This is a genomic window from Thioalkalivibrio sp. ALMg9, assembly GCF_000380625.1.
Taxonomy (GTDB): domain Bacteria; phylum Pseudomonadota; class Gammaproteobacteria; order Ectothiorhodospirales; family Ectothiorhodospiraceae; genus Thioalkalivibrio; species Thioalkalivibrio versutus.
Genome location: NZ_AQYC01000007.1, coordinates 1 through 57,450 on the forward strand (window position 1 = coordinate 1; position 57,450 = coordinate 57,450).

General features: G+C 64.9%; 55 protein-coding genes. 44 read left to right on the plus strand and 11 right to left on the minus strand.

Features of this window, described 5'->3' with window-relative positions; translation table 11 throughout:
• The coding region (locus tag F792_RS14100) for a GDP-mannose 4,6-dehydratase (protein ID WP_038084328.1) at positions 1-335 on the minus strand (335 nt) is incomplete at its 3' end.
• 385 nt (positions 336-720) lie between these two features.
• Here F792_RS14100 and F792_RS0103580 point away from each other — a divergent pair.
• Genes F792_RS0103580 through F792_RS0103590 form a run of 3 tightly spaced genes read left to right on the plus strand, consistent with a single transcriptional unit; the run spans position 721 to position 4,500 of the window.
• Positions 721-1,851, plus strand: a complete 1,131-nt coding sequence (locus tag F792_RS0103580; protein WP_018168403.1) for a polysaccharide export protein — start codon at positions 721-723, stop codon at positions 1,849-1,851.
• Between the two features lie 2 nt (positions 1,852-1,853).
• The gene (locus tag F792_RS14455; RefSeq protein ID WP_077276996.1) at positions 1,854-2,297 is read left to right on the plus strand and encodes a low molecular weight protein-tyrosine-phosphatase; all 444 of its coding nucleotides are present in this window, start codon (positions 1,854-1,856) and stop codon (positions 2,295-2,297) included.
• Positions 2,298-2,319: 22 nt separating this feature from the next.
• Positions 2,320-4,500, plus strand: a complete 2,181-nt coding sequence (locus tag F792_RS0103590) for a polysaccharide biosynthesis tyrosine autokinase (RefSeq protein ID WP_018168405.1) — start codon at positions 2,320-2,322, stop codon at positions 4,498-4,500.
• Positions 4,501-4,866: 366 nt separating this feature from the next.
• On the opposite strand, the gene F792_RS0103595 is transcribed toward F792_RS0103590, so the two are convergent.
• The 4 genes from F792_RS0103595 to F792_RS0103610 form a co-directional block, all read right to left on the minus strand.
• Entirely contained in the window at positions 4,867-6,957 is a 2,091-nt protein-coding gene (locus tag F792_RS0103595; RefSeq protein WP_026304765.1) for a YjbH domain-containing protein, read from the minus strand.
• Positions 6,958-6,974: 17 nt separating this feature from the next.
• Positions 6,975-7,739 (minus strand): capsule biosynthesis GfcC family protein, encoded by a 765-nt coding sequence (locus F792_RS0103600; protein WP_018168407.1) that lies wholly within the window; start codon positions 7,737-7,739, stop codon positions 6,975-6,977.
• Between the two features lie 17 nt (positions 7,740-7,756).
• Positions 7,757-8,296, minus strand: a complete 540-nt coding sequence (locus F792_RS0103605; RefSeq protein ID WP_026181998.1) for a YjbF family lipoprotein — start codon at positions 8,294-8,296, stop codon at positions 7,757-7,759.
• Positions 8,297-8,443: 147 nt separating this feature from the next.
• Positions 8,444-8,776, minus strand: a complete 333-nt coding sequence (locus F792_RS0103610; RefSeq protein ID WP_018168408.1) for a hypothetical protein — start codon at positions 8,774-8,776, stop codon at positions 8,444-8,446.
• 273 nt (positions 8,777-9,049) lie between these two features.
• Between F792_RS0103610 and F792_RS0103615 the strand changes: the two genes are divergently transcribed.
• Entirely contained in the window at positions 9,050-9,502 is a 453-nt protein-coding gene (locus tag F792_RS0103615) for an RT0821/Lpp0805 family surface protein (protein ID WP_018144014.1), read from the plus strand.
• Positions 9,503-9,628: 126 nt separating this feature from the next.
• On the opposite strand, the gene soxB is transcribed toward F792_RS0103615, so the two are convergent.
• The 3 genes from soxB to F792_RS0103630 all read right to left on the minus strand — a co-directional run bounded on the left by soxB (position 9,629) and on the right by F792_RS0103630 (position 13,399).
• Positions 9,629-11,437: a thiosulfohydrolase SoxB gene (gene soxB / locus F792_RS0103620; protein WP_018176091.1), complete on the minus strand. Its 1,809-nt coding sequence runs from the start codon at positions 11,435-11,437 to the stop codon at positions 9,629-9,631.
• Positions 11,438-11,547: 110 nt separating this feature from the next.
• Positions 11,548-12,990, minus strand: a complete 1,443-nt coding sequence (locus F792_RS0103625; RefSeq protein ID WP_018168411.1) for a M48 family metalloprotease — start codon at positions 12,988-12,990, stop codon at positions 11,548-11,550.
• 55 nt (positions 12,991-13,045) lie between these two features.
• Entirely contained in the window at positions 13,046-13,399 is a 354-nt protein-coding gene (locus tag F792_RS0103630) for a hypothetical protein (RefSeq protein ID WP_018168412.1), read from the minus strand.
• 198 nt (positions 13,400-13,597) lie between these two features.
• On the opposite strand from F792_RS0103630, the gene F792_RS0103635 reads away from it, so the two are divergent.
• From F792_RS0103635 to F792_RS0103745, 23 genes are all read left to right on the plus strand, one after another.
• Positions 13,598-13,927 (plus strand): rhodanese-like domain-containing protein, encoded by a 330-nt coding sequence (locus tag F792_RS0103635; RefSeq protein ID WP_018144010.1) that lies wholly within the window; start codon positions 13,598-13,600, stop codon positions 13,925-13,927.
• Between the two features lie 136 nt (positions 13,928-14,063).
• Positions 14,064-14,294 carry a sulfurtransferase TusA family protein gene (locus F792_RS0103640; protein WP_018144009.1) on the plus strand — a complete coding sequence of 77 codons (231 nt, stop codon included), beginning with the start codon at positions 14,064-14,066 and terminating at the stop codon, positions 14,292-14,294.
• Positions 14,295-14,481: 187 nt separating this feature from the next.
• Entirely contained in the window at positions 14,482-15,156 is a 675-nt protein-coding gene (locus tag F792_RS0103645) for a 4Fe-4S dicluster domain-containing protein (RefSeq protein WP_017941141.1), read from the plus strand.
• Positions 15,157-15,199: 43 nt separating this feature from the next.
• Positions 15,200-16,606, plus strand: coding sequence for a heterodisulfide reductase-related iron-sulfur binding cluster (locus tag F792_RS0103650; RefSeq protein WP_018168413.1), 1,407 nt, complete (start codon positions 15,200-15,202; stop codon positions 16,604-16,606).
• Between the two features lie 23 nt (positions 16,607-16,629).
• The gene (locus F792_RS0103655) at positions 16,630-17,658 is read left to right on the plus strand and encodes an FAD-dependent oxidoreductase (protein WP_018168414.1); all 1,029 of its coding nucleotides are present in this window, start codon (positions 16,630-16,632) and stop codon (positions 17,656-17,658) included.
• Positions 17,597-18,469 (plus strand): hypothetical protein, encoded by an 873-nt coding sequence (locus F792_RS0103660; RefSeq protein WP_018168415.1) that lies wholly within the window; start codon positions 17,597-17,599, stop codon positions 18,467-18,469. The genes F792_RS0103655 and F792_RS0103660 overlap by 62 nt, the downstream gene beginning before the upstream one ends.
• A 49-nt stretch (positions 18,470-18,518) precedes the next feature.
• Positions 18,519-19,235: a 4Fe-4S dicluster domain-containing protein gene (locus F792_RS0103665; RefSeq protein WP_018144005.1), complete on the plus strand. Its 717-nt coding sequence runs from the start codon at positions 18,519-18,521 to the stop codon at positions 19,233-19,235.
• A complete protein-coding gene (locus tag F792_RS0103670) occupies positions 19,228-20,139 on the plus strand; it encodes a CoB--CoM heterodisulfide reductase iron-sulfur subunit B family protein (protein ID WP_018144004.1) in 912 nt (303 codons plus the stop codon). Before F792_RS0103665 ends, F792_RS0103670 begins: the two co-directional genes overlap by 8 nt.
• Before the next feature lie 111 nt (positions 20,140-20,250).
• Positions 20,251-20,697 (plus strand): glycine cleavage system protein H, encoded by a 447-nt coding sequence (locus tag F792_RS0103675; protein ID WP_018168416.1) that lies wholly within the window; start codon positions 20,251-20,253, stop codon positions 20,695-20,697.
• 8 nt (positions 20,698-20,705) lie between these two features.
• Positions 20,706-21,113 carry a DsrE family protein gene (locus F792_RS0103680; protein WP_026181993.1) on the plus strand — a complete coding sequence of 136 codons (408 nt, stop codon included), beginning with the start codon at positions 20,706-20,708 and terminating at the stop codon, positions 21,111-21,113.
• A 36-nt stretch (positions 21,114-21,149) separates the two neighbouring features.
• The gene (locus tag F792_RS0103685) at positions 21,150-21,587 is read left to right on the plus strand and encodes a glycine cleavage system protein H (RefSeq protein WP_077276997.1); all 438 of its coding nucleotides are present in this window, start codon (positions 21,150-21,152) and stop codon (positions 21,585-21,587) included.
• A 105-nt stretch (positions 21,588-21,692) separates the two neighbouring features.
• Positions 21,693-22,874, plus strand: coding sequence for a radical SAM protein (locus F792_RS0103690; protein WP_018144000.1), 1,182 nt, complete (start codon positions 21,693-21,695; stop codon positions 22,872-22,874).
• Positions 22,867-23,958 carry a lipoate--protein ligase family protein gene (locus tag F792_RS0103695; RefSeq protein WP_018168417.1) on the plus strand — a complete coding sequence of 364 codons (1,092 nt, stop codon included), beginning with the start codon at positions 22,867-22,869 and terminating at the stop codon, positions 23,956-23,958. Before F792_RS0103690 ends, F792_RS0103695 begins: the two co-directional genes overlap by 8 nt.
• Positions 23,959-23,983: 25 nt before the next feature.
• Positions 23,984-25,066 (plus strand): NAD(P)/FAD-dependent oxidoreductase, encoded by a 1,083-nt coding sequence (locus tag F792_RS0103700; RefSeq protein ID WP_018168418.1) that lies wholly within the window; start codon positions 23,984-23,986, stop codon positions 25,064-25,066.
• A gap of 54 nt (positions 25,067-25,120) precedes the next feature.
• Entirely contained in the window at positions 25,121-26,293 is a 1,173-nt protein-coding gene (locus F792_RS0103705) for a radical SAM protein (RefSeq protein ID WP_018143997.1), read from the plus strand.
• A 284-nt stretch (positions 26,294-26,577) separates the two neighbouring features.
• Positions 26,578-27,879 (plus strand): OmpP1/FadL family transporter, encoded by a 1,302-nt coding sequence (locus F792_RS0103710; RefSeq protein WP_018168419.1) that lies wholly within the window; start codon positions 26,578-26,580, stop codon positions 27,877-27,879.
• A gap of 206 nt (positions 27,880-28,085) precedes the next feature.
• The gene (locus F792_RS0103715) at positions 28,086-29,042 is read left to right on the plus strand and encodes a hypothetical protein (protein WP_018168420.1); all 957 of its coding nucleotides are present in this window, start codon (positions 28,086-28,088) and stop codon (positions 29,040-29,042) included.
• 154 nt (positions 29,043-29,196) lie between these two features.
• The gene (locus F792_RS0103720) at positions 29,197-29,625 is read left to right on the plus strand and encodes a hypothetical protein (protein ID WP_018143994.1); all 429 of its coding nucleotides are present in this window, start codon (positions 29,197-29,199) and stop codon (positions 29,623-29,625) included.
• Between the two features lie 3 nt (positions 29,626-29,628).
• On the plus strand, positions 29,629-30,672 hold the full coding sequence (locus F792_RS0103725) for a lipoate--protein ligase family protein (RefSeq protein WP_018168421.1): 1,044 nt from the start codon (positions 29,629-29,631) through the stop codon (positions 30,670-30,672).
• 39 nt (positions 30,673-30,711) lie between these two features.
• Positions 30,712-31,095 carry a hypothetical protein gene (locus F792_RS0103730; protein WP_018143992.1) on the plus strand — a complete coding sequence of 128 codons (384 nt, stop codon included), beginning with the start codon at positions 30,712-30,714 and terminating at the stop codon, positions 31,093-31,095.
• Between the two features lie 53 nt (positions 31,096-31,148).
• Complete coding sequence (proV, locus tag F792_RS0103735) at positions 31,149-32,354, plus strand: glycine betaine/L-proline ABC transporter ATP-binding protein ProV (protein ID WP_018168422.1); 1,206 nt, start codon at positions 31,149-31,151, stop codon at positions 32,352-32,354.
• A gap of 1 nt (position 32,355) precedes the next feature.
• Positions 32,356-33,198, plus strand: a complete 843-nt coding sequence (locus F792_RS0103740) for a proline/glycine betaine ABC transporter permease (RefSeq protein WP_018168423.1) — start codon at positions 32,356-32,358, stop codon at positions 33,196-33,198.
• 50 nt (positions 33,199-33,248) lie between these two features.
• Positions 33,249-34,118 carry a glycine betaine ABC transporter substrate-binding protein gene (locus F792_RS0103745; RefSeq protein ID WP_018168424.1) on the plus strand — a complete coding sequence of 290 codons (870 nt, stop codon included), beginning with the start codon at positions 33,249-33,251 and terminating at the stop codon, positions 34,116-34,118.
• A 558-nt stretch (positions 34,119-34,676) separates the two neighbouring features.
• Here F792_RS0103745 and F792_RS0103750 read toward each other — a convergent pair.
• Complete coding sequence (locus F792_RS0103750) at positions 34,677-34,994, minus strand: hypothetical protein (RefSeq protein WP_018143988.1); 318 nt, start codon at positions 34,992-34,994, stop codon at positions 34,677-34,679.
• 251 nt (positions 34,995-35,245) lie between these two features.
• Between F792_RS0103750 and F792_RS0103755 the strand changes: the two genes are divergently transcribed.
• The 17 genes from F792_RS0103755 (at position 35,246) to arfB (ending at position 54,374) form a co-directional block, all read left to right on the plus strand.
• Positions 35,246-36,106, plus strand: a complete 861-nt coding sequence (locus F792_RS0103755; RefSeq protein WP_018168425.1) for a CbbQ/NirQ/NorQ/GpvN family protein — start codon at positions 35,246-35,248, stop codon at positions 36,104-36,106.
• Positions 36,103-38,658 carry a nitric oxide reductase activation protein NorD gene (locus tag F792_RS0103760; protein WP_018168426.1) on the plus strand — a complete coding sequence of 852 codons (2,556 nt, stop codon included), beginning with the start codon at positions 36,103-36,105 and terminating at the stop codon, positions 38,656-38,658. Before F792_RS0103755 ends, F792_RS0103760 begins: the two co-directional genes overlap by 4 nt.
• Positions 38,655-39,872 (plus strand): acetoin utilization protein AcuC, encoded by a 1,218-nt coding sequence (locus F792_RS0103765; RefSeq protein ID WP_018168427.1) that lies wholly within the window; start codon positions 38,655-38,657, stop codon positions 39,870-39,872. Before F792_RS0103760 ends, F792_RS0103765 begins: the two co-directional genes overlap by 4 nt.
• 303 nt (positions 39,873-40,175) lie before the next feature.
• Positions 40,176-41,066: a PEP-CTERM domain protein gene (locus F792_RS0103770; protein WP_018168428.1), complete on the plus strand. Its 891-nt coding sequence runs from the start codon at positions 40,176-40,178 to the stop codon at positions 41,064-41,066.
• A 246-nt stretch (positions 41,067-41,312) separates the two neighbouring features.
• On the plus strand, positions 41,313-42,479 hold the full coding sequence (locus F792_RS0103775) for an aldo/keto reductase (protein WP_018168429.1): 1,167 nt from the start codon (positions 41,313-41,315) through the stop codon (positions 42,477-42,479).
• Positions 42,480-42,614: 135 nt separating this feature from the next.
• Entirely contained in the window at positions 42,615-44,198 is a 1,584-nt protein-coding gene (locus F792_RS0103780; RefSeq protein ID WP_018168430.1) for a DNA mismatch repair protein MutS, read from the plus strand.
• A 330-nt stretch (positions 44,199-44,528) separates the two neighbouring features.
• Complete coding sequence (ilvB, locus tag F792_RS0103785) at positions 44,529-46,247, plus strand: biosynthetic-type acetolactate synthase large subunit (protein WP_018168431.1); 1,719 nt, start codon at positions 44,529-44,531, stop codon at positions 46,245-46,247.
• Between the two features lie 22 nt (positions 46,248-46,269).
• Positions 46,270-46,764, plus strand: coding sequence for an acetolactate synthase small subunit (gene ilvN, locus F792_RS0103790; protein WP_018143980.1), 495 nt, complete (start codon positions 46,270-46,272; stop codon positions 46,762-46,764).
• Positions 46,765-46,850: 86 nt separating this feature from the next.
• Positions 46,851-47,867: a ketol-acid reductoisomerase gene (gene ilvC, locus F792_RS0103795; RefSeq protein ID WP_018168432.1), complete on the plus strand. Its 1,017-nt coding sequence runs from the start codon at positions 46,851-46,853 to the stop codon at positions 47,865-47,867.
• Positions 47,868-47,928: 61 nt separating this feature from the next.
• Positions 47,929-48,603 (plus strand): phosphatidylserine decarboxylase, encoded by a 675-nt coding sequence (locus F792_RS0103800; RefSeq protein WP_018168433.1) that lies wholly within the window; start codon positions 47,929-47,931, stop codon positions 48,601-48,603.
• On the plus strand, positions 48,600-49,430 hold the full coding sequence (gene pssA / locus F792_RS0103805) for a CDP-diacylglycerol--serine O-phosphatidyltransferase (protein ID WP_018168434.1): 831 nt from the start codon (positions 48,600-48,602) through the stop codon (positions 49,428-49,430). Before F792_RS0103800 ends, pssA begins: the two co-directional genes overlap by 4 nt.
• Before the next feature lie 4 nt (positions 49,431-49,434).
• A complete protein-coding gene (locus F792_RS0103810; RefSeq protein WP_018168435.1) occupies positions 49,435-50,178 on the plus strand; it encodes a uracil-DNA glycosylase family protein in 744 nt (247 codons plus the stop codon).
• A gap of 91 nt (positions 50,179-50,269) precedes the next feature.
• Complete coding sequence (rimI, locus tag F792_RS0103815) at positions 50,270-50,749, plus strand: ribosomal protein S18-alanine N-acetyltransferase (protein WP_018168436.1); 480 nt, start codon at positions 50,270-50,272, stop codon at positions 50,747-50,749.
• Between the two features lie 174 nt (positions 50,750-50,923).
• Positions 50,924-51,730, plus strand: a complete 807-nt coding sequence (locus F792_RS0103820) for a tetratricopeptide repeat protein (protein WP_038084332.1) — start codon at positions 50,924-50,926, stop codon at positions 51,728-51,730.
• Between the two features lie 130 nt (positions 51,731-51,860).
• Positions 51,861-53,453: a peptide chain release factor 3 gene (locus F792_RS0103825; protein ID WP_018143973.1), complete on the plus strand. Its 1,593-nt coding sequence runs from the start codon at positions 51,861-51,863 to the stop codon at positions 53,451-53,453.
• Positions 53,454-53,635: 182 nt separating this feature from the next.
• Complete coding sequence (locus F792_RS0103830) at positions 53,636-53,950, plus strand: hypothetical protein (RefSeq protein WP_018168438.1); 315 nt, start codon at positions 53,636-53,638, stop codon at positions 53,948-53,950.
• A gap of 7 nt (positions 53,951-53,957) precedes the next feature.
• Positions 53,958-54,374 (plus strand): alternative ribosome rescue aminoacyl-tRNA hydrolase ArfB, encoded by a 417-nt coding sequence (gene arfB, locus F792_RS0103835; protein WP_018168439.1) that lies wholly within the window; start codon positions 53,958-53,960, stop codon positions 54,372-54,374.
• Between the two features lie 453 nt (positions 54,375-54,827).
• On the opposite strand, the gene F792_RS0103840 is transcribed toward arfB, so the two are convergent.
• Both F792_RS0103840 and F792_RS0103845 read right to left on the minus strand, forming a co-directional pair.
• The gene (locus tag F792_RS0103840) at positions 54,828-56,648 is read right to left on the minus strand and encodes an ABC transporter ATP-binding protein/permease (protein WP_018168440.1); all 1,821 of its coding nucleotides are present in this window, start codon (positions 56,646-56,648) and stop codon (positions 54,828-54,830) included.
• Positions 56,649-56,894: 246 nt separating this feature from the next.
• On the minus strand, positions 56,895-57,356 hold the full coding sequence (locus tag F792_RS0103845) for a cytochrome c (RefSeq protein WP_018168441.1): 462 nt from the start codon (positions 57,354-57,356) through the stop codon (positions 56,895-56,897).
• Between the last annotated feature and the right edge of the window lie 94 nt (positions 57,357-57,450).

A 57,450-nucleotide genomic window follows, 5' to 3' on the forward strand; every position in this document is an offset into this window, starting at 1 on the left:
CCGAAACCGACCAGGTTGGTGTCGACATAGGCCGCCGGGTTCTCCAGCGAATAGCGCACGCCGGCCTGGGCCGCCAGGTTCACCACCCGCTGCGGCCGGTGCTCGCGGAACACCCGTTCCACCGCCGCTCGATCGGAGATGTCCTGCTGTTCGAACACGAAGTGCTGACGGGCGGCGGGGAAGGCGCGTATGTGATCCAGCCGGGCCCGCTTCAGGCTCGGGTCGTAGTAGTCGTTCAGATTGTCGACACCGATCACGGTGTCGCCACGTTCCAGCAGGCGCAGAGCCAAATGGGAGCCGATAAAACCTGCCGCGCCGGTGATCAGGACTTTCATGTCGCCTTTCCCTCGTCGGATGAATGGCGGCTGTTTCCGGACCACAAGCCCGCTGTACGGGCGGTGTGATGGAGGTCCGGGACAGTCGCAGATGGACGGAACGCGATGGATTCAAGCACCCCCATTCAGGGCCCTGCAACGCCGTTTCCGGGAAACGTGAGGTCGATCCGCCGAAGCTGTGAACAGGCCCGTAAGTTTCGTGTTTGGGCGTTGTCCCCCGGGGGGGGTGCGCCGATATTCTGCGCCAGTTCGGCGACGATCCTGCTCATTCGTGACAGGGTCACCCCGCTTGAGGCCCAAGCCGCCCGGGGTCGCCACGATCACTGGAAGCCCCGCAGCTGCTGGCACGGCAGGCGTTGCGGTAATGCGCGAAAGAGGATGATCCATGAACGAGACAACCCCCATTCGCTGGGCCCTGTCGCTGGTCACGCTACTGGCGCTGAGCGGTTGTGCCTGGGCACCTGGCGGGCATATCTCCGAGCGCAGCTCGAGTGCCCCGGTCGAAGATCTGGTCGACATTGAACCGATTACGTTCGGTCTGATCCGGGCGCAGGAGCAGCGCTCGGTACCGCCGGACCTGCGTCGGGCGAGCGATGATTTGGTGCGGGACGTCGACGAGTACGACTACCGCGTGGGTCGTGGCGATGTGCTGGCGGTCATTGTGTATGAGCACCCGGAGCTGACGATCCCGGCCGGGAGCGAGCGGTCGGCGGTGGAATCGGGCAACACCGTGCATTCGGACGGCACGATCTTCTATCCGTATATCGGACGGGTGCATGTGGAGGGGCGCACGGTCGCGGAGGTGCGCGATCTGATTGCGCGCGACCTGGCGGCCTTTGTGAACGAACCCCAGGTCGAGGTGCGGCTCGCCGCGTTCAACTCGCAGAGGGTCCGGGTGACGGGCGAGGTGCGCGAGCCGGGTGTGCAGCCCATTACGAACGTCCCGCAGACGGTGCTCGATGCCATCCACCAGGCTGGTGGTCTGGCGGACACGGCCAACTGGCATGAGGTGATCCTCACTCGGGACGGGGAGGAAATCGTCGTCTCGCTCTACGAGATGCTGCGCCATGGGGACATGTCGCAGAACCGGCTGTTGCGCGATGGGGATGTCCTGCACATCCCGGACACCGCCGGCCAGCAGGTCTATGTGATGGGCGAGGTGGGTGATCCTCAGCGCCTGCCCCTGGGCCGTGGTCAGGTCACCCTGATGGATGCGCTGAGCCAGGCTGGAGGCTTCAACGAAACCCGGGCGGATGCCAGCGGGATCTTCGTGATCCGCCGTGCACCACCCGAGAGCGACAAGCTCGCGACCGTCTATCAGCTGGACGCGCGCAATGCCTCGGCACTGATGCTCGGGGCCGAGTTCGAGCTCGAACCGCTGGACATCGTCTATGTCACCACCACGCCCCTCGGGCGCTGGAATCGCGTGATCAGTCAGATCCTGCCCACCGTGAGCGCGGTCTATCAGGCATCGCGGACCACGCGAGATGTTCGAAACCTCAGCGACGACTTCTAGCCATGTTCAATCGGATTCTTGTGGTTTGTACTGGCAACATCTGCCGCAGCCCCATTGGGGAAGCCCTGTTGCGTAATCGTTTGCCCGATCGCGCGGTGGAATCCGCCGGCCTTGGGGCCCTGGTCGGGGAGGGCGTTCACCCTGAAGCCCGGCGTCTCGCCGAGGCCGACGGCCTGGATGTCTCGGCACACGTAGCGCGTCAGGTGGAGCCGGAGCTCCTGCATCACGCCGACTTGGTGCTGGTCATGAGCGAGCGGCAGCGGCAGGCAGTGGGGGCGCGCCACCCCGAGGTGCTGGGCAAGACGATGCGCTTCGGTCACTGGCTGGAAGATGGCCGGGGCCGTGATGTTCCTGATCCCTATGGCAAGAGCCCCGAGGTATTCGGGCAGGCACATGCCCTGCTCGTGGAGGCTGCCGACGCCTGGGCGCGGCGGCTCAATCGATGATCTTCGACACAGGTAAATCCCGATGACCCAGAATCATTCTCCCGGGGGACCGGAAGGCGAACTGGATATTGGCCGACTGCTCGGTCAGTTGCTGGACCACAAGTGGTGGATCGTGGCGATCACGGTCCTGTTCGCAGTGGCGGGCGCGATCCATGCGACGCTGTCGACTCCGATCTACCGGGCCGATGCGCTGGTGCAGGTCGAAGACATGGGGCGTTTCAGCAGCCCCCTGGCCAACGTGCGTGAAATGCTGGGGCAGGAACCCCGGGTCGAGGCCGAGCTACAGATCCTCCGCTCGCGCATGGTCCTCGGACGCGCGGTCGACCAGGAGTCGCTGGACCTGGTGGTGCGCCCGCACCGCATGCCCGTGGTGGGGGACTACCTGGTGCGGCGCGGCATGGAGCGCCCTGCCTTTGCAGGTTCGAGCGTCTGGGCGGGCGAGTCCCTCAATGTTGGCGACTTCCGGGTGGCCCGTGCATACGAGGGACACACCTTCACGCTGGAGGTCCTGGATGACAACCACTATCGCCTGTTGGGCGGCGATCGCGACCTGGGCGAGGGCCGGGTCGGCGCGGACGTGGAGTTTCTTGATGGCGACGTGCGGCTCCGGGTGGCCGAACTGGAGGCGGCCCCTGGGGCCCGCTTCGATATCCAGAGGCGTTCCCGCCTGGCCGCGATCAATGGCCTGCGCGCCCAGTTCGATGTCGGACAGCAGGGTCGGGAGAGTGGCGTGTTCAGCCTGGCCCTGACCGACCCGGACCCGGACCATGCGCGCCGCATCCTGAATACAATCAATCAGATCTACCTCACGCAGAACGTTCAGCGCAAGGCGGCCGAGGCGGAGAAGAGCCTCGAGTTTCTGGAGGAGAAGGTTCCGGATGTTCGCGAACAACTGCAAACGGCCGAAGACGCCCTGAACGACTACCGGATGGAGCGCGAGAGCGTGGACCTTTCGCAGGAGACCCGTACCGTGCTGGACCGGCTGGTCAACCTTGAGCGTCAGCTCAATGAGCTGGAGTTCGAAGAGGCGGAGATATCCCGGCGGTATACGCCCAGCCATCCGACCTATGCGGCACTGATCGAGAAGCGTCAGAAGTTGCGAAGCGAGCGCGACCGGTTGAATGAAGAGATCGGTGCGCTGCCGGAGACCCAGCAGCAGATCCTGCGCCTGAACCGCGATGTCGAGGTCAATCAGGACATCTATGTGCAGTTGCTGAATCGCATGCAGGAAATGGATATTGCCCGGGCCAGTACGGTCGGGAATGTCCGCATCCTGGACGATGCGCAGGCCGGCCTCTCGGCGGTGGAGCCGCAGCGCAGGATGATCGTGATGTTGTCCACGGTCTTTGGCGGTGGCCTGGCCATTGCGCTGGTGCTGGTCCGCGGGATGTTGACGCGCGGTGTGGAATCCCAGGAAGAGATCGAGGGTATCGATCTGCCTGTGTACGCCAGTGTTCCCCGGTCGCGGCAGCAGGAGAACCTGCTGCGCAGGGTCAAGCGGCGTCGTCAGCCGCGCGGCTACGACGTGCCGGGTGGCGTGCTCGCCTCCCTTGACCCGGCCGACGACGCCATCGAGGCGCTGCGCGGACTGCGCAGCAGCCTGCACTTTGCGATGCTCGAAGCCGGAGACAATCGCCTGGTGATCACCGGGCCGAGTCCGGATGTCGGCAAGAGTTTTGTATCGGTGAATCTTGCCGCGGTCTGTGCTCAGGCGGGACAGCGGGTCCTGGTCATTGATGCCGATCTGCGCAAGGGGCATGTGCATCATGCGTTCGGGCAGCGCAGTGACGGGGGCCTGTCGGAGTATTTGGCCGACCGCGAATCGCTGGACGGGATACTGCGAGGCACCGAGATCGATGGGCTGCACTACATCGCCCGTGGGAGTGCTCCGCCGAATCCGTCGGAGCTGCTGATGGGGGATCGTTTCAGCCGTCTGCTGGAGCAAGTCAGCCGCGACTACGACTTGGTGCTGATCGACACGCCCCCGATCCTGGCGGTGACCGATGCGGCCGTGGTGGCACGTCAGTGCTCGACCACCCTGATGGTCGTGCGTTTCCAGCTGAATCCGCTGCGCGAGATCGAGTCGGCCCGGAGGCGTCTCGAAGCGGCCGGGGTCGACGTGCGCGGTTGTATCCTGAACTCGATCGAGTACAAGGCCTCGACCAGTTACGGGTACGGTTACTATCACTACTCCTACAAATAGCGCTTCCTGACAAGGATTGGCGATCGCGAACGCGCTAACCCGAGGCCCCGGCTCTTGCCGGGGCCTTTTTGTGGCAGGGCGGGTCGCCGGAATCGATTTCGGTCGTGTAGGTGCAGAGGGTCGGTATCACCGGCCTCGCGAGACTCCGTGAAGGCCGAACTCAAGCGCAAACGGGGGAGGGTGGGCATTCAGAAGGCCCGACATGGGAATCGACGGCCTGCCCGGCTGGCATCCTGGCACGGGCCCCGCGCCGCCAGGGGTTGTGCATGCGGCCGGGCTGAGGCTGGACTGGTCGCTGCCAGCGCAAAGGGCGGCGGGTCTGGTGGAAGCGGTATCCGGGCCCCGAGGGACCCGGATACCTAAGAGTTATCGCCAGGTGGCGTCGGGCTCGTCCCAGTAGCGACCGAGTTGGCGCTCCTCGGTGATGTCGAAGAGCTGATGGCGCCGGTTCAGGCGCGCCCCACCGTCGCGGGTCAGCGGCTGCCAGGCGATGTTGGCCCGGTTGCGGCTGGAGGTGGAGAAGAATGAATCGTAGGGGATCGACAGGTACAGACCCTTGTCGAAGCTGCCTTCGCCGAAGTCGTCGCCGGCGTCGGTGAAGGTCGACCAGGCACCAACCACCACGCCATTGTCGAACTGGCGCGAGAAGTCGAGTGTGGTCCCGAGATCCCCTGCGAGATAGCGGCCTACGCTGACTCGGGCATGGATGTCCTGGATACCGGTATCGAGGTAGGAGGTGACGTGCCCGGTCACCTGTTCATAGTCGCGCAGGCCGAACTGCTGGTCGAACTCGCGCTGGCGGACCCAGTTGGCATCGACCCCCAGGGCCCAGCGGCTGTTGAACGGCCGGTACAGGATCTCGCCCCCGATGCCGGCGTACATGGTCTCCAGCAGGCCGCCGTAGGCCATTGCGTACCAGTCCTGGCCGAGACGCTGGGTATGGGTGGCTTGCAGGTTGGAAATTCCCACATCGGTCTCAGCCAGGTAGTCCCCGATGTGCGTGCGCACGCGGGGCAGTTCGGAATCGGCGATGTAGTCATAGTTCTCCAGGTTGTCCAGCAAGGTGGTGGAGAGCATCGACGAGATCCAGGTGCCCTGGCTCAGGAAATAGCTGGCGTCCAGGTAGGCCGAGAGGCGATAGAGATAGCCATCCGGTCCGCCAAAGTTCTGCTCCAGCGAGGGCCCCATGCCCCATTCGAACCGGCGCGGTTCCGCTGCGTAGAGCACCTCGCCGCGATCGTTGTCGGTGGGCTTGGCATCGCGTACCCGCACACTGTGGCGGTAGTCGGTTTCGTGATCGGCCGAAGCCAGGGCACGGCCGAAAGCCTCGCGATCGTGCAGGCTCTCGCGCAGATCGAGACCGAGGGTCTGCCAGCGATACTGGAAGGTATGAATGCCAGCTTCGGCCTGGGCTTCCAGCAGGCGGTTGGCGCGCCCTTCGGACTGCTTCAGGTCGCGGAAGCGGCTGGGCTGGCCGGTCACCTGAATGGTGTCGCCGACCTGGCGAATCTCGGTCACATGAATCCCGGCGTTGGCATTGAGGTCCGCGGCGACCGCGTCCCAGTCGCGGCGGTCGAGATGCGCGGGTTCGACCGGGGGTGGATCATCGGCCTTGGGCTGCGAGAGTCGAGCCAGATTGGTCGTGAAGTGCAGGCCGACCATCGCGGTGTTCCCGCGCTGCCAGCCGGCATGCAGTTCCACGTTGCTGGTCAGGCGCAGGCGGGCGCCAAAATTGAAGCGCGAGTCCTGTTCCTGGGCATTGCTCTGGGGCTCTTGTTGATAGGTGTTGCCCTCGTACTCGACCTGCAGCAGCAGGCGATCCCAGGGGGTCTGGTATTCCACCCCGCCGAACAGCGCGGCGGGACCGCGGAACATCTGGTGCGTGGCGACTTCGCCCCCCTGGCCGCCGCCGGCGGACCGCGGGCGGCGGTCGAAGCTGTCGTGGATCCAGCCCAGCGGCGATTCGATGTCTCCGTGGTTACCGAGGTAGCCCCAACCAAGCCCGAGGGAGAAGTCGAGGTTGTTCCAGCGTTTGTTCGCGACCAGATATTCGCCGCCGAACAGGGTCGTGCCGCCGAGATCCTGAAAGCCCACGGCCACCTCCGGGATGTACCGGGTCTCCTGCTTCAGGCGCAGCTTCATGTCGACGCCCTTGTCGATGTTGTAGCGGTCAGCATCACCGGCCGCGAGGTAGGCCCGGTTTTCCACCTGGACGTAGCGGAAGCCCAGTTCCATCCAGTCCATGGGCTGGACGAAGACACTCCAGCGGCGATAAGGGAAGGTGCGATTCCAGCCTCCCGCGAAATGGCCGGCATCGCCGGTGCGGGCTGTCGGGGTTTGCATCAGGCCGATGCCACCGGTGTCCCGCTGGCCCAGGCCGAGTCCGAAGTCCTCGGCCTGGGCGGAGGGAATGCCCAGGCCGACGAGTACGGCGGCCACCAGGCTGCGGCGGCGCAGGCGCGAAGCGGTAATGTTCATGGGAGGGTCCGTAATGTGCAGTTGTCACCCGGCAGGCGAGTGGCGAGAAAGCGCGGCAGACGATGGTTGAGCAGGTCCCCCTCCAGGGTGCCTCCAAGGTCGCGGATGTTGAGATGGGCCATCACCCGGGTGCCGGGGGCGATCGTACTGTCTTCCCTGTTCCAGGCCGCGACCCCGAACACATGGACTTCGCCAAGCGGTGTCACTACGGCGGCCGTATCAGAGCCGCGCACCGCGGCGCGTGGCGGACGTGACAGGAGGTCCTGCAAGGTCATGCCCGGGTCCCATTCGTGGCGCTGAGCGCCGTCCATGGACCACAGCTCCACCCAGTCGGGCGGGTCGCAGTAACCGATATGTTCCAGGTCCGTCGCCGTCGGGGCATGCCGCAGGTTGGCCAGGAGCCAGGGCAGATCGAGACGTTCCGCGCTGCGCGCATGGGGGGTGGGCTCCATCGACTCGACCGTACGGCTCCAGTTGTCCAGCGCGTGCGCGACGTGCGGACGCCCGGCGATGTCCATGGTCTGTGCGATCAGTTCAATCTCGGCCAGTAGCCGCCTGCGCTCGTGGTCGACCGCGCGCATATCGCGGCTGCGCAGGCCAAAGCTGTAGCCCCAGTCGATTGGCGCGGACAGCTCGCCTTGCCAGGCCACCCAGTGATCGGTGAGCGGGGTCTCGGCGGGCGAACGGTCGGCCAGGCCCGCGGACGGAGCCGCGGCCAGCAGACACAGGGCCAGCCAAGGGAAACGGATAGGGTGTTGCATCAGGCCTCCTGCCGGGGCTACCACCAGGGGCGAGCCACCTGCCAGGCGATCATGGGGCCACCCGGCCAGGCCTGGCCGTCGTATGCCCATAGATCGCGGGTTTCGGGGTCGCGCCAGAGTTCGGCACGGGTAGTGCCGTCCCCTTGCCAGTCGATTCGCTCGCGGCAACGCTCGAGCTCCAGGGTCGCCAGGGGGAGGTCCCGCGCCGAGGGTGCGGCGCACTCGAGGGTGCCCTGGCCGACGTGGCGCACCACGGTTCCCGAGTCATCCCGGACATGGCGTTCGATCCGGTAGCCTGCGGAGGCCTCGCCGCGCCATGGGGGCGTTTCCAGGTCGGGGTGGTGGGTGCCAAGCAGGTCGGCGCCGAGGCCGGCGGTGGCAAACAGGCCCCCGTCGTGCAGTTGGAGCGACAAGCCCTCGGCACTCGGCCAGTACGTGTGTCCATTGGACATCGCTCCGAGGATCAGCAGTCCCCGGTGATGTTCGGTGTGGACCGCGAGCGAGGCGTAGGGGATTTCCTCCGCGCGGGAAGACGCATCCGGGCCACCGGATACCATGCTTTGCAGGGATGCCCCCAGCGGTGTGGGACCGCCACTACCGCAGGCCGTGATCAGGCTCACGAAAATTCCCAGGCCCAGACATGCGAAAGCCGCCCGGAGGCGGCCTTCGCGAAGGAAGAGCGGATTGGTCCGCATGGGCGTGCGTTACCGGGTGCCCGTGGCCGGGGTGGTACCGCTACCCGGAGTGGTGCCCGTGCCCGGGGTGGTCCCGGTGGACGCGATCAGGCCGACCAGGCGGCCGGAACGGGTGGCGATGCGCGAGATCGCGCCGGGTTCGGAGCGGGCCGCAGCGGAGATGCCGCCCGACGGGGAGCCGCCGGCGACCGGAGAGTTGGGGTTGCCCTGCGGGGCACTGGCGCTGGCGCCCGCATTGGTCCCAGCGGAGGGGCCTCCCGCGCCCCCGGCCGACTGGGCCATCAGGGGGCTGGATGCGAAAACGCTGGCAACAATTGCAGTGGCGAATATCTTCTTGATCATGGTCACGTTCCTCACTTCACCGGGGGTGTCGTTTACCGAGGGACAGTGTAGGAATGGATGTCCGCCGGGAACAGCGGACGGGGTTGATTCTGAGAGGTGAATGGGAGGTTTCGCGCACGTGTCTTGAACCAGTTGGAAATTTTGCCTCCTGGAGGTCACATTCGTGGGTGGTTCCTGTCCCGCGGACCCTTTCACGAAGCGTTCAGCTCGGCCGGTCTAGGCTTAATGGCGAGACCGAATCGCGCAGCCCCTGGCCGCGCAATGGAGGCAGAGATGACAAAACTAGTGCTGTTCCTGGTGGCAGCGGGCCTGATTTTGCTGTTGTCGGGGTGTCAAACGGTGAGCAAGCAGCAGACGGGGGCCCTGATCGGGGGCGCGGCAGGCGGTGTTATCGGCAGTCAGATCGGGGGCGGGCGCGGGCGTACTGCGGCGATTATTGCCGGGACCCTGGCGGGTGCGGCGGTTGGCGGTTCGGTGGGGCGGAGCATGGATGACGTGGACCGGATGCGCGTGTCGCGTACGCTGGAGACGGTCCCGGATCGCCAGAGCTCGACCTGGCGCAACCCGAATACCGGGCATCAGTACCACGCCACACCGACCCGGACCTACCGCTCCTCGGGGCAGGACTGCCGCGAGTACCAGGTGCAGGCCACCATGGACGGCTACCCCGAAACGATTAACGGCACGGCCTGCCGTGATGCCAGCGGGCGCTGGGTGGATGTTTAGATAGAACCCCTGGGGCCCCGGGCGACTTGTCCGGAGGCGGGTCGCCCGGAAGACGGCCACAAAAAAGCCCCGCATGAGCGGGGCTTTCTCGTTCCGGGGTTGCCCCCGGAAGGGGGTGCGAACCGATCAGGACCTGCGGTACATGTCCTCGGTGGTCGGGACGTAGCCGAGGTTGTCCTCGCCGATGCCCTTGACCTTCGGTTCGTTGAGGTCGCTGATGCGCACATTGCCGTCCTGGCTGCGCAGGTAATCGGCGACGCCGTCCCAGATGTCGACCCCGACACCGCCGGGCACGCTCTGCTGCACGCTGGCCCAGCCGGCGACGACGTATTCCTTGTCGGCGTCCAGCTTCCTGCCGTCCAGTTCCATTTCGGAGATCCGGTTGCCGGCACTGGCGCTCGGGTCGATGGCGTACTTCAGGCCGCCGACACGGACCATGTCGCCGCCCTGCTGGTAGAACGGATCGGCGTTGTACAGGTTGTCCGCCACGTCTTCCAGGATCTCCTTGATCTGGGCACCGGTAAAGGCGTTGCGGGTCATCTCCGGGTAGGTGAGACCGGTCTGGTCCATCACGTGCTCGAAGGTGATCGGCATGCCCGGCAGCACGGTGGTGCCCCAGCGGAAGCCCGGGGAGAACGAGATCTGCGCATCGTTGTATTCAATCAGGCCATCGCAGATCAGCTGGTCGAAGGTACCGTTGAAGTTGCCGCGGCGGAACAGCAGGTCCTCGGTGACCGCCAGTTCCTCGGACAGCTTCTCCTCCATGTTGAAGGTCTCGCCCTTCCAGGTGACCTCGCTGTTGCGCATGTTGTGGATGTAGGTCGCCATTGCCGGGTCTTCCGGCAGCATCTCGGCGAACACCGGCACCAGGCGGTATTCCCAGTCCTTGATTGCGCCGTCCCGGAAATCGAAGTCCAGCACGCCGACGAACTTGGCGTTGGAGCCGGCATTGGTGACCAGGCAGGTCCCGCCGTCGGGGCGCTCGACTGGCAGGGGCTGCGGCACGGCGTCATGGGTATGGCCGCCCATGATGGCGTCCAGGCCCTCGACCATGCCGGCCATCTTGATGTCCACGTCCATGCCGTTGTGCGACAGGGCAACGACGATCTCGGCGCCTTCGGCACGCGCGTCGTTGACCGTCTCCTGCATGTCGTCCGGACGGATGCCGAAGGACCACTGCTCGACCATCCAGCGTGGGTTGGCGATCGGGGTGTAGGGGAAGGCCTGGCCCACCACCGCCACGTTCACGCCGTTCATCTCGCGGATCACGTAGGGCTTGAAGATGCGGTCACCCCAGTCCACGTCGCGCACGTTCTGGGCGACGAAGTCGATGCCGGCATCGGCGAAGTCGCCGTTCACGATCTCTTCCACGCGGTCGGCACCGTAGGTGAATTCCCAGTGACCGGTCATGACGTCGATGCCCAGCAGTTTCTGTGCATCCACCATGTCCTGCGCGTTGGTCCACAGCGCGGAGCCGGAGCCGCCGCCCCAGGTGTCGCCGCCGTCCAGCAGGAGGGCGTTGGGTCGCGAGTCACGCAGCTTGTTGATCAGCGTCTTCAGATGCGCAAAGCCGCCTACGCGACCGTACTGTTCGGCCGCCTCCATGAAGTTCAGGTTGGTATAGGCGTGGGCGTAGATGCTGTCGCGTTCGATGTCGTAATGCTTGAGGAAGTGCTCGCTCACGATGTGCGGCGGACGGTTGCGCATGTCCGCCACGCCGAGGTTGACGTTCGGCTCGCGGAAGTACACCGGCTTCAGCTGGGCGTGGCAGTCGGTGTAGTGCAGCAGGTGCACATTGCCGAAGCGATCCAGGGTGTCGTAGGGATCACCCGCAGTACCGCCCTTGTTGTTGCTGCAGGCGGCGGCGCCCAGGGGGAAACCGGCGGCGCTGGCGGCGGCCAGTAACTGCATGAATTCTCGGCGTGAGATGTGCATGAGGAGTTCTACCTCTCTTGTCCGGGTGTATTGGTGGTGGGTTTTCGGGCAGTTCTATGACTGTCGGTAGACGAATGGTCCTGCGGGAACATTCCCCGCGTGCGCGGTTTCTATCGCCGGTCCTCGCGCGCCTCGCGTGCGGTCTGTCGGGCCGTGTCGCGCTTGTCCTCGATGCGTTGACGGTCGCGCTCGCTGGCATCCGAGGCGTCCATCCCCGCCTCGAACTGGCGCACGGCCTCCTCGTACTGGGCGCGATGAAAGAAGTATTCGGCCATGGCCTCGCGGCTGATTGCAATATACCCGGCCGCGTCCGCGATGTCCGCCTGCAGGCGCAGGAGCTCCGGATTGGGGGCCGCCTCGCGGCGGATCATGTCGGACAGGATGCGAATGGCGCGGTCGGGCTGCCCGAGGTCCCGGTGGACCCGGGCCAGGCGTTCGCGGATCACCGGGTGGCCGGGGTACACCGCGTCCAGATCCTCCAGCCGTTCCAGCGCCGCGCTGTGTTCGCCTTCCTCGCGCAGCAGTGCTGCGAACGCGAGTTCGAGGGTGAGTCCGGGGGCGTCCGCTGCATCGAGGCGTTCGAGCTGTTCGCGGGCGCGGCCGGGTTCTCCGCGTTCGAGATAGGCGACCGCCGCCCCGTAGCGCTGCTGGGGCGAAGGGGTGTCCGTTGCGCGGAAGCGTTCCAGGGTTCGCCGTGGATCCTGCAACGCCTGCATGCGCGCCTGCATCCACTGGAATTCGGGGCCGCGGTTGCGGGTGTCGCTGGCAGCCATCTGGTTTGCGCGGTTGCGGGCGTCGGTGATCCGGTCGAGGGTGACCGGGTGCGTGCGCAGGTACTCCGGCACCTGGTCGCCGACCCCGCGCGAGAGTTCTTGCAGGCGCTCGAAGAAATCGGCCATCGCATTGGGGTCGAAGCCGGTGCCTTGCAGGATCTGCATTCCGGCACGATCCGCCTCGGCCTCGTTTGCGCGGGTGAAATTGATCTGTTGCTGGATGCCGCCGGCCACACCCCCGGTAATAATGGCCGAGCCCAGGGTCGGATCCACCGCCGAGGCAAGGATGCCCGCCAGGATGGCGAGGCCGGTGGTGAAATTGATGTCGCGCCCGCGCGCGAACATGCGCGCGAGGTGCCGTTGGGTAACGTGGGCGATTTCGTGTGCGACCACGGCGGCCAGCTCGGCCTCGTCGCGGACCTCCAGCATCAGACCCGCATGGATGCCGATAATGCCCCCGGGCATCGCGAAGGCGTTCACCTGGCTGTTGTCGATGGTCAGGAAGTAGAACGGCCCATCGGCGCTGGGTGCGTTGGCCAGCAACTGGCGTCCCAGGGAGTCGACATAAAAGACGATCTCAGGATCGGTCACCAGGGGGGCGCTGCGGCGGACTTCGCGCAGCAGGGAGCGGCCGAGCTCGCGTTCTTCCGCCGGGGTCAGTACGCCGCCGGAGGCCTCGCCCAGGTCGGGCAGGGAAACGCCACTGGAGTGGGCGGGTGGTACCGCCAGGCTCGCCACCACCAGAAGGGCGGCGAGCAGGAAATGGACAATAGAAGGCATGCCGCGAGGGCCGGCGGGCGCCGGCCCTCTGGTGTGGGCATGCCGGGGGCGGTCGTTACTTGCCAAGCCCCGGGGCCGACGAATAGGTGCGCATGCTGTCGCGGGTTTCCCACAGCTTCGGCTTGAGCATCGCCGCAGGCACCATGAACTTCTTGCGATCCAGCACCTTGTGGGTGCGGACAAGTTTGATCACGTCGTCATAGTCCATCTTGAACAGCAGGCCCACGTCGCCGCCGGAGGTGCGCCGCGCGATCATGTAGTTGTCCTGCATGTCGTGCACGTAGATGTTGGCAGGGCGCAGCTTGCCGTTCTCGTCTTTCAGCGTGACGGCATAGTGGCCGTCGACCTGGAATTCGCTCTTGTCCACCGGGATATCCTCCGCGAAGCAATGAAGCTGATGACTCTGCATCAGCGTTTTCTTAAGCGTGGGCGACGATAGCAGAACTTTTCGTCCCGGGCGACCATCCACCTCTCCTCGCTTGGTCTTGTTTGCATTTCCGATCGGTTTCGCTATGCTCCGCGCCCACTCCTTGCGTAGAGCGGCCGCTGGTCAGTGCTCGCGCGACGAGTTCGGCACCCCCCGCAAGTGAGAGACCCGGAGCGCAGCGTGTACGGATTTACCGAGATCACCCCGGACGAACTGGAACAGTGGCGCAACGAGGGCAAGAGCTTTCGTTTGCTGGATGTGCGCTCGCCGGGCGAGACCGGTCGCGGCGTTATCCCGGGGGCAGAGCTTGTCCCGCTGGCCACTTTGCCGCTGCGCAAGGACGAGTTCACCGGTAGCGATGCGCCGGTGGTCATTTACTGTCAGAGTGGGGCGCGTTCCGCCCAGGCCTGCGCCTTTCTCGCCCAACAGGGCGTGGACTGTGCAAGCAGCCTGCGCGGCGGCATTGTCGGGTGGGCCCAGACCGGAAAACCGGTGGTAAGCCCGGATTAGAATTCGGTTGTATTCCGATGCCGATTCGCCTATAAGGGGGAATTCGGTTGATTACCGTTCGGTAATGGCTGCAGCGCACGGGGCCCAACCGGACCGCAGTACACGACTGATAAAACGCACTCAAAGGAGAGAAACGATGGCCAACTTTGACCAAGAACTCGATGCTTCCGGCCTGAACTGCCCGCTGCCGATCCTGCGCGCCAAGAAGGCGCTGGCCGCGATGGACGCCGGCCAGGTTCTGCACATCATCGCGACCGACCCGGGCGCCGTGAAGGACTTCCAGGCGTTTTCCAAGCAGACCGGCAACGAGCTGATGGAGCACAAGGAAGAAGGCGGCAAGTTCTACTTCCTGATCAAGAAGGGCTAAGGCGCTTCAAGTGCTTGATTCGGGGCGGCAATTCGCAAGGGTTGCCGCCCCGAATCCTGAATAACGATGGTTGCCATGCGGTAACTGGATTGGTGCCTGGACGAGGTCTAGGCTGGCTGCGCAAGGTTCACAAGAAACCTGCATCGCCTAAAGCGAAGAGGTGTGAGATATGGCGACATACGCTGAGATGCAGCAAATCTTCGACGATATTCGTGGAGATTTTCGCTACGACCACGAGCTTAACGGCTGCCTGAACTGCGGCATCTGCACGGCCACGTGTCCGTCCGCCCAGTTCTACGATTACTCGCCGCGCGAGATCGTGCAGCTGCTCTGGACCGAGAACGTCGAGCAGATCTACGACGCGATGCAGGAAAAGATCTGGGCCTGCGCCCAGTGCATGACCTGTGCGGCGCGCTGCCCGTTCAAGAACTCCCCCGGTGGCCTGGTCGCGATCATGCGCGAAGTGGCCATCAAGCACGAGATGCAGTCCGCCAAGGACGTGCTTCGTCCGTTCGGCCGCGTCATGCTCAAGCTGATCACCACGGGGAACCAGCTGTCTCCCGATATGATCCAGCCCGATCACTTCCCTGACTGGGGTCCCAACATCCAGAAGGTGGAAGGTGATCTGCGCATCCTGCGCAAGGCGATTCCGGTGAAGACGCTGCAGACGGTCGAGACCGCCTGGGAAGTGTCCCTGAAGACCTCGGTGGAGATGTACACCATCTGGGAAATGACCGGAGTCCTGAAGTCCCTCGAGCTGATGGACGAGAACCTCTTCGACGTGATCGAAGACTTCATCGACGAGAAGCGCGAGGACTACGAAGACTGGCTCGAGGAGCAGGAAGAGGAAGACGACGAGTAAGTCGTCCACCGATTCCCGCATCCAAGACATCAGGAGAAGCGTTATGAGTGAACAGACCCCAGGCAACCACAACCAGAATGGTGAAGGCGCTGGCGCCGGCACCATGAAGCCCGGTTCCCACAATACCGACGGGCAGGGCATCGCCGGTCACGGTTCGTTCTTCCAGTCGACCGATCTGTCGAAGGAAGACGCAGTCAAGGCCACCGACTGGGTGCGCAAGCACGTCGACCGCCGCACCGTCGACCTTGGCGACCGCATGGACGACGTCCGCGAGCACATGTACGAGCTCGAGAAGGACGGCCAGATCATCATTCATCGCATTAACGATGAACACGAGCCGATGTCGGTGAAGACCCTGTTCGGCTGGGATAAGAAGATCCCGACCAAGCAGCTTTGGCACCACAAGTCCTGTGGCCAGTGCGGGAACATCCCTGGCTACCCGACCTCGCTGCTGTGGTTCATGAACAAGTTCGACTTCGAGCCGGGCAAGGACTACCTCGACGAAACCGACCAGACCTCCTGCACCGCGTGGAACTACCACGGCTCCGGTATCGGGAACGTCGAATCGCTCGCTGCCGTTTTCCTGCGCAACTTCCACCAGGCCTACGTCTCCGGCAAGCAGCACGGCCACGAGCTGGGTCATTTCTTCCCGCTGGTGCATTGCGGCACCTCCTTCGGCAACTACAAGGAGATCCGCAAGTACCTGATCGAGTCCGCCGAGCTGCGCGAGAAGGTCACCAAGATCCTCGGCAAGCTGGGTCGCCTGGTCGACGGCAAGCTGGTCATCCCGGAAGAGATCATCCACTACTCCGAGTGGGTGCACGTGATGCGTAACCGTATCGCTTCCGAGCTGCAGACCATCGACGTCTCCCACATCCGCACCACCGCCCACGTGGCCTGCCATTACTACAAGATGGTCCACGAGGACGCGGTGTACGATCCGACCGTGCTGGGCGGCAACCGTACCGCGATCATCACCTCCACCGCCCAGGCTCTGGGTGCGCAGGTGATCGACTACTCCACGTGGTACGACTGCTGCGGCTTCGGCTTCCGTCACATCATCTCCGAGCGCGAATTCACTCGCTCGTTCACGATGGATCGCAAGATCCGCGTGGCCCGCGAGGAAGCCAACGCCGACGTGATGCTGGCCAACGATACCGGCTGTGTCACGACCATGGACAAGAACCAGTGGATCGGCAAGGCACACAACCAGAACTTCCAGATCCCGATCATGGCGGAAGTCCAGTTCGCGGCCCTGGCCTGCGGTGCGGACCCGTTCAAGATCGTCCAGCTGCAGTGGCACGCGTCGCCCTGCGAGGACCTGGTCGAGAAGATGGGCATGTCCTGGTCCGAGGCCAAGAAGACCTTCCAGGAGTACCTGAAGGAAGTCGAAGCCGGCAATATCGAATACCTCTACAATCCTGAACTCGCTTACGGGGGCAAGGTCTGATGCAGCAAGATACCGTTCTAGTAGTGGGTGGTGGGCCGGCCGGTCTGGCCGCTGCCGCCAATGTCAACTCGGCCGGCTACAAGGCCGTGGTGGTCGAGAAGGAAGACGTCCTGGGCGGCGCCCCGATCCTGTCGGGTTACGCCAAGCTGGTGCCTTCCGGCGAGTGGGCCAAGGACGCCATTGGTCGCATGGTCAAGCGCGTGGAAGACGACGCCAACTCGACCGTGCACAAGAGCGCCAAGGTCGAGAAGCTGGAAGGCGAGGCGGGTAACTTCACCGCCACGCTGACCAACGGCGAATCCGTCCAGGCGGGCGCCGTGGTCCTGGCAACCGGCTTCACCCATTTTGACTCCATCAACAAGCCGGAGTGGGGCTTTGGCACGTATGAAGACGTGCTGACCACCACCCAGATGGAACAGATGGTGGGCAGTGGCAAGATCGCCTGCCCGTCCGACGGGCGTGTGCCGGAGCGTGTCTGCATCCTGCTGTGCGTGGGCTCCCGTGACCGTCAGATCGGTCGCGAATGGTGCTCCAAGATCTGCTGCACCGTCTCCGCCAATCTGGCGATGGAGATCAAGGAGATCTCGCCGGAAACCGACGTGTTCATCTACTACATGGACATCCGGACCTTCGGGCTGTACGAAGACAAGTTCTACTGGAAGTCCCAGGAAGAGTTCAAAACCAAGTTCGTCAAGGCCCGTATCGCGGAAGTGACGGCCTCGGGCGATGGTCGCCTGCTGGTCAAGGGTGAAGATACCCTGGTCAAGCGCCCGATCATCATCCCGTTCGATATCGTCGTGCATGCCATTGGCATGGATCCGAACGCCGATAACCCCGAGCTTTCCCAGGTGTTCGGTATCGGCCTCGAGAAGCACGGCTTCATCGAGAAGGCCGAGCAGTACACCAACACCTGTGGCACCACCCGCAAGGGGATCTACTCCTGCGGTGCGGCCTACGGTCCCGAGACGATCGACGACTCGATCGCCCAGGGTGCCGCCGCGGGTGGCCGCGCGGTTGCGGATCTGCATGCGCTGGTTCAGAAAGCCGGCTGAGGTCGTCAGCGACGAGGCGGCTTCGGGGCTGGTCCCGGAGCCGCTTGAGGTTACCTTTGACAAGGAGATCCTCGCGTCCAAGCTCTCCACCCTGAAAGGGGCCATCGCCGAAGCGGGCGGGGTCGATGGGTTGGAGACGTTCATCGAGGCCTTGCGTTCGAAGCATGAAGTCTTTGCGGCGATCGTGGCCAAGGGCGACGAGATCGATGCAGAGGATGTTCGGGCCCTTGGGGGGCTGGTCTTTTCGGTTCGCCGGAAACTGGTCACCCTGATGGCGGAACGGCAAGGGGCCCTGGTGGACGGGGTACGTGCCCTGGTCCGCCCGGATGTGGATGTCAACGACCGCCTGGCCGCATTCGCGGACCTGGCGGCGGATGACAAGAAGCTGCGCCGGGCGATCTGGGACTTCGGTGCCGAGATCCTGCATTTTGCAGATCCCGACGCCGTGCCACTGGCTTGTCGCTGGGTCTGGGATACGTCGACCACGACCGGGTCGTTGCGCGAGTTCATTCGCGCCAACGACACGCTGCGGTCTATCCCGATCGGGGAGTCGGTCGGTGCGATCGAGGGAGCGCGGCGCTGGTTTTACGAGGCGCTGGCGGAAGAGGGCTTTTACCGTGACCTGCCGTTTGTGACGGATCTGGTCTGGGTCCAGGCCTATTCGGACTACGCCCGTTCGCTATCGATGAGTTTAGGGATGATCGACAACCAGTTTGGTGGCAAGCAGGATCCGCTGGAGCTGGCGGTGAAGATGCTGGGGATCGATTCCCCGGAAGGTCGCCTGAAAGGAACCGATGCGTCGCTGCATTGAATAACGGAACGAACTTGAGCCTGGCAAGACAGGTTTTCGGAGAGACGTCATGGCAATACATGAAAAAGCACTGATCGAGGACGAACGACTCCAGCAGCACGACGAGCTGGTGGTCGACGGGGTGGATGTTTCCGGTCACTGGAACACCATGATTGCCCCGCGCACGGTTCGCGATTACGACGACGATTTCGAGACGAAGATTCAGACCTACACGGGTGCGGAGAATGTGCACCGCTGCTGGCAGTGCGGGTCCTGCACCAACTCCTGCACGATGTACGCGCAGAATGTGCAGTTCAATCCGCGCTACTGGATCTACCTGACCCGCCTTGGCATGAAGGAAGAGCTGGTCAAGGACAAGGACATCATCTGGCAGTGCGTTTCTTGCAACAAATGCACGAACATCTGCCCGAAGGACGTGAAGCCGGAAGGCGTGATGAAGGCGCTGGCGCACTGGATGGAAGAGGAAGGGATCACCGAAAAGACCCCGTCCAGCATCTTCGATGAAGAGTTCGCCGACCAGATCTACAAGACCGGCCGCATCGAAGACGGCAAGGTGATGCAGAACTTCTTCAAGAAGACCGGCCAGCCGCTTCTGCAGGAATGGCTGAAGGTGTTCGTCTTCCGAATGATGAAGCACCTCCCGGTGAAGCACCTGATGGCGATGGGCTTCAACACGATTCATACGCCGCGCACCAAGTCCTGGGGCAAGACCGGGGACGTGCTGAAGAGTTACGTGCGCGAACAGAAGGAGGCCGCTCATGGCTAAGGTTGCTTACTATCCGGGTTGCGCACTTGAGGGCTCCGGTGGGCCGTACGATCGCTCCACCCGCGTGCTGGTGAAGGCGCTGGGGCTCGAGATGGAGAACCTGCGGGACTGGAACTGCTGTGGCGCGATGGAGGTGAAGAACGTTCACCCCATGCTGCAGACCTACCTGTCCGCACGGAACATGGCGATCGCCTCCGAACAGATGGGCATGGACACCGTGATGGCCCCCTGTAACGGCTGCTATCACAACCTGAAGAAAGCCGAGTTCGAAACTGCCACGTCGGAAGACGCGATGAACACCGTGCAGGATCTTGCGCGTCAGTCGGATGACCCGGTCTACAGCGGCGACGTTCGCACCCTGCATCTGCTCGAGTGGCTGATGGAAGAACTCGGTCCGGAAGGCATCAAGCAGAAGATGACCAAGAGCCTGAACGGTATCAAGGTCGCGAACTACTACGGCTGCATGTACACCCGTCCGCGCCAGATCTTCCCGGAGAAGGACAATGGCCCGGGCTCCGACTCCAGCTATCAGCCGCACTTCATGGATGACCTTCTGGGCGCCGCGGGTGCCGTGAACGTCGAATATCCGTTGAAGACGTCCTGCTGCGGTGGTGCGCACACGTTGTCCGATTCCGATACCTCGACCCAGCTGGTGCTGAACCTGCTGCAGTCGGCGGAAGACTCCGGTGCGGAAGTGATCGCCACCGAGTGCCCGACCTGCCACTCCGGTCTGGAGATGCACCAGGTGCGTGCCGAGACCGAGTTCGGCATCAAGACCGATGTGAAGGTGTTGTACTTCACGCAGTTGCTGGGTCTGGCCATGGGTCTGTCTGCGCGGAAACTGGGCATTCACGAGAACGTGAGTGATTCGATTGGCCTGTTGAAGGAGAAGGGGGTCATTTGATCCCTGGACCCATGCCCGGCATGGCCCATCGATGAGTTTGGAAGACGGGCGCCTGGCGCCCGTTTTTTTGTGTAGGCACGGGTCCCCGCGGCCCCGGGAATGAGGCGAAACATGGATTGCAACGGCTGCGAGTTTCACCCTGAACTGTTCTACGACGACGAATTCCAGATCTGGCTTCGTCGCGAGGACGACGACACCCTGACCGTGGGGATGACCGACCTGTCGCAGACGATTGCGGGCAAGATCATCCACGTGCGGGTGCGGCGGCCGGGTACGCGGCGACCGCCGGGCAAGCCGGTTGCCACGATCGAAAGTGGAAAATGGGCGGGTCCGATCCCCAACTTCATCGACTGCAAGATCGTCGAGGGGAACGAGGAAGTGCTGGAAAACCCGGTGCTGCTGAATTCCGATCCCTACAATGCCTGGATCGCCCGAGTCGAGCCCACCAACGGGATCGAGGCCGCGCTGGAGGTGTTCCTGACCGGGGACAAGGCCGAGGAAGGCTACTGCAAGCGGGCCAAGGACGATGACATCCAGTGCCAGCGCAAGCTGCGGTGAGCGGGACCATGGCGGATATCGACAACGATTATTACCTGGACAACGACGAGCAGACGGTCGTGATCATCATGACCTCGGGCCCGTCGACGCCCGGCCGTTGCGCCACGCCGTTCTATCTCGGCGCGGTGATGGCCTCGATGGATGTGGACGTGCACATCTTCTTCACCATGGAGGGCGTGCGCCTGATGGAGCAGGGTGTAGCGGACGATCTGCGGGCCATGGAAGACGGCAAGCTGATCAAGGACTTTATCCAGGACGCAAAACGTGCAGGCGTGCGCTTGCACGTTTGCCAGCCCGCTCTGCCGGGGTATAGAATCGACGCGTCTTCGGATCTCATCGACGATGTCGATGAAGTGAATCGGGCGAGCGAGTTAGCCGACCTGATACTACGCAGTGATAAAACGATAACGTTTTAATTTTCCCGCTTTATTTGAATATTCCTGGAGGAAGACATGGGTGCAGTTCGGGGTTGTGATATTCCGGAAGATCTGATGTACAACGTTGAAAACAACGTTTGGGTGCGCAAGGAAAGCGACGGTACCGCCACCGTCGGTCTGACGTCCTACGCCTGTTCGCTGGCGGGCACGATTGTGTCCTACACCCCGAAGAAGGTCGGCAAGACGGTCAAGAAGGACAAGTCCTGCACCACCGTCGAATCCGGCAAGTGGGTGGGTCCGGCGAAGACCCCGGTCACCGGTGAAGTCACCGAGACCAACGACAAGGTTGCGGGTAACCCGGGCCTGATCAACGAAGATCCCTACGGCGAAGGCTGGCTGATCAAGCTGAAGCCGGAAGACTGGGATGGCGAAATCGGCGATCTGAAGACCGGTTCCGACGCCCATGCGGCCTTCGAAGCCAAGATGGAAGCGGACGGTTTCGGCGGCTGCTAAGCCCCGATCCGGTCCGGGCCGCTGACCCGTTGCGGTTGGCGGCCTCTTTTTTTCGGTAATACCCGAGTAAAACCTTCAAGAAATGCGCCGACCCGGAGACCGCTGATGACAAGCTGGAACGATGTAATCCAGCGGGTAGAGCCCCTCGAGGACGTCCCCGTCGATCCGTTGCTGGTTGATGACCTCCAGCATAGCCTGCAACACGCCGGGGATCCGGGTTCGGTGCACTTTTATACCCCGACCTTCAAGTCCTACCAGTCCAGCGAGCTGGCCGATTGTGGGAAGAGTGCGTGGCCTGCGATGTCCATCACCGGTGGCGATTGCAAGCTGGCCTGTGATCACTGCAAGGCCAAGATCCTGGATCCGATGATCCCCGTCCGCACCCCGGAGGATCTCTGGCGCCAGGTGAACGGCGTGATCGAGTCCGGTGCCCAGGGCATGCTCCTGACCGGCGGCTCGAATCATCGCAACGAGGTGGAATACGACCCGTATTACTCCACCATCCGGCGCATCAAGGACGAGTTCCCCGAATTCCGCATTGCCATGCATACCGCACTGGTGGACGACGACATTGCGCTGTCCATGGAACAGGCGGGAATCGATGCGGCGATGATGGACGTCATCGGCGCCCAGGACACCATCACGCAGGTCTATCACCTGCGGCGCAGCGTGGACGACTTCGAGCGCACGCTCGAGAGCCTGGTGAACACCAACATGAAGGTGGTCCCGCATATCGTGATCGGCCTGCACTACGGCAAGCTGCTGGGCGAGTGGAATGCGCTCGAGATGCTGGCGCGCCACCTGCCGGATGCCGTGGTGCTGGTGGTGGTCATGCCGTTCTACGCGCCGGCCAGTCGTCCGTTCGAGACCCCGGATGTGCATGCGGTGGGACGCTTCTTCCACGACGCCCGCGCGCGCCTGGGTGATACCTCGCTGCTGTTGGGCTGCGCCCGTCCACCGGGCGAGGCCAAGAGCCAGATCGACAGCTACGCCGTGATGGCGGGCCTGTCCGGGATCGCTCACCCGGCGGAAGGGGTGGTGGAACTCGCCGCGCGCCTGGGCAAGAAGGTGCGCGTGACTCCGGCCTGTTGCTCGATCGCTGTCGGGGACGAGGTGATGGCCGAAGACGCCGGCGCCGCCAGTGGCGTCGAACTGGACCTGGACACCATCGTGGCCGAGGAAGCCCGCCGTCGCGAGCAGGAGCGCAAGGCGCGCCAGGGCCTGGGCGGTATTCGCATCGTCACCGAGGGGGGCGAGGTTGCAGCCGGAGGTGGATGTCATGCCTGAGCGCGACCAGACGACCCTGCGCATCCTCGACACCGGGCTGCGCCCGGCCGCCGAGAACATGGCGTTCAACCGCGCCCTGCTGGAATGTCATCAGGAAGGCGCATCGCCGCATACCCTGCGCTTTTTGCAGTTCCAGCCCTGTGCCCTGGTGGGGTTCCACCAGAACGTGGACCAGGAGATCAACACCGAGTACTGCCAGGAGAACGGCATCGCCATCCAGCGCCGGATCACCGGCGGTGGTGCGATCTATTTCGATGCCACCCAGCTCGGTTGGGAACTGTATCTGGACAAACGCTTTCTCGGTTCGGCCGACATGGGTCAGATTGCCGCGCGCATCTGTAACGCCGCGGCGGCCGGCATGCGTTCGTTGGGCGTGGACGCGCAGTTCCGCCCGCGCAACGATATCGAAGTGGATGGTCGCAAGATCTCCGGTACCGGCGGCGCCTTTGACGGCGATTCGATCATGTACCAGGGCACGTTGCTGATCGAGTTCGATGTCGAGGACATGCTGCGCATCCTGCGCATACCGGCGGAGAAGCTTTCCAACAAGGCCATCGAGTCCGCGCGCGACCGGGTTGTGAACCTCGCCACGCTGCTCGACGAGATGCCCGCACTGGACGTGGTCAAGGAGGCCATTGCGCGCGCCTTCGCCGAGGAGTTCGGGGTGCGCACCGAAGCCGCCGACGTACTCCCGGAAGAGCGCCGCGCCTTCGACGAGGCGCTGGCGGACATCGATACCGAAGAGTGGGTGTATCAGCGCAACCGTCCGGCGACCGATGCCCCGATGTTCGAGAGTATCTCCAAGTCCGATGGCGGGCTGATGCGGGTGGGCGTGGCGCTGGACCCGGAGCGCAAGCGTCTGAAGCAGCTGTGGATTACCGGGGACATCTTCGTGAAACCGGCCCGCACGATCGCCGATCTCGAGGCGGCCCTGCGGGATACGCCGCAGGCGGAGATGGAAGAGCGCGTGCGCGCCTTCTTCGCCGAGCGCGACGTCGAGATGCTCCAGCTGAGCGCGGATGACTTCATCGCCGCTATCCAGTCGGCGCTGGCGCAGGCCGAGGTCGAAGCGGTCGCGGAATGATGAACGGAACGCGAGGTTTTCGCTAATGCTGCCCGCCGCGGTGGATGTGCTGGTCGTTGGTCTGGGCCCGGGCGGGGCCTCGGCCGCGCGTGTGTGTGCCGAGGCCGGGCTGTCGGTGCTCGCGGTCGAGCGTAACAAGGCCTTCGGCGAGCCGGTGCAGTGCGCCGAGTTCATTCCAAACCCGATGGGCGCGTACGCGCAGCCCGACGGCGTGTTGCTGCAGCGGATCGACGCGATGCAGAGCTTCCTGCCCTCCGGCGCGGTGGAACATTCCGACTTCCCGGGCCTGATGGTGGATCGCGGCGAGTTTGATCGCGCCATCATCCGTGCCGCCGAGGCGAACGGGGCGCAGCTGGTGACCTCGACTCCGCTGGTGGCGGTGGACGCGGAACGTCATACCGCCCGGGTGAAACACGCCGGTGACGAACACGAGATCGGCTACCGCGTGCTGATCGCGGCCGATGGGCCGCATTCGCCGGTCGCCGAATCGCTGGGCCTGCCGGCCCTGCCGACGGTGCAGACCCGCCAGTACACCGTGCCGCTGAACAAGCCCTACACCGCCACCGATGTCTGGTTGTCCGATGACTACCCGGGCGGTTACGCCTGGCTGTTCCCCAAGGGCCAATGGGCCAATCTTGGCCTGGGCGCGGACAAGCGCATTGCCGGTGATCTCAAGGCGCCGCTGGAGTCCCTGCATGCCCAGCTGGTCGATCAGGGCCTGCTGGGCGAGGAGATCCGCTACCGCACCGGTGGGGCGATCCCGGTCGGCGGCCTGCGGGAGTCGCTGGTGGCCGGCGACGTGCTGTTCGTCGGCGACGCGGGTGGCCTGACGCACCCGATTACCGGGGCCGGTATTGCCGCAGCGGTGGTTTCGGGCGAGGCCGCCGGCGAGGCCGCGATCGGCCACCTGGAAGGCGACGCCGAGGCCCTGGCCGACTACGACGAGGACATGCGCGACCAGTACGGGCCGGCGCTGGATCGCGCCTGCGAGCGGCGCGCCTTCCTCAACGAACACTGGCGAACCCCGCGGGCGCAGGAAGATGCCACTCAGCGCCGCGGATGGATTGCATTTTCCGAGTATTTCAACGATGGTGACCGGGCCGCGTAATCGGCCCCGGTCGACGGATGCCTGGCATCCCCGAGACAACGCTGGAGGAATTCCATGAGTGCAAGTGCAGAGGAGATGGTCGCGCCGATCAACTTTTATCGGCCCGACTATCACATCAAGACCCCGGACATGCGTTCGCCGGAGTACGTGCAGATGTCCACCGCGGCCGCGATCACGCTGGGCCTGGTTCCGGGCACCATGCATCGCACGTCCTGCACGCACTGCCTGAACCTCCTGGTCACGTACCCGGAAGGCTGCCGTGCCAACTGCTCCTACTGCGGTCTGGCCCGCCACCGCGAGGAATCGCGGGATTACGCCGACCGCAACTTCATCCGCGTCGACTGGCCGACCGCCAAGTACGACGAGGTGATCGAACGCGTGAAGAACCACGCCGACGCCGGCCAGTTCGAGCGCATGTGCATCTCCATGATCACCCACCCGAACTCCGACGCCGACACCGTCGAGCTGCTGGAGCGCTGGGTCGCCGAGGTCAACCATATCCCGGTGTCGATCCTGTCCAACCCGACCACGATGAGCTATGAAGACCTCCAGCTCCTGCGCGACAAGGGCGCGGACATCTTCACCGTCGCGCTGGACGCGGTCACCCCGGAGATCTTCGAGCGCACCCGCGGCAAGGCGGTCGAGAGCCCGCACAGTTGGGACAAGTACTGGCAGTCCATCGAGTGGGCCGCCGAGATCTTCGGCCCGGAGAAATTTGGCGCGCACCTGATCTGCGGCATGGGCGAGACCGAGGAAGAGATCCTGCAGGTCTGCCAGCGCATCCGTGACCTGGGTGGCCACAACCACATGTTTGCCTTCTTCCCGGAAGAGGGCTCGCTGATGGAAGACTGGAACCCGGTCCCGCGTGACCAGTGGCGCCGCGTGCAGCTCGGTCGCTTCGTCATCGACTACGCCGGTGGTCGCATCGACGACATGAAGTTCAATGCCGACGGTCAGGTAGTGGACTTCGGTCTGCCGCAGGCCGAGGTGGAAGAACTGATTGCCTCCGGCAAGCCGTTCCAGACCTCCGGCTGCCCCGGCAAGTCGGACGAGGAGGTCTCGGCCTGCAACCGCCCGTATGGCGATTCCAGCCCGACGGACATCCTGTCCTTCCCGTTTGCGCTCAACTCGACCGATGTCGGGTTCGTCCAGCGGCAAATGGCCGGGGAGGATGTCGGCACCTTCGACTTCGACGCCGACGAGGCGGAAGACGAGAAGACAGCCTGAAATCGATAGTGGTAGTATCCAGCGAAAGCCCCGGAACCCCCGGGGCTTTCGCACGTCAGGGGATCAATAAGACTTTCTGAATATTCAGGTTTCGAGCAGGGTTATCAAGGCCATTCGCCCGAGTGCCCTTGAACACACCTGCCGAAAAACTCGCGCCACAGTCGGTCACCGTGGCGCGGGCCGTGGGAACACCACCAAGACCGGACCGGCGGCGATACAAGGGGGCCGCGCGGAACCGGGGTGTTCGCACAACACAACAAGAAGACCACCAAAGGAGATAAAAGATGGAAGCACGCTTCATTCGCCGCAGCCTGGTGACGATCGCGGTCGGCCTGGCCATGGGCTCCGCCGGCGTCGCGCACGCCACCAACGGCTACTTCGCCCACGGCTACGGCACCAAGGCCAAGGGCATGGGGGGCGTCGGCATGGCGATCTCCCAGGATTCCTACGCCCCGGGCATCAACCCCGCCGGCATCGCCGGCATGGAGACCCGCATCGATGGCTCGCTGACCTACTTCCGGCCTGAACGCTCCGTAACGTTCCATACCGAAATGGGCGACATGTCGGTGGACTCCGATAGCGAGGATTTCTTCATTCCGTCGATCGGGTATGTACAGCAGATCGATGAAAACCGATCCTGGGGGATTGCCCTGCTAGGCAACGGGGGTATGAATACCGATTATCCCGCCGTGGAGAACCCGGGCTGTCAGGGGCAGGGCAGCGGGATCTTCTGTACCGGCGCTGCAGGTGTGAATCTTGAGCAGTTGGCGATCATTCCGACCTACGCTCAGAAGTTTGCGGATGGCCGGGTTAGCGTAGGCGTGAGCCCGGTTATTAGTTATCAGCGTTTTAGTGCCAAAGGCACCGAGGCGTTTGGCGGTCTTAGTGCCGAACAGGGTGAAAATCTGGCCGGTGATCGTACTGATACCACTTGGGGTTACGGTGCCCAAATCGGGTTCCAAGCAGAACTAGCTGAGGGCGCCCGGGTGGGTGGTAGCTATCGTTCGAAGATCCGTAACGGCGACTTCGATGACTACAGTGGTCTGTTTGCTGACGGTGGCAGCTTCGATATCCCGTCCACCTATGGTCTCGGTATGTCGGTCGATGTCACGCCTCGGTTGACGCTATCTGCTGACTATCAGCGCATCAAATACTCGGATGTCGATGCTATTTCGAATCCGGCATCCAATCTCATGTTGGGGCAAGATGGCCTGTTGGGCGCAAGGAACGGCGCGGGATTCGGTTGGGAAGATATCAACATTTTCAAGTTTGGGGCTCAGGTCGAGGCCGGTAATGACTGGACATGGCGCGTGGGCTATAACCGTGGGGAGAACCCCATCCCGTCGAGTGAAGTCCAATTCAATATTTTGGCCCCGGCCGTGATGAAGGATCACTTCACGTTTGGATTTACCAAGGGCTTTGGCGAGCATCACGAGCTCAATTTTGCGGCGATGTATGCGCCGAAGCAGAGCGTAAGAGGACCGACGGCCGACTTCAGCGGCGGGATGCCGCCTGCCCAAGGTCCAGACGCAACGATCGAGATGCGTCAGTACGAGCTCGAGATCGGGTACGCGTACCGGTTCTGATCGGGAGGTCCGGGGCGGTCGCCTGACCGCCGTGGGCTTTGGTATTGCGCGCCTGGGAGGGGCGCGCCGGCCTTGAGGGGAAGGCCGGATCCGCCAGGGACGGCGGGTGATTCTGAAGTTCGTGACGCACCGGGGGGTGCGTTCCGGGCCCTTCTTCCTGCCGAGCATTCCGCTCGAACCTATTAGTGAATTCAAAGGAGGATGCCATGCGAGCAATCCACGCCTTGCGCGGGAGCGTCCGTGCGGTCGGTATGGTCGCGGCGGTTGCGCTGTTCGCGGCGAGCCAGACCGTGGCGGCCGATACCTATCGCCCGTTTGTACTGGCCTACACCGAATCGGGGACCGATGTCTCCGGCGAGGCTGCCAGTGTACGGGAACGCCTGGAGGGGGCCGATTTCCGGTTTCTGGGCGAATACCCCGTCAGCAATGACCGACACGTGGTTGTGGTCACCCACGATGACCTGCTGTCCGTCGCCGGCTCGGAGGAGCGGGGTGGCTATATCGCCCCGATCCGCGTGGCCGTAACCGCGGTCGATGGCGAGCTGCAGGTGAGCTACAACAACCTCGAGTACTTCCGTCACGCCTATCGCCTGGATCGTCCGGTCACGGGTGTCGCCAACCGCCTGTCCAGCACTCTGGGTGCCGAACGCGAGTACGGTTCCGAGGACGGGCTGAGCGAACGTGATCTCGGCCGCTATCGCTATACCTTTGGCATGGAGCGCTTTGATGCCCCGTACGAGCTGGCCAGTCATGGCTCCCGGCGGGCGGCGCTGAGCGAGCTGGATGGCAATCTCGCATCCCGTGTTGCCGGGGTCAGCGAGGTCTACCGGGTGGACATCCCGGGGCAGGACGTCACCGTGATCGGCGTGGCCGTGCGCGAGGCCGACGGGGCCGCCCAGGACTCGGCCGACCTGCACCAGCTCGGCATCGTGGACGTGGGCGAGTTCCGCCATACCGCGACCGTGCCGCTGGAGATCATGGTCCGCGGGGGCGAGGTGGAGGCGCTGCACATGCGTTTCCGCAAGGCGCTGCATTTCCCGGATCTGCGGATGCTGGGGGACAACAGCTTCATGCGTCTGCGCAGCTCGCCCGGCGCGCTGGAGGAGACCCTGAAGGCGGTCGCCGGCTTTGAGGAGCAGGAAGATAGCGGATTCGAGTGGTAACCCCGCTATAATCCGTACGCGCCATGGAACGGCGCAAGGGGTGGCGGAATTCCCGCGTACCCCACTCAAGAACCCCGGTCTGCCGGGGTTTTTTTACGGCCCGGGCACGCAGTTGTTTTATGCTCCCGCAACACTCGCGGCAGGATGCACATCCATGAAATCGATGAAGATCGCCAATATTGGCGAGATCCGCAACGAACTCAACAAGTACAAGAAGGGCAAGAAGCTCGATATCCATCAGTTCAACCAGGTCGCGCGCCTGGCCTGGCTCGGCAAGATCGTGATGCAGCCGCTGGATCTGGAGGATGCCGAGTGCAAGTCCTTCCTGGTCTACATCCAGGAGCCGGAAGAACTGGCCGCGCACTTCCTCGACACCGACCAGGAGCTGTCCGGCGGCATCCATATCATCGATGGCGAGCAGGCCATGGCCATGGTCGAGATCATGCGCAGCGGTGTGGAAGAACGCGCCAAGTTGTACGAGGACCTCTCGCGCAGTGACTTCTATTTCCGTTACTTCTACCAGCCCGGCCAGGAGGACAAGGCGGACGATCCCGCTGCCGGCCAGGACAAGACCGAGGGCTGACACTTGGTCGCATCGACGGTGACCCCGGAGTGGATCGACGCCGGGGCTCGCTCCGCCGAGGAACTCCACGCGCTGTATGCGGGGCTGGCGACCATGACCTCGCCGGACGCCCCCCCGCGCGTACTCTGGACGCACGCCCGCGAGCCACATATTTCGGTCGGCGCCAGCCAGGATGCTGCGTCCGATCTGGACCTTGCGGCCTGTGCGGAGCAGGGCGTCCCGGTGGTGCGGCGCCCGCTGGGCGGTGGCTCGGTCTGGGTGGATGCCGATCAGGCCTGTTTCTTCCTGATCCAGCCGCGTCATGTCCTCGCTCGGGGGCATCGCCACTTGTTTGCCATGGGCCTGGGCATTGCGATGGATGTCCTGCGCGAGCTTGGGCTGGAGGGCGTGGAGGCGCGGGGTCAGGATGTCTGGGTCCAGGGGCGCAAGATCATGGGCACCGGCGCGGCCACGCTCGACGAGGGCTGCGTTTTCGGGGCCAGCTTCCTGCGGCACTTCCCGGTCGAGCGTTTTCTCGCCTGTGTCCATGCCCCTAGCGAGGGCTACCGCGACTGGCTGCGCCCGGCGCTGGAGACCGGCATGACGGATTGCGCCCGTCAGTGCCCGGAGCCGCCCGAGCCCGCGCAGGTCGAGGCCGCCCTGCGCGCGGTCCTGGAGCGCCGTTTCGGCGTGCCGGTGCGGGTGATCGAGCCGGACCGAGACACCATCGAACAGTGGCTGGCGGCCGGGCGCGAGGAGCTCGAGGATCTGGCCGACGGGCAGGGATCGCCTGCAGTGCGCGACGGGATTCGGGTGAACCGCGACAACCACGTGTTCGAGACCCGCGGGGCCTGTGGGCGCCTGCGCCTGCACGTCGAGGGCTCGCACATCGCACGGGTCTGGTGCGAGGACCCGGCGACCACCGCCATCCTCGAGGAGCATCTGATTGGCGAGTCCCCGGAGCGCCTGCGCGTGCGCTCGCGCCTGAATGGCCAGCTCGACGCCCGCATGGTCGACGAGATCAGTGCCCGCATCGACGGGCTCTATCGCGGAATCGCGGCGGCCTGACCCGCCCATTCCGTTACCCACGAACGCCGGAGATGCCGTATGTCCGAACCGACGATCGAACGCCGCCTGGAGAAACGCGTCATCCTGATGACGCAGGATGCCGGCTTGACCGAGCGCATGCAGGCCCAATTGCCGCAGGGCTGGCAGTTGCACCGGGTGACCGACCTGGATGAGCTCGGTCCGTGGAACGAGATCCTGCTGTATCGCTTCCTGCTGCTGGATCTGGACGAGATCGAGGCCTTCGACCCGCTGGACGTGATCCGGATGCTGCGCATGGAATACCAGATCAATCTTCCGGTATTCTGCTTCGGCGGGGATCAGGACATCCAGGACGAGATGCGCCTGGCCCGCGCCGATCGTTTCTTCGGGCGCGACGAAATGATCGACAAGCTTCCCGAGTTCATTCGCCAGTACGACTGGTAACGGGCCCCGGTCCGGCCTGACGGCCGGACGCAGCGTTACAGGGAGATCGTGGCATGGAACCCATCATCCGGGTGCGCGAGCTGTACAAGGTCTTCGGGCCGAACCCGCAGGAAGGCCTGCGCCTGATCGAGGACGGGCTGGACAAGGACACCATCTTCGAGCGCACCGGCAACACGGTGGGCGTGAAGGACTGCAACCTCGATATCGCCGAGGGCGAGATCTTCGTGGTGATGGGGCTGTCCGGGTCGGGCAAGTCCACCCTGGTGCGTCTGCTTAACCGCCTGATCGAGCCCACTGCCGGCACCGTGGAGGTCCGTGGGCGTGACGTCACGCGCATGAGCCAGCGCGATCTGATCCGGTTGCGCAGCGAGGATCTGGCGATGGTGTTTCAGTCTTTCGCCCTGATGCCGCACAAGACCGTGATCGACAACGCCGCCCTCGGCCTGGAGATCGCCGGGGTCGGCCGCGCCCGCCGCCGTGAACGCGCCCAAGAGGCCCTGGACCAGGTGGGTCTCAAGGCCCATGCCCGCAGTTATCCGGATGAACTTTCCGGCGGCATGCAGCAGCGCGTGGGCCTGGCCCGTGCGCTGGCCACCGACCCCTCGATCATGCTGATGGACGAGGCCTTCTCGGCGCTGGACCCGTTGATCCGCACCGAGATGCAGGACCGCCTGCTGGACCTGCAGCGCGAACACCGACGTACGGTCGTGTTCATCTCCCACGATCTCGACGAGGCGATCCGGATCGGGGATCGCATCGCCATCATGCAGGGGGGCGAGGTGGTGCAGGTCGGTACGCCGAAGGAAATCATCACGCACCCGGCCAACGAATACGTGCGCTCGTTCTTCCACGGCGTGGACATCACCCAGGTATTCCAGGCCTGCGACATCATGGACAGCGAGAACATCCCGGTACTGGATGCCGATACCACGGCCGGTGAGGCGCGCAACCGCATTGCCCACGTGCCGGGTAACGAGGCCGTGATCGTCGATGCCGGCGGGCGCTTCCAGTCCGTCGTCCAGGCCAAGCGTCTGGGCGAGCTTACCCTGGATCGCGCCGCCAGCGACGTCGCGGTGGAGGTGGAGGCGGTCCCCGAAGATACGGCGTTGGCCGACCTGCCGCGGCGTGCTGCGCAGAGCCCGGTATCCATCCCGGTGGTGGATGGCGAGGGCCGGTTCCGCGGCCTGGTAACCCTGCAGCGCCTGGTCGAGGCCCTGGACCGCAGCCGCAACGCGGCCGCCGCGAACGGAGATTACTGACATGGAGGGGCGCATCAATATCCCGGTGGGCGACTGGATCGAGAATGGAGTCGACTGGATCCTCGATAACCTGGAGCCGGCGCTGGACGGTATTGCCTGGTTCCTGGGGCTGCTGACCAATTCCTTCGAGGGGGCCTTGCTCGCGATCCCCGCCTGGCTGCTGGTGCTGGTGCTGGTGGGGCTTAGCTGGTGGCGGGTCAGCTGGCGCTTCGGCATCTTCGCCATCGTGGCGCTGGGCCTGATCCTCGGGATGGACCTGTGGGAGCCCACCATCAAGACGTTGTCGCTGGTGCTGGCGGCCACCGCCGTGGCGCTGGCGATCGGCATGCCGGTCGGGGTCGCGATGGCGCGCAGCGACTGGCTCGAGGCCTCCATCCGCCCGGTGCTGGATCTGATGCAGACCATGCCGCCCTTCGTCTACCTGATCCCCGCCGCGATCTTCTTCGGGCTGGGCACGGTGCCCGGCGCGATCGCCACGGTGGTGTTCTGCATGCCGCCGGTGGTGCGTCTGACCAATCTCGGCATCCGCCAGGTAAACCGCGAGCAGATCGAGGCCGGGCTGGCCTTCGGTTGCAATCGGCGCCAACTCCTGACCAAGATTCAGTTGCCTCTGGCGATGCCGTCGATCATGGCCGGCATCAACCAGACCATCATGCTGGCGCTCTCCATGGTGGTGATCGCGTCGATGATCGGTGCCGGCGGGCTTGGCAACACCGTGCTCACCGGTATCCAGCGGCTCGATGTCGGGCTGGGGTTCGAGGGCGGCCTGGGGGTCGTGATCCTCGCCATCCTGCTCGACCGGATCACTCAGAGCGTAGGACTGCGGCGCAAGGCGAGCCGTTGACCGGCCCTCGCGTCGCGCTATCCGTTTCACTCGAAGGAAGGAGTAGCACGATGAACAAGACACTGACTTCAACCCTGCTGGGCGGCGTGCTGGCCGCCTCCATGGGGCTCTCCACGGTCCAGGCCGACGATATCCAGATTGGCTGGACCGCGTGGTCCGACGCCGAGTTCGTGACCCGGCTGGCCGAACGCGTCATCGAGGACGAGATGGGCTACTCGGTCGATCTGATCCAGACCGATATCGCCCCGCAGTACCAGGGTCTGGCCTCCGGCGACATCGACATGATGCTGATGGCCTGGCTGCCAGGGACCCACGCCGACTACATGGATCGTGTGGGTCAGGACGTGGTGAACCTGGGGCCGCTGTACGGAAACGCCCGCCTTGGCTGGGTGGTGCCGGACTATATCCCCGAGGACGAGCTCGGTTCCATCGAGGACCTGAAGAAGGACTCCGTGCGGGACAAGCTGAATGGCCGCATCACCGGGATCGACCCGGGCGCGGGCCTGACGCGGCTGTCGGAAGAGGCCATGGAGACCTACGACCTGGATGGCTACAACCTGCAGATCTCCTCCGGGGCGGGCATGACCTCCGCGCTGGAACGCGCCATCCGTCGTGACGAGTGGATCGTGGTGACCGGCTGGAGCCCGCACTGGAAATTCGGCGCCCATGATCTGCGTTACCTCGAAGACCCGGAAGGGGCCCTGGGCAGCTTCGAACGGATCCATGCCCTGGCGCGTGAAGGCTTCGCCGAGGAGTACCACGACGTGGCGATGATGATCTCGCGTATGCACCTGGATCTCGAGGTCCTGGAAGACGCGATGTTTTACGCCCAGGAAAACTCCTACGCGGAGGCCGTGGATCGCTTTATCGAGGACAACCCGAAGTACGTGCAGTACTGGGTGACCGGCGTGATCGACTGATCACCGCAGGCCATGGCCATGCCCGAAAGCCCCGCTCCGGCGGGGCTTTCTTCGTCTGGGCCCCGACTCCATTGTTAACCACGAAGCGCACGAAGATACGAAGAAGGGCCAAGGCGATTGCACCACGGAGGACATGAACCGCACGCGGAAGCCCGATTCGGGGGCGGGCGACGGGTCGATCGGAACACCTTGTCGGCATTCTCTGATCACCATGAAGGCGCCCCTCCCTCGCCATCCCGGAAACCGCGCAGCGGTTATCCGGGATCGCCACCGCTGGAGATCTCCCGGACGTCCGGGGCTCGGGCTCGCCCGGGAGATCCCGGCTCTCCGCTTCGCTGCGGCCGGGATGACGAGGAGGTATGCGGCCGGGATGACGAGGGGATATGCGGCCGGGATGACGAGGGGATATGCGGCCGGGGATAACGAGGGGCATGCGGCCGGGGATGACGAGGGACGGTTGTGGCTGGACCCGAAACGCGAAAGGCCCCGGGCAGGTTGCCGCGGGGCCTTTCGCTGTTGCCGTCCCCGATGGAGCGGGGCCGCGCTGGCCGGACTGGATCAGCCGATCCAGGCGTGTTCCAGCACGTCGATGCGGACCTTCTCGTGGAAGGTCTCGCCATTGCCCTCGATCACCAGGTCGCCAATGCGGGTGCCGGCGGTGTCGTAGCTGAACTTGCAGTCGAAGGTGCCCGGCAGGGACACGCTGCCCTCGCACAGGGTCTCGCCTTCCACGGAGAACGAGCACTGGGCGCTGCCGGAGCCGTTCAGCACGGCCTGCAGCCGGAATTCCTCGTTGACCGGACGACGGTAGAAGTTCGGGTCGCGGTTCGGGTTGTACTGCAGGTTGTTCAGCTTGACGAGCTTGACAAGTTTCATACCGGGTCCTCTATTGAAGCGCTGAATCCGAGTGACGGGCGCATCCGCAAGACCAACCCCGCAGCCGTGGGGCGTTTGGTTCATGCAAGTGCGCAGGTTCGATAGAATAGAAACAGAGAATGATACAACAAAGCCTGCGGGAACACGATTGGCGGCCCGCCCAACGCGCAGCAGGGTAACGCCGCCCCCGCGCATACACCAGTCCCGGCCCCGCGGTCAGTCCCGACCCCGCGGTCGACATCGGAGATCCCATGAAGAACCTGATCAACCGCATCCGCGGTGTGGAACGCGACGTCATCGAGAAACCGGGGGACGCGGGTGACGCCCCGTTCTACAAGCCCCAGCGCGACGAGATCGAGATCTTCAAGGCGGCCTACTCGAAGCGCCTGCCGGTGATGCTCAAGGGGCCGACCGGTTGCGGCAAGACCCGCTTCCTGGAGCACATCGCCCACGTCCTGGGCCAGCCGCTGGTGACGGTGTCCTGCCACGAGGACCTGACCAGCTCCGACCTGGTCGGGCGCTTCCTGCTGGAGGGCGAGGAAACCGTCTGGCAGGACGGCCCGCTGACGCGCTCGGTCAAGGAGGGTGCGATCTGCTACCTCGACGAAATCGTCGAGGCGCGCACCGACACCACCGTGGTGATCCACCCGCTGACTGACCACCGCCGCCAGCTCCCGCTGGACAAGAAGTCGCAGATCATCGATGCGCACGAAGACTTCATGCTGGTGATCTCCTACAACCCGGGCTATCAGACCGTACTGAAGGACCTGAAGCCCTCGACCAAGCAGCGCTTCGTCGGTATCCACTTCGACTACCCGGAGGAGGACGTCGAGCGCGAGATCGTGGCCAAGGAATCCGGTGGGCTGGACGCCGATCGCGTGGAGAAGCTGGTCGCCGCCGGGCGCAAGGCGCGCGCGCTGAAGGACCACGGTCTGGAAGAGGCCACCTCCACCCGTGCGCTGGCCTACGCCGGCGAACTGATGCAGGCGGGCTTGAGCCCGCGTGTCGCCTGCCGCGCCGCGATGATTGCCCCGATCACCGATGACCCCGAGCTGATCCAGGCACTGGAGGAGATCTTCGACGCCCACTTCCCCGAGTCCGAAGCCGCGTGAGTGACCCCGCGACTCAAGGCGGCGCGAAACCGGAGGCGGAAGAACTCGTCGAGATCGAGGAGATCCTCCAGCACCTGGAGGACATCAGCTTCGTCGCGCACCGCGATACGAAGGAGGCCCTGCCGTCAATCCGTCCGTTCGGGGCGACCATCGCGCGGCGCTGGATCGAGACCGCGCGCGACCTGTTCTTCCATGACCGCGAGGCCGGCAAGAGCTTCATGCGCCACTCGGCTCGCCTTGCCGAGCACATGCAGACGGTGGAGCTGTGGCTGGAGCAGGCTGCGTGCTTTCAGGAGTGGGTGAACTCCAATTACGCCCTGGAAGGCTTCATGGCGCAGGCCGACCGGGTGTACGCGGAGTGGGGCGAGGCCGGCGAGCGCGAGTGGGCCGAGATCGGCCTGCGCTGGTGCGCACGCAGCCTGCCGGATGCCCGTGCCTATTTCGAGGCCCCATTCGACAAGCTCTCGGGCGGACGCGGCATCGAGGGCCTGCGCGCCCTGATCGAGCCGGCCGAAAAGCTGTTCGACGAGCGTGGCCTGACCCTGGACGCCTACCTCGAGGGTGCCCCGATCGCGCGCAACCTGGTCGGTGACGCGGGGCTGCTTTCCTGGGCGCGGCGCGGGGCGGACTTGCTGAAGGCCGGGCGTTCGCGTGGCGAGGCCTATTTCCGCCTGGAGAGCGACGAGAGTCTGAAGCTCCTGCTGGAGGCGCTGCCGGGCTTCCGTCCACGCATGAACGGGCGCTTCCTGCGCCTGGTGTTGATGGCCTGGCTGGATGCCGACATCCCGCTGGCGGATTCCAGCTGGAAGCCGGGCGAGGGCCGCCCGATGCTCGAGACCGACGGGCGCCGCCTGTTCATGCCGGCCGTGATGGACTCCCGCGAGGAGGCGATCGTCGCCACCCAGCACGCGACCGCGCATCTCGCCTTTGATACCTACGCGCAGTCCGACGTCGAGCGCCTGTTCGAGCGCGCCGGCGCCGAGCATCCGCCGCTGGACGACAAGTCGCGCATCACCTGGCGCCCGTTGTTCGCTCAGTTCGAGGCGCGCATGTTCAGCTTCCAGGTCCTGTTTGACCTGGCCGAGGATCTGCGCGTGAACACGCGCCTGGCCCCGCGCATCCCGAACTTCCTGTCGCGCCTGGTGGAGCTTGCCCGGGCCCACGAGCGTCCGGAGGGTGCGGCCGGCATCTACTACGACTTCGCCCTGCGCGCCCACGAGGCCCTGCTGCGCGGTGAGGCCCAGGACCCGCGCCTGGCGCGCATGCTGGAGTCGGACGCCGATATCGTCACTGCGTGGGCCGTGGGCGAGGAACTGTTCGCCGACGATACCTTCCCGGACATCACGATCGAGGAGCGTGCCGAGGCCTATCTGCCGGGGCTGTCGCTGAACCAGTCGCTGCCGGTCTACCCGCAGCGCAAGCGCGACGGCAGCCTGGCCGATTTCCGCGACCACGAGGCGCACGACGAGCACAAGCTCGAGCACCAGAAACAGGAAGAACAGCCCCAGCAGGCCCCGGAACAGGCGCAGAAGGACCCGGACGCGGATATCCAGACCCCGCAGCAGGAGACCTCCGGCACCGGCGGGCGCATCGGCACCGGCATTCCGCAGCCGGCCCAGGTGGCCAAGCGCGGCGTACCCTATACGCCACGGAAGGACGGCATCCCGTATCCCGAGTGGGACTACCGCGAACAACGCTACATCTCCGACTGGGTGAACCTCTACGAGCGTGTGCTGGACGACGAGAACCCGGAGCTGGCGGCGACCATCCTGTCGGAGAACGCCGACACCCTGAAGCGTCTGACCCGCGGTCTGGAGATGCAGCGCCCGATGCGCCTGGCGCCGCAGCGCAAGCAGCTGGACGGCGACGAGCTGGATACCGAAGCGGTGATCGACTACATCGCCGACAAGAAGGCCGGGCTCTCGCCCAAGGCCTTCATCTACCGCCGCCGCGCGGTGCAGCACCGCGACACCTCGGTGCTGATGCTGGCGGACATGTCCACCTCCATCATGGCGCGCCACCCGAGTGGGCAGGGCAAGATCGTCGACCGCATCCGCGAGGGGATGATGCTGTTCGCCGAGGCGATCGAGAAGGTCGGCGATCCCTACGCGCTCGCCGGCTTTGCCTCCAAGCAGCGTGACCAGGTCAACTACTACTGGTTGAAGGATTTCAACGAGGACCTGAACGACACCGTGCGCGCCCGCATCGCCGGGGTGTCCGGGCGCCTGGCTTCGCGCATGGGGGCGGGCATCCGTCACTCGCTGGAGGCGTTCAAGCGCAACTCCAGCCAGCGCCGCCTGTTGCTGATCCTCACCGACGGACGCCCGGCCGACTACGACGATGGCGGTGACCAGCGCTATCTGCACGAAGACACCCGCATGGCGATGAAGGAGGCGGTGGATGCCGGTATTCACCCCTTCTGCATCACCCTGGACCCGTCCGGGTCCGAGTACCTGCCGGCCATCTTCGGCCCCGGGCACTACACCATCATCGACCACGTGGACGAGCTGCCGCGCCGTCTGCCCGAGATCTACCTGAGGCTGCGCCAGTGAATGCCACCCCCGAAGCCATCGATCAGGACGCCACAGCCCCGGGGTCGGAGCGCGCTCCGGCCCGGCGCCACGCGACCCTGCTGCATGCGCCGCGCTATCGCGGGCACAGCTACGGTGACAATCACCCACTGGGCATCCCGCGCGTCTCGCTGACCATTGACCTGATCGAGGCCTATGACGCGATCACCCCCGGGGAGATGGCCGTCACGCGCAAGGCGCAGCCGGCCGAGCTCGAATGGTTCCACACCCGCGAGTATGTCTCCGCGATGCAGCGCGCCGAGGCGCTGGGCAAGGTCTTCCAGCGCTACCGCGACCGCCACAACATCGGCAACTTCGAAAACCCGTTCTTCGCCGGCTTCTTCGCCACCCCGGCCACTGCCACCTTCGGCTCCATCCAGGGCGCCGAGGTCGTGCTGGGCGGGCAGATGGCCTTTAATCCGGCTGGCGGCATGCACCACGCCGCCCCCGACCAGGCGCGCGGTTTCTGCTACTTCAACGACCCCGCGCTCGCGATCCTGCGCCTGCGCCAGGCCGGTCAGCGTGTGCTCTATCTCGACATCGATGCCCACCATGGCGACGGCGTCGAGGCCGCGTTCATCGATGACCCGGATGTCCTCACCGTCTCCCTGCACATGGATACCGAATACGGCTATCCCTTCGAGGGCGGCCGCATCGAGGACACGGGTCCGCTCGGCAACGCCGTGAATGTGCCGCTGCCGAAGGAGACCAATGACAGCGAATTCCGCGCCGCCTTCACCCGGGTCTGGGACGCGGTGCTTGATCGCTGGCGGCCGGACGTGATTGTCGTCCAGGCCGGCACCGATGCCCTGCTGCCGGATCCGCTCGGCAAGTTCGGCATCTCCACGCAGTGTTTCCTCGCCTGCATCGACGACGTGATCGAGACCAGCCCGCGCCATGCGGATGGCACGCCGAAGCTGCTGGTCCTCGGCGGTGGCGGCTATCACCCCCTCGCGCTCGCCCGCTGCTGGACCGGCGTCTGGGCCCTGCTCACCGGGCGCGACCTCCCCGCCGCGATCCCTGCGGCCGGCCAGGCCTTGCTGCGCGAGGTCGACTGGGACATGGACGAGGAAGAGGCGTGGTACGCGAACCTGTTCGTCTCCCGCCTGGACGCCGACCGTTCCGGCCCCGTGCGTCCCGAACTCGAGGACCGCCTGGAGCGGCTTTTCCATACACACCCGCTGTTGCGCGGGTAGTGAAGAGACGCTGACCCATCACCGGCCCGTGACTGCGGGCACAGACGATACCAAGCCTGGATTGCGGCTCCGTGTCTCCTGGGGCGCCCATCGGGTGTAAAGCTTTCCGACGGGGTTTCGGGCCGTTTTCCCGAAAAATGTCGGAATGGTTTACACGAGGTCCTTCGCGGCGAATCGGGTTTGCGAAAAACTCGCGATCAAACAGGTCTTTAGCGGCTTTGGCGCGTGTCTTGCTTCGTAGTTGCTCGAGAGGGCGAAAGGCGCCCTGAGCGGTCAACAGGCCGGGAGCCGGAGGTGAGTGTGATGCGCAAGTGGTGGAGTAAGCAGGTGGTGGTGCTAGCGGGCGTAATGCTCGCAGGCTCGGTGGCGAACGCGGCCATTATCGAGCTTCCGGACGTCGACGAGACCTATGACGGGATCCCGGTCGCCATTCAGTACAACGATTTCTATTCTTACTCCGGCTCGTTGCTGAACCAGTGGGGTTTCCTGTCCAATGACCAGTTTACCGGGCAGGGCACCGGCACGCTGGATCTGATTGTGGGCACGGGTGCTGGTGGCGCGGATAACCAGGGTATCGGGCCCGGCGGCAGCTACAATTTCGAGGACCCCATGCCCTTGCCGGGTGGCGGTACGACCGACTTCACTGGTGACTGGGGGCTGGGCACCCAGGCCAACGGGCCTGTGCTGGTGGACAACCTCCTGGCGTACCTGGATGCGATTAACCCGGGGGCCACAATCCCCACGTTCATCTTCGATCACAACCAGACAGGCTCAGCCCCCGATCTGTGGGTCCAGGCCGAGGTCTTTATCTACGACCCCGTCACCGGGGAACGCGTGGCTCGCTGGATCTTTGACGACGGCAATGGCGGCCCGGTTCTCTCGCCCGGCGAGGTCGAGGTGATTGGCGATTCGGGCGAGGTGTACGAGGCCGATGCCAACAAGGGAAGCGGCAAGCTGGACTACATCGTGTTTGCCCCGACCATGGATCTCGGCCTGTTCTCCGGCGAAGGCTATCTGTTCGGGATCGATTTCTTTATGGACGACCTGAACAATGGCTTCGAGGAGCTTTATCTCAGCGGTCGGTTCGCCACCACGACCGAGGTTCCGCTCCCTGGGCCGGTCTGGTTGATCGGGCTTGGGCTCGTGATGCTGGGGGCCTTCCGCCGCTATCGGCATTCGGCCCCGGGCCTGTAGCCTCCGCTGCTTTCCTCTGCCGCCCCCTGGCTTCCGGCTCGGGTCGGCCTCTGCCCCGCGCCCTGGCACATGCCAGGGCGCGGCTGTTTGTGCGGCCGTACAATGCCGCCGGTAGTGGCCCGCTCGCGTTGCGGGTTTTCGCAAATCCCGTCCGCTGACGTACGATTCTCCCCCTCATCGGGTGGGTGAGGGTTCGGGGCTTCCCTGAGTCCGTCACCAGGGACCCGCGACCAATCGAGGAGACGCATGCAGCCCGTGCAGAAACTGATACCCGGATACGCCAATGCCAAGGCGACGCGTCGTTACGCAGAGCAGTTCGTGTCCGAGGGCAAGGCCGCCGAGGGGCATTACAGCGAGTTCTCGCGCGCGAAGATGCGCCTGTCGAGCCTCGGGATCGGCACCTTCGGCGGGGCAGCCACCGCCGAGGTCGACGCGCAGATCTCCGCGATCGTTGCGCGTGGCCTGGCCGAGGGCGTCAACGTGGTCGATACCGGCGCGCACTACCGCTACGGCCGGTCGCTGGCCGCGGTGGGGGCTGGCGTGCGTACCGCGCTGGAGGCCGGGGTTCCGCGCGAGGCGATGTTCCTGATCTCCAAGGGCGGCTTCCTGACCCTGCGCGGTGGGCCTCCGGACGATATGGAGGCCTGGTTCCAGCGCGAGATCGAGGCCCAGGGCATGGGCACGAAGGATGATCTGGCCAAGGGCGCGCATCTGCTGACGCCGGAATACCTCCACTACCAGATGGAGCTGTCACGCTCGCTGATGGGGGTGGAGACGCTGGACGCGTTCCTGATCGACCAGCCCGAGGTGCACATCCACGAGATCGGCAAGGAGCCGACCAACCGCAAGCTGGAGCCCGTGTTCGAGATGCTGGAGCGGGCGGTACTCGAAAAGAAGATCCGCACCTACGGCATCTCCACCTTCGAGGGCTTCCGCGAGGAGACCGACGCGGCGGTGTTCCAGTCGCTCACCTCCATGCAGGGCCTGGCCGAACGCGCCGCGCAGACGGTGACCGGCGACGACCATGCGCGGCACCACTTCAAGATCGCCATGCTGCCGTTCAACCAGGTGATGCTGGAAGGCTTTACCCGCTTCAACACCGCGACCGGGCAGGGCAATGTGGCCAGCCCGCTGCAGGCCGCGCACCAGCTGGAGGTGTACATGATCGCCTCGCATTCCATGCTGAAGGGGCATCTGGCGAAACAGTCGGTGGAGGTGGTCGAGCAGCAACTGGCGAGCCTGCCCAACCCGGCGCAGCGCGCGTTGCAGTTCAACCGCTCCACGCCGGGTCTGGGCACCTCGCTGGTCGGCATGAGCACGCCGGAACACCTGGACGACATGCTGGCGGTGATGCGCGAGCCGATGATGGACAAGAAGGCCTATCTCGGCATGTTCAAGAAGGCCGAGGAGTAACCAGGATCCTCGCCCTTCCTTGTAGGAGCGTGCTTGCACGCGAAGCCCCTGCCAAAGCCGGATGCGGGCAGGGGCTTCGCCGGAAAGCCGGTTCCCACAAGGTTCCGGCAGAGATTTCATGTACAAGGGTATGCCATGCAGGTTGATCTGAAGGCCCTCGAATTCCCCGCGATCCAGCGTCTGCTGGAGCGCCTGACTGCCACGCCCTATGGCGCCGACGCCGCGCGCGGGCTGGAACCGGCGCCGAATCTGGATGCGGCGCGGGCGCTGCAAAAGGCGGTGACCGTCGCACGCCAGCGTCTGGATGCCGGCACGCTGCCCCGGCTGGGCCAGCTGCCGGATGTGCGTGCCGCGCTGCGCCAGGCGGCCAACCCCGGTTCGGCCTTGCCGGTACAGGCCCTGCACAATCTCCAGGTCATCATGCGCCAGGCTCGTGAACTGGCGGATCAGTTGGCCGACACCCCGGAGATCTATCCGGCGGATCTGAACAAGCTGTACCCACCCGAGGCGCTGGAACAGCGCCTGGCTGCCTGCCTGAACCCCGGCGGCTCGCTGCGCGAAGACGCCAGCGCCGAGCTGGTCGAGGCCTTCGGGCAGCGCGGGCGGCTGCGTGACGAGGTCGAGGCGGTGGTGAAAAAGCGCCTGGCGGACTCCGATCTTGCGCAGAAGGGCGAGGATGCGCTGAAGGTGCAGTGGCACCAGGAGCGCGCGGTGATGGTGCTGCGCGGCGACGCGGCCGGGGCGGTCAAGGGTGTGCGTCGGGGCACCGCGATGGGGGGGCGTGACCAGATCGTGGAGCCGATCGAGGCGGTCCCGTTGAACAACCAGCTCGATACGGTCAACAGTCAGATCAACACCGAACAGCAGCGTCTGTTGCGCGAGCTGACCGATGGGGTGCGCCAGCATGGCGAGCCGTTGGACCTGATGCTGACCGCGCTGACCTGGATTGATCTGGCCTCGGCCGCCGCACAGCTTTCGGCGCAGATGAATGCCCATGCCCCGAGGCTGGAGCCCGAGGCCGGCGTGGAGCTGATCGAGGCCTACCACCCGCTGCTGCTGTTGCAGTTCGCCGAGGGGAACGGCCCGCAGCCGGTTCCCCTGTCGATTCGCCTGGATGGCGAGCAGCCGCTGTTGCTGATTACCGGCCCGAACACCGGCGGCAAGACGGTCGCGCTGAAGACCCTGGGCCTGCTGGTCACCATGGCCTGGTGCGGGCTGCATATCCCGGCCGAGCAGGACTGTCGCATCGGCCGTTTTGATCGGGTCATGGTCGATGTCGGTGATCACCAGAGCCTGTTCCACCATCTGTCGACCTTCGCCGGGCATGTGGAGGTGCTCAAGCGGATCCTCGACCATGCTCGCTCCGAAAGCCTGATCCTGCTGGACGAGCTGGGTACCGGTACCGACCCCGACGAAGGTGCAGCCCTCGCCATGGCGATGCTGGACGAGCTGCGCGCCCGCGGTACGCGCGGGATCGTGAATACCCACCTGGCACCGCTGAAGGACTACGCGGCGCAGCATGCGGGCATCGTGAATGCCTCGATGCAGTTCGACGCGGAGACCCTCTCGCCCACCTATCGGTTGCTGATCGGCGAGCCGGGGGTCTCCTTCGGGTTGACCATCGCCGAGAAGAACGGCCTGCCACCGCAGCTGGTGGCGCGGGCCCGCGAGCATTTCGCCGAGCTGCCCACCGCGCAGGCCGGGGGCGAGCACAGCTGACCTACGGTGTCGGCTCGGTTTGACGTCGGGGCCGCCCAAAAAGATCGCCACGTCGCTTCGCGCCTCGCGATGACGGTGCTTGTTGCCCCCGTCATTGCGAGGCCCCGCAGGGGCCCTGGCAATCTCGTGGGAGCGGGCAGGGCGGCGGGGTCGGTTAGCCCCGTGTGCCGGTGGCTACGTCGCTGGCTCCCCGCGAGGACCGGCGCGGGCCCATCCGCTTTATGGCGTGAAATGGGGGCGATTTCATATTAGGATGGTGGGCTATTTTGATTTGTGGTGCGTGATCACCCGACGATCGTGCACAAGCCCCCGGTAAGGAAGTCGACCACCATGTCCGAGTCCGCAAGCTCCGCCACCGCCATCACCGGCGCCGAAATCTTCTGTCGCAGCCTCCAGGCCGAGGGCGTCGAAGTTGTATTCGGGTATCCCGGTGGTGCGGTACTGCACATCTATGATGCGCTGTACCGGCAGGACAAGGTCTCCCACGTGCTGGTGCGCCACGAGCAGGGTGCGGTGCACGCGGCCGAGGGCTATGCCAAGTCCTCCTACAAGCCGGGCGTGGCCCTGGTCACCTCGGGCCCCGGCGCGACCAACGCGATTACCGGGATTGCCGATGCCTACATGGATTCGGTTCCGCTGGTGGTGTTCACCGGCCAGGTGCCGACCAGCATGATCGGCAACGACGCCTTCCAGGAAGTGGATACCGTGGGGATCACGCGTCCCTGCGTGAAGCACAACTTCCTGGTCAAGGACGTGAAGGACCTGGCGACCACGATCAAGAAGGCCTTCTACGTGGCGACCACCGGGCGCCCCGGCCCGGTGGTGGTCGATATCCCGAAGGACGTGACCGCCGATACCTGCGTGTTCGAGTACCCGGAGAGCATCCACATGCGCTCCTACAACCCGACCACGAAGGGGCATACCGGCCAGATCCGCAAGGCGGTGGACCTGATCCTGTCGGCCAAGCAGCCGATGATCTACACCGGCGGCGGCGTGATCCTGGGGCGTGGCTCCGAGGCCCTGACCGAGTTCACCCGCCAGCTTGGCTATCCGATCACCAACACCCTGATGGGGCTGGGTGGCTATCCGGCGTCGGACAAGCAGTTCCTGGGCATGCTGGGCATGCACGGCACCTACGAGGCCAACATGGCCATGCACCACGCGGATGTGCTGATCGCCATTGGCGCGCGCTTCGATGACCGCGTGACCGGCAACATCGAGAAGTTCTGTCCGCATGCGAAGATCGTGCATGTGGACGTCGATCCGTCCTCCATCTCCAAGAACGTGAAGGTGGACGTGCCGATCGTCGGCGAGGTCGAGCCGGTGCTGCGCGAACTGATCAAGGGCCTGAACGAGGCCGGCAGCAAGCCGGACGCCGAGGCCCTGGCCACCTGGTGGAAACAGATCGCGGAATGGCAGGCGCAGGACTGCCTGAAGTACGACCAGACCTCCGGGCTGATCAAGCCGCAGTACGTGGTGCAAAAGTTCTGGGAACTGACCGAGGGCGATGCCTACGTGACCTCCGATGTCGGCCAGCACCAGATGTGGGCGGCGCAGTTCTATCGCTTCGACAAGCCCAATCGCTGGATCAACTCTGGTGGCCTGGGCACGATGGGCGTGGGTCTGCCGTTTGCGATGGGCGTGCAGTTCGCGCATCCGGAGGCGACGGTGGGCTGCATTACCGGTGAGGCCAGCATCCAGATGTGCATCCAGGAGCTGTCGACCTGCTTCCAGTACCAGCTGCCGCTGAAGATCCTGAACCTGAACAACCGCTACCTGGGCATGGTCCGGCAGTGGCAGGAGTTCTTCTATCAGGGCCGCTACGCCATGTCCTACATGGATGCGCTGCCGGACTTCGTGAAGCTGGCCGAGGCCTATGGCCACGTCGGTATCCAGATCACCCAGCCGGGCGACGTCGAGGGTGCGATCAAGGAGGCCCTGGCGCAGAAGGACCGCCTGGTGTTCATGGACTTCATTACCGACCAGTCCGAGAACGTGTATCCGATGATCCCGGCCGGTGCCGGCCAGAACGAAATGATCCTGGTCTGAGCCGGGTACAGGGAAGAGCCGTATGCGTCATATCATTAGTGTCCTGCTGGAAAACGAATCCGGTGCCCTCTCGCGGGTGGCCGGACTGTTCTCCGCGCGTGGTTACAACATCGAATCACTGACTGTCGCGCCGACCGACGACCCGTCGCTGTCGCGCATGACCATCGTCACCAGCGGTTCCGACGAAATCGTCGAGCAGATCACCAAGCAGCTGAACAAGCTGATCGACGTGATCAAGCTGCTGGACATGACCGCCTATCCGCACATCGAGCGCGAGATGGCGCTGGTCAAGGTGCGTGTGCCGGAGGCCGCCGAGCGCGAGGAGGTCAAACGCCTGGCGGATATCTTCCGCGGCCGGATCATCGACGTGGCCCACGACAGCTACGTGATCGAGATCACCGGCGAGGGCTCCAAGCTGGACGCCTTCCTCGTGGCCCTCGACGCGTTTACCGTCCTGGAGGTCGTGCGCTCCGGCGTGATGGGCATCGCCCGGGGCGACGTCGCCCTGCAAATCTGAATCCCCGGGCCCGGCCCCCGGTTGCGGGGGCCGGGCCCGTTTGTTTGCCATGGGCCCCGCTTGGGGCTGATATCAAGGAAATTGCGATGAATCTTTATTACGACAAAGACGCCGACCTCTCCATCATCAAGGGCATGAAGGTGGCCATCATCGGCTACGGTTCGCAGGGCCACGCCCATGCGAACAACCTCAAGGACTCCGGTGTGGACGTGACCGTGGGTCTGCGCGAAGGCTCCAGCTCGCGCGCCAAGGCCGAAGAAGCCGGTCTGACGGTGGCCGATGTCGACGCCGCGACCGCCGGCGCCGACCTGATCATGGTGCTGGCCCCGGACGAGTACCAGGCCGCGCTGTACCGCGACGTGCTGGAGCCGAACCTGAAGCAGGGCGCGACGCTGGCCTTTGCCCACGGCTTCGCGATCCACTACAACCAGATCGAGCCGCGCAAGGACCTGGACGTGATCATGATTGCGCCCAAGGCCCCGGGCCACACCGTGCGCTCCGAGTTCGTGCGCGGCGGCGGCATCCCCGATCTGATCGCGATCCAGCAGGACGCCTCCGGCAAGGCGCGCGACATCGCGATGTCCTACGCCTCGGCGATCGGCGGCGGGCGTACTGGCATCATCGAGACCAGCTTCAAGGACGAGACCGAAACCGACCTGTTCGGCGAGCAGGCCGTGCTGTGTGGGGGTGCCGTGGAACTGGTCAAGGCGGGCTTCGAGACCCTGACCGAGGCGGGGTATGCACCGGAGATGGCCTACTTCGAGTGCCTGCACGAGCTTAAGCTGATCGTGGATCTTATGTACGAGGGCGGCATCGCCAACATGAACTACTCGATCTCCAACAACGCCGAATATGGCGAGTACGTGACCGGTCCGAAGGTGATCAACGAAGAGTCGCGCTGGGCCATGCGCGAGGCGCTGCGCAACATCCAGAATGGCGAGTACGCCAAGCAGTTCATCCTGGAAGGCGCGATGAACTACCCGTCGATGACCGCCAACCGACGCCTGAACGCCGCCCACGAGATCGAGCAGGTCGGCGAGCGTCTGCGCTCCATGATGCCGTGGATCACGGCCAACCAGCTGGTCGACAAGTCCCGCAACTGATGCGAGGCCCTGCGATGGACATTATGGTCTGTCGCAGGGCGTCCTCTCTCTCGAGCACCCGATGCTGTTTCCGCTAGCTCCCGAAGGCCGTCTGTTCGTCATCATCGCCGCGTGGATGACGGTGATTACGCTGCTGGTCGGGGAGGCGGAGCTGGGCCTGTTCATGGTGATCCTCACCGTGGCCCTGATGGGGCTGTTCCGGAACGTGCGGCGCAAGGCCCCGGCACCGGCCCTGGGCGTGATCGCCCCGGCCGATGGCACGATCGAGTCGATTACCGAGACCCGGGATCCGTTTACGAAAAAGCCGGCGGTCTGCATCCGCCTGCGTCAGCGCCGCCTGGGCGAATACAACGTGCACGCCCCGCAGGAGGCCGAAATTCGCGAACGGGTCTGGCCCGGCAAGGAGACCGACGAGGCGCCGGATGCCCAGTTGGAGGGGCGTCTGGCCTATGCGCTGGAGACCGACGAGGGCACCCGGCTGACCCTGGCACTCAGCGTCGATCACTGGCCCCGCATGGTGCGCATGCAGAACAACGTCCCCGGCAACCGCCTAGGACGCGGCAAGCGCATGGGGTTCGCCGGCTTTGGTGGTACCTTCGAGGTCTGGCTGCCGGTCGGCGCGCAGGTGATGGTCGAGCCGGGTCAGCGGGTCCTGGCGGGTTCGGCCTTGCTCGGCGGGTTACCCGAATCCGAGGCGACCGGGGACGACGAGAGCGCGGCGGAGGTGCTGCAATGAGTGCAGGGGACGAAGGCGACCGACGGACGGATCCCGAGCCGGACTACATCGAGGGCGAGGATACCGTCGCCGACGACCAGCCGCCCCATCGCCGGCGCCGGCGCGGGGTGTATCTGCTGCCCAACCTGTTCACCACCGGGGTGCTGTTCTCCGGGTTCTTCGCCATCGTCTCCGCGATCAACGGCGAATACATCACCGCCGCCATCGCGATTTTCGTGGCCATGGTGCTGGACACCCTGGATGGCCGCGTCGCGCGCATGACCGACACCCAAAGCGAGTTCGGCGCGCAGTACGACTCGCTGTCGGATCTGGTGTCCTTCGGTGTGGCCCCGGCGCTGGTGGTCTACCTCTGGCAACTGCACGACCTCGGCAACTTCGGCTGGGTGGCGGCGTTCTTCTTTGCCACCGCCGCGGCGCTACGGCTGGCGCGCTTCAACAGCCGGCTCGCGGTCAGCGACAAGCGTTTTTTCCAGGGGCTGCCAAGCCCCGCCAGCGCCGCGATCCTGGTGGGCATGGTCTGGGTGCTGGAGGACTGGGGCATCCCGGCGGAGCTGGCCGACCCCTATCTGGTGGGCATCCTGGTGGTCACCGTGCTCGCCGGGGCGGCAATGGTCAGCAACCTGACCTACTTCAGCTTCAAGGACATGGACTTCAAGCACCGGGTGCCTTTCCTGGCGATTGTCGGGGTGGTGCTGGCGCTGATGCTGCTGGCCCTGGATCCGCCCAAGGTCCTGCTGGCGGCCTTCGTCATCTATGCCCTGTCCGGACCGTTGCTGACCCTGGAGCGCTGGCGCCGGCATCGTCGCCGGGCGCCGTCGGGGGGGTAGCCGCGTGTTGCTGTCGGTGCGCCAGCGCCGCATCCTCGCGGACATGGGCATTCCGGTGTGGCGCTCGCGCATCGCGCTGGAGGACAAGACCGAGGCCGCGGCGCTTCCGGCGGAATCCGCCCTTGTGGCGGGCGAGCACGCCGAGGTCGTGGATGCCGGGGCGCCGGGCGCCGCGGTCGATACCCTGGACTGGGAGGCCCTGGAGGCGCGGGTGCGTGGCTGCCATGCCTGCGTCGAGCTGGCCCGCGAACGCACGCAGACCGTGTTCGGGGTGGGCGACCCGCGCGCGCGCTGGCTGTTCGTCGGCGAGGCCCCGGGTGCGGAAGAGGACCGCCGTGGCGAGCCCTTCGTGGGTCGTGCGGGGCAGCTGCTGGACAACATGCTGCTGGCGCTGGGCCTGGACCGGAGCCGCGATGTCTTCATCGCTAATCTGCTGAAGTGCCGCCCGCCCGGAAACCGTGACCCGAAACCCCAGGAGTCCGCGGCCTGCCGCGGGTTTCTCGATCGCCAGATCGAGCTGATCCAGCCGGAGGTCATTGTGGCGCTGGGGCGTGTAGCGGCCCACGCCTTGCTGGCGACGGACGAGCCTCTCGGTCGGCTGCGTGGCACGGAGCAGCGCTACCAGGGCGTTCCTCTGATCGTGACCTACCATCCGGCCTACCTGCTGCGAAAGCCGGGTGACAAGGCCCGTGCCTGGCAGGACCTGCAGCGCGCCCGGACCTGTCTGTCAGAACCGCTCACTGATTGAGGGATTGGGAACCTTGGCCGAGTCGCCGGGTTCCGAACCAACGACACCTCGCCCCGTCCTTTCCTTCACTGCTGCTGGAGAAGCCTGCGTCATGAGTGCCGAACCCCGCGTCCAGCCCGAGTTGCGCCGCATGCAGGTGGCCGATGTGGAAGGCGTGATGCGCGTGGAGCGCGAGGCCTATGTGTACCCCTGGACCGCCCGCATCTTCGAGGACTGCCTTCGGGTGGGTTACGACTGCTGGGTGCTGGCGGTGGATGGTCGCCAGGTGGGGCATAGTGTGCTGACGGTGGCCGCCGGCGAGGCCCACCTGCTCAACCTTACGGTGGACCCGCGCTGGCAGGGCAACGGGCTTGGCCGTTTCATGGTCCGTCGCCTGTTTGACTATGTGTGCAGTCAGGACGCAGAGGCGTTGTTCCTCGAGGTGCGCCCATCCAATGTGGCGGCGGTGCAGCTCTACCGCTCCGAGGGTTTTGAGCATATCGGCACCCGTCCGCGCTATTACCCGCTCCCCAGCGGCCGCGAGGATGCCTGGGTGCTGACGCGTCGCTGCGCCGCGCCCGCCGGGTCTTGACTCGTCGGTTCAGCGCCGGAGTGTGAAGTCAGTCACAGCGTCGGGTGCAAAATCCGTAACCCGGTCGGGTTTTGCCGCCTTGGGTTCTCGTCCCGGGACCTCCGCGTTGTGACGGTCACCCCCCGGGTCTATGATCGAACTCGGTATTGGCCCCGACTCCGGATGAGGTAACCCATGTCCCGATCCCTACGTGCATTGTTTGTTTCGCTCCCCCTGGCGCTGCCGCTCTTGGCTACCGGAGGGCTTGCCCATGCCCAGCAGGCCTTCGGCTACGACGAGGCCGAGCGCCAGCAGGAGCTGCTGGAAGTCTGGTACGAGATCCGTGAAAGCAACGCACAGAAGGGCAATACGGCGGCGATGTTCGACGTGGGCATGGCGAACTACGCCGGGCGCGGCACGGCGGTGGACTACGATCAGGCCCTGCGCTGGTTTGCTCGCGCTGCGGATGCCGACCACGCCAGTGCGCATTACTATCTGGGTTACCTCTTCGCGACCGGCAAGGGCACCTCGGCCGACGCCGAACGCAGTCACGAACATTACTCACGCGCGGCGGAATTGGGTCATGCCGATGCCCAGTACTGGCTGGGCAGCCATCTGGCCAATGGCGAGCAGGATCCGGCCGCCGCACTCGAGTGGCTGGGCAAGGCGGCAGATCAGGGACTGCCTGCCGCGCAGTATTATGTGGGGCTGATGCACGAGAATGGTCAGGGCACCACGCGTGATCCGGCCGCCGCCGCGCGCTGGTATACCGCTGCAGCGGAGCAGGGCTACCGGCATGCCCAGATCGGGCTGGGTCGCCTGCACCAGAACGGTCGCGGGGTCGAACGTGATCTGGTGCAGGCGCATGTCTGGTACAGCATGGCGGACGACCGGGAACGCCTGGCCTCGCTGGAGACCCGCATGAACAACCGTGACCTGGTGACTGCCCAGGGGCGCCTCAAGGAACAGAACGCCGCGCTTCAGGCGGCCTCGGCGCGCTGATCGGGCAGCGCCGGAACCCATGCAAACGGCCCCGTTTTTCGGGGCCGTTTGCATGTTGGGCCCCCGGAAAGATGAACCGGACCCGCGCTTTCGCGTTAAACTTACGGGCTGATTCAAGCGGCCCGTATTCATGTCCTTTATCGAGGAAACCCGCCGACGCCGGACCTTCGCGATCATTTCGCACCCGGACGCCGGTAAGACCACCATGACCGAAAAGCTCCTGCTGTACGGCGGCGCGATCCAGCTCGCCGGTACGGTCAAGGGGCGCAAGTCAGCGCGCCATGCCACCTCCGACTGGATGGAGATGGAGAAATCGCGTGGCATTTCGGTCACTTCTTCCGTCATGCAGTACCCGTACAAGGGCCGCATGGTGAACCTGCTGGACACCCCGGGACACGCGGACTTCTCCGAGGACACCTATCGCACGCTGACCGCAGTGGACTCCGCGCTGATGGTGATCGACGCCGCCAAGGGTGTCGAGGAACGGACTATCAAGCTGATGGAGGTCTGCCGGCTGCGCGATACGCCGATCATGACCTTCGTGAACAAGATGGACCGCGAGGGCCGCGATCCGATCGAGTTGCTGGACGAGGTCGAGGAGGTGCTGAAGATCCAGTGCGCCCCGATCACCTGGCCGATCGGCTCGGGAAAGCGCTTCCGTGGCGTCTATCACCTCCGCCGCGACGCGGTGCATCTGTACGACCCCGAAGAGGGCGGCAAGAAGTCCACCGGCGAGATCATCGAGGGCCTGGACAACCCGCGCCTGGACGAGGTGCTGGGGCCGCAGGCCGGGGAGCTGCGCGAGGAACTGGAACTGGTGCAGGGCGCCTCGCACGCATTTGACCCGGAGGCCTACCTGAGCGGTGCGCAGACCCCGGTGTTCTTCGGCTCGGCGATCAACAACTTCGGGATCGAGGAGCTGCTGGACGACTTCGTCGAGTATGCTCCGGGCCCGTTGCCGCGCCCGACCCACTCGCGCAAGGTAGAGCCGACCGAGGAGAAGTTCACCGGCTTCGTGTTCAAGATCCAGGCGAACATGGACCCGAACCACCGCGACCGCATCGCGTTCATGCGCATCTGCTCGGGCACCTTCGACAAGGGCGCCAAGCTGCGCCACGTGCGCATCGGGCGCGACGTGAAGATCCCGGACGCGCTGACCTTCCTGGCCTCCGACCGCGAGCATGTGGAGACCGCCTATCCCGGCGACATCATCGGCATCCACAACCACGGCACCATCCGCATCGGGGATACCTTCACTCAGGGCGAGGACCTCACCTTCACTGGTGTGCCGAACTTCGCCCCGGAGCTGTTCCGCCGCGCGCAGTTGAAGGACCCGCTGAAGATGAAGCAGCTCGCCAAGGGGCTGCAGGAGCTGTGCGAGGAGGGTGCGACCCAGCTCTATCGCCCGTTGACCAACAACGACCTGATCCTGGGGGCGGTCGGCGTGCTGCAGTTCGAGGTAGTCGCCGAACGCCTGCGCACCGAGTACAAGGTGGAGGCACAGTTCGAGAACGTGAACGTCCAGACGGCGCGCTGGGTCGAAAGCGATGATCCGAAGAAATTCGACGAGTTCAAGGAGAAGGCGGCGACCAACCTGGCGATCGACCACGGCGGCGATCTGGTCTATATCGCCCCGACCCGGGTCAACCTGCAGATGGCGCAGGAGAAGTGGCCGGAGATCCGCTTCCAGTCGACCCGCGAGCACGGCCAGCCGACGGAGTAACCTCCGCGCTCCTAACTACTCCCTCGGCGCGCGGGATATTGCCCCGTCATTGCGAGGAGCGAAGCGACGAAGCAATCTCCCGTGGGCCATCGGATCTAGCTGGGGTGCGAGCTTCTGGAGGTTGCCGCGGCGCCTTCGGCGCCTCGAAATGACGTTGCATCTTGCCTGCGCAGGAGGTTTGCATGGCGTTGAATTTCCGATGGACCCCGGCCCTTGTGGTTGTAGTGCTGGCGCTGGGCGTTGGTGCCTGTTCGGTGCACAAGACCGAGACCCGGGGTGACGGGCCCGAGCCGCGTCCGGGCACAGTGGAGCAGATGAACCCGTTCCTGCATTTTCTCGAGAGCCGCCCGACACCCGCAGAATTCGGGCGCGTCTACCCCGACGTGATGCTGGTGCTGCCCGGGGACATCGTGACCCAGGAATACCGGACCGATCACAGCCGGTTCTTTGCCGAGCTGGATGAGGACGGCCGTATCCGTGGCGGCGAGTTTCGCTGATCCCGCGATGCTGCAAATCTCCAATAGCGTGAGCGTCCCCGAGCACGAGATCGAGCTGATTCCGATCCGTGCCCAGGGGGCCGGCGGCCAGAACGTCAACAAGGTCGCCTCGGCCATTCACCTGCGCTTCGATATCCGCGCCTCCAGCCTGCCCGAGGTCTACAAGGAGCGTCTGCTGCGCCGGCGCGACCAGCGCATCAGCAAGGACGGCGTGATCGTCATCAAGGCGCAGCAGTACCGCACCCAGGAGGCCAATCGCGAGGACGCGCTGGAGCGCCTGGCGGAGCTGTTGCGCGAGGCCGGCCGCCCGATCAAGGCCCGCAAGGCCACGCGGCCGACCCGCGCCTCCAAGCTGCGCCGCCTGGAGGGCAAGACCCAGCGCGGCCGCAAGAAGGCCCTGCGCGGCCGCGTCGACCCGGACTGATTCAATTCCTTGTTCACCACGAAGTTGGCGCCCCGTCCGGGGACGACGCGCTGTCGCGCAGGAAACAGCGGGCGTTGATGTCCGTCATCGGACCTTTTGAGGCGCCTCAGAAAGGCCAAAACTTTCATAACCCAAACAACCGCTTGCAAACCGTTTCATGGGAGCGCACAAAGACACGAAGAAGGGCTAGGTCAAGGTCAAGAGCGGGTTCACCACGGAGGACACAGAGGACACGGAGAAAATAGGGAAGTCGGGGTGAGATACGGGTATTGGTTGCGGCCTGGGTTACTGCAGGTTAACCGCCGCTGCTTCGTGTGCTTGGCGGCATCCCGCACCCTTGACGGAGCGCGCACATCAGAGCCTTTCGAATTCCTCCGTGATCTCCGTGTCCTCCGTGGTGAATACGCCCTTGAATTCCTTCGTGCCTTCGTGCGCTTCGTGGTGAACAAGGGTTTAGTGCCCGGCGTTCGGGCTCGAGTTGGCGGTGGTGGGGTCGTGTTCCTGCTGGTGTTGCCACAGGCGGGCGTAGGCGCCGTTCCTGGCGAGGAGTTCGCGGTGGGCGCCCCGTTCGACCACGCGGCCCTGGTCCAGCACCACGATCTGCTCGGCGTCCTTCACGGTGGACAGGCGGTGGGCGATGACCAGCGTGGTGCGCCGCGCCGAGACCTCGTTCAGGGCCTGCAGGATGGCCTTCTCCGAGCCCGAGTCCAGTGACGAGGTGGCCTCGTCGAATACCAGGATCGGCGGGTCCTTCAGCAGCATGCGGGCGATGGCGATGCGCTGTTTCTCGCCGCCGGAGACCTTGAGCCCGCGTTCGCCGACCACCGTGTCCAGACCGTCGGGCAGGCGCTCGATGAAGTCGTCCAGGTGCGCCAGGTGGACCGCGCGCAAGATCGCCTCTTCGGACGCTTCCGGGTCCCCGTAGGCGATGTTGTAGCGAATGCTGGAGTTGAACAGCACGGTGTCCTGCGGGACCACGCCGATCGCGCGGCGCAGGCTCTGCTGGGTCACCTCGCGGATGTCCTGTCCGTCGATGGTGATGCGCCCGTCGGTCACGTCAAAGAAGCGGAACAGCAGCCGGGCGAGCGTCGACTTGCCGGCCCCGCTGGGCCCGACCACCGCGAGCTTGTGCCCGGCGGGGATCTCGAGCGAGACGTCCGCGAGGATCGGGCGCTCCGGCTGGTAGTGGAAGGCGACCTGTTCGAAGCGCACCTGCCCGCTGGTGACCTCGAGATCCGGTGCGTCCGGGCGGTCCTCGACCTGCACGGGCTTCTCCAGCAGCCCGAACAGGCGCTCGATGTTCGCCAGCGACTGGCGGATCTCGCGATAGACGAAGCCGAGGAAGTTCAACGGCATGAACAGCTGGATCATGTAGGCGTTGACCATGACCAGGTCGCCCAGCGACATCTGCCCCGAGGCCACGCGGCTGGCGGCCAGCAGCATCATCACGGTGATCGCGCCGGCGATGATCAGGGCCTGCCCCGAGTTCAGCAGCACCAGCGACAGCACGTTCTTGGTGCGCGCCTGTTCCCAGGTGGCCAGGCCCTCGTCGTAGCGCCGGGCCTCGAAGCCCTCGTTGCCGAAGTACTTGACCGTCTCGTAGTTCAGCAGGCTGTCGATCGCGCGGGTGTTGGACTCGTTGTCGCGTTGATTCGCCTCGCGCACGAAGCGGGTGCGCCACTCGGTAATCCACACCGACCAGGCAATGTAGGCCGCCACCGCGATGATCACCGTCAGGGTGAATACCGGGCCCACCGCGATCAGCAGGATGACCGCGACCATCGCGATCTCGATGATCGTCGGCAGGATGTTGAACACCATGAAGCGCAGCAGGAAGCTGATACCGCTGGTGCCACGCTCGATGTCCCGGGCCAGGCCGCCGGTCTCGCGCGCCAGATGAAAGCTCAGCTCCAGCCGATGCAGATGTTCGAACACGCGCAGGGCCGCGCGCCGCATGGCGCGCTCGGCCACCCGCACGAAGACCGCGTCGCGCAACTCCCCGAACAGGGTGCCGCCAAAGCGCAACAGGCCATAGGCCACCACCAGTGCCACCGGTACTGCCACCAGCGCGTCGGTGCCGGAATCCTCGAAGTGATCGACGATGTATTTCAGTGCCAGCGGGACCAGCACGGTCGCCAGCTTGGCCAGGCCCATCAGCCCGAGGGCGAGGAACAGCCGCCCGCGGAACTCCGCGAGATAGGGGAACAGGGAGCGAACGATGCGCCAGTTAATCGCCTCGTCGGGCGCATCGTGCACGCTGGAATGACCGCGCATGGGGGAAACCGGGGCTGGGTAGGTCGCCTACCTTAGAGGCTTGCCGCTGGCTTCGCACGTGGGCGCGCGTTCGGTAGCGGCTTCCGGCCCCGGCGGGATCTGCTACGTCGCCGGAACTATCAGCGAGGGATACGGTAACCCGCCCCGGTCCTGCTCGAGGTCGTGGTGGCGCAGCCTGGCGTCCAGGCAGGCGCACACCGTCTGGCGGACCGCATCCGAGCGAGGGGATGCATGTGCCGGCTCCGCTCAGTCGATGCCGACGGCGCGCTGTTCCTGGCGGATCCAGGCGATGATGTGGGCGGTCTCCTCGCCGGTGACGCCCGCCACCGGCGGCATGTCGCCGAACTCCCAGTGATGCTGGTGCACGCCCAGGGCCACCGCGCGATGGAAGGTGATGTCCGGGTGGTGCGAGGGCTCGTAGATGCGGTGGATCAGCGGCGGCCCCTGGTCGGTGCCGCGGGCATCCTCGCCGTGGCACTCCATGCAGTTGGACCGGAACAGCGAGCGCCCGGCTTCGGGGTCGGCGGCGAAATCCTCCGGCGGCAGGCTGTAGTCGAGCTGCGCCGTGGAGCCCGAGGCCGCGTTCGACTCGCTGGCGGGTGCCTGCGCGGCCGCGTCGCCGGTGTCCGAATCCGGGGCCTCGGAGCAGGCGGCGAGCGTCAACAGCGCGAGACAGACAACGGGCAGGAGGCGGGTGGATGTCGGCATTGGGATTCCGGAAAAGGAGGGCTGGATCGGCAGTTTAGCGTGGCGAGTGTTATCGCGGAAAGGCGCAAAAAACCGAATCAGCGTCTTCTTGCAG

Coding starts and splice junctions, on each gene's coding strand:
- F792_RS0103580 (WP_018168403.1), top strand. CDS start 721: ATGAACGAGACAACCCCCATTCGCTGGGCCCTGTCGCTGGTCACGCTA.
- F792_RS14455 (WP_077276996.1), top strand. CDS start 1,854: ATGTTCAATCGGATTCTTGTGGTTTGTACTGGCAACATCTGCCGCAGC.
- F792_RS0103590 (WP_018168405.1), top strand. CDS start 2,320: ATGACCCAGAATCATTCTCCCGGGGGACCGGAAGGCGAACTGGATATT.
- F792_RS0103600 (WP_018168407.1), bottom strand. CDS start 7,739: ATGCAACACCCTATCCGTTTCCCTTGGCTGGCCCTGTGTCTGCTGGCC.
- F792_RS0103605 (WP_026181998.1), bottom strand. CDS start 8,296: ATGGTATCCGGTGGCCCGGATGCGTCTTCCCGCGCGGAGGAAATCCCC.
- F792_RS0103610 (WP_018168408.1), bottom strand. CDS start 8,776: ATGATCAAGAAGATATTCGCCACTGCAATTGTTGCCAGCGTTTTCGCA.
- F792_RS0103615 (WP_018144014.1), top strand. CDS start 9,050: ATGACAAAACTAGTGCTGTTCCTGGTGGCAGCGGGCCTGATTTTGCTG.
- soxB (WP_018176091.1), bottom strand. CDS start 11,437: ATGCACATCTCACGCCGAGAATTCATGCAGTTACTGGCCGCCGCCAGC.
- F792_RS0103625 (WP_018168411.1), bottom strand. CDS start 12,990: ATGCCTTCTATTGTCCATTTCCTGCTCGCCGCCCTTCTGGTGGTGGCG.
- F792_RS0103630 (WP_018168412.1), bottom strand. CDS start 13,399: ATGCAGAGTCATCAGCTTCATTGCTTCGCGGAGGATATCCCGGTGGAC.
- F792_RS0103640 (WP_018144009.1), top strand. CDS start 14,064: ATGGCCAACTTTGACCAAGAACTCGATGCTTCCGGCCTGAACTGCCCG.
- F792_RS0103645 (WP_017941141.1), top strand. CDS start 14,482: ATGCAGCAAATCTTCGACGATATTCGTGGAGATTTTCGCTACGACCAC.
- F792_RS0103650 (WP_018168413.1), top strand. CDS start 15,200: ATGAGTGAACAGACCCCAGGCAACCACAACCAGAATGGTGAAGGCGCT.
- F792_RS0103665 (WP_018144005.1), top strand. CDS start 18,519: ATGGCAATACATGAAAAAGCACTGATCGAGGACGAACGACTCCAGCAG.
- F792_RS0103670 (WP_018144004.1), top strand. CDS start 19,228: ATGGCTAAGGTTGCTTACTATCCGGGTTGCGCACTTGAGGGCTCCGGT.
- F792_RS0103675 (WP_018168416.1), top strand. CDS start 20,251: ATGGATTGCAACGGCTGCGAGTTTCACCCTGAACTGTTCTACGACGAC.
- F792_RS0103680 (WP_026181993.1), top strand. CDS start 20,706: ATGGCGGATATCGACAACGATTATTACCTGGACAACGACGAGCAGACG.
- F792_RS0103685 (WP_077276997.1), top strand. CDS start 21,150: ATGGGTGCAGTTCGGGGTTGTGATATTCCGGAAGATCTGATGTACAAC.
- F792_RS0103690 (WP_018144000.1), top strand. CDS start 21,693: ATGACAAGCTGGAACGATGTAATCCAGCGGGTAGAGCCCCTCGAGGAC.
- F792_RS0103695 (WP_018168417.1), top strand. CDS start 22,867: ATGCCTGAGCGCGACCAGACGACCCTGCGCATCCTCGACACCGGGCTG.
- F792_RS0103700 (WP_018168418.1), top strand. CDS start 23,984: ATGCTGCCCGCCGCGGTGGATGTGCTGGTCGTTGGTCTGGGCCCGGGC.
- F792_RS0103705 (WP_018143997.1), top strand. CDS start 25,121: ATGAGTGCAAGTGCAGAGGAGATGGTCGCGCCGATCAACTTTTATCGG.
- F792_RS0103710 (WP_018168419.1), top strand. CDS start 26,578: ATGGAAGCACGCTTCATTCGCCGCAGCCTGGTGACGATCGCGGTCGGC.
- F792_RS0103715 (WP_018168420.1), top strand. CDS start 28,086: ATGCGAGCAATCCACGCCTTGCGCGGGAGCGTCCGTGCGGTCGGTATG.
- F792_RS0103720 (WP_018143994.1), top strand. CDS start 29,197: ATGAAATCGATGAAGATCGCCAATATTGGCGAGATCCGCAACGAACTC.
- F792_RS0103730 (WP_018143992.1), top strand. CDS start 30,712: ATGTCCGAACCGACGATCGAACGCCGCCTGGAGAAACGCGTCATCCTG.
- proV (WP_018168422.1), top strand. CDS start 31,149: ATGGAACCCATCATCCGGGTGCGCGAGCTGTACAAGGTCTTCGGGCCG.
- F792_RS0103740 (WP_018168423.1), top strand. CDS start 32,356: ATGGAGGGGCGCATCAATATCCCGGTGGGCGACTGGATCGAGAATGGA.
- F792_RS0103745 (WP_018168424.1), top strand. CDS start 33,249: ATGAACAAGACACTGACTTCAACCCTGCTGGGCGGCGTGCTGGCCGCC.
- F792_RS0103750 (WP_018143988.1), bottom strand. CDS start 34,994: ATGAAACTTGTCAAGCTCGTCAAGCTGAACAACCTGCAGTACAACCCG.
- F792_RS0103755 (WP_018168425.1), top strand. CDS start 35,246: ATGAAGAACCTGATCAACCGCATCCGCGGTGTGGAACGCGACGTCATC.
- F792_RS0103770 (WP_018168428.1), top strand. CDS start 40,176: ATGCGCAAGTGGTGGAGTAAGCAGGTGGTGGTGCTAGCGGGCGTAATG.
- F792_RS0103775 (WP_018168429.1), top strand. CDS start 41,313: ATGCAGCCCGTGCAGAAACTGATACCCGGATACGCCAATGCCAAGGCG.
- F792_RS0103780 (WP_018168430.1), top strand. CDS start 42,615: ATGCAGGTTGATCTGAAGGCCCTCGAATTCCCCGCGATCCAGCGTCTG.
- ilvB (WP_018168431.1), top strand. CDS start 44,529: ATGTCCGAGTCCGCAAGCTCCGCCACCGCCATCACCGGCGCCGAAATC.
- ilvN (WP_018143980.1), top strand. CDS start 46,270: ATGCGTCATATCATTAGTGTCCTGCTGGAAAACGAATCCGGTGCCCTC.
- ilvC (WP_018168432.1), top strand. CDS start 46,851: ATGAATCTTTATTACGACAAAGACGCCGACCTCTCCATCATCAAGGGC.
- F792_RS0103800 (WP_018168433.1), top strand. CDS start 47,929: ATGCTGTTTCCGCTAGCTCCCGAAGGCCGTCTGTTCGTCATCATCGCC.
- pssA (WP_018168434.1), top strand. CDS start 48,600: ATGAGTGCAGGGGACGAAGGCGACCGACGGACGGATCCCGAGCCGGAC.
- rimI (WP_018168436.1), top strand. CDS start 50,270: ATGAGTGCCGAACCCCGCGTCCAGCCCGAGTTGCGCCGCATGCAGGTG.
- F792_RS0103820 (WP_038084332.1), top strand. CDS start 50,924: ATGTCCCGATCCCTACGTGCATTGTTTGTTTCGCTCCCCCTGGCGCTG.
- F792_RS0103825 (WP_018143973.1), top strand. CDS start 51,861: ATGTCCTTTATCGAGGAAACCCGCCGACGCCGGACCTTCGCGATCATT.
- F792_RS0103830 (WP_018168438.1), top strand. CDS start 53,636: ATGGCGTTGAATTTCCGATGGACCCCGGCCCTTGTGGTTGTAGTGCTG.
- arfB (WP_018168439.1), top strand. CDS start 53,958: ATGCTGCAAATCTCCAATAGCGTGAGCGTCCCCGAGCACGAGATCGAG.
- F792_RS0103840 (WP_018168440.1), bottom strand. CDS start 56,648: ATGCGCGGTCATTCCAGCGTGCACGATGCGCCCGACGAGGCGATTAAC.
- F792_RS0103845 (WP_018168441.1), bottom strand. CDS start 57,356: ATGCCGACATCCACCCGCCTCCTGCCCGTTGTCTGTCTCGCGCTGTTG.